This is a genomic window from Muribaculum sp. NM65_B17, assembly GCF_004793735.1.
Taxonomy (GTDB): Bacteria; Bacteroidota; Bacteroidia; order Bacteroidales; family Muribaculaceae; genus Muribaculum; species Muribaculum gordoncarteri.
Map to the genome: position 1 here is coordinate 1 of NZ_SRYY01000003.1, position 57,671 is coordinate 57,671.

At 53.0% G+C, this 57,671-nt stretch carries 32 protein-coding genes and 1 pseudogene (1 of these 33 running past the window's edge); 11 read left to right on the forward strand and 22 right to left on the reverse strand.

All coding sequences use genetic code 11. The annotated features are described in order from the left end of the window. Nucleotides 1-151: 151 nt before the first annotated feature. From E5354_RS04665 to E5354_RS04720, 12 genes are all read right to left on the reverse strand, one after another. On the reverse strand, nt 152-694 hold the full coding sequence (locus E5354_RS04665) for a 2-oxoacid:acceptor oxidoreductase family protein (RefSeq protein ID WP_123395429.1): 543 nt from the start codon (nt 692-694) through the stop codon (nt 152-154). Beyond that, nucleotides 691-1,461: a thiamine pyrophosphate-dependent enzyme gene (locus tag E5354_RS04670; RefSeq protein WP_135946611.1), complete on the reverse strand. Its 771-nt coding sequence runs from the start codon at nt 1,459-1,461 to the stop codon at nt 691-693. Before E5354_RS04670 ends, E5354_RS04665 begins: the two co-directional genes overlap by 4 nt. Nucleotides 1,462-1,490: 29 nt before the next feature. Continuing rightward, entirely contained in the window at nt 1,491-2,585 is a 1,095-nt protein-coding gene (locus E5354_RS04675; protein WP_135946612.1) for a 3-methyl-2-oxobutanoate dehydrogenase subunit VorB, read from the reverse strand. 32 nt (nt 2,586-2,617) lie between these two features. Next, entirely contained in the window at nt 2,618-2,848 is a 231-nt protein-coding gene (locus E5354_RS04680; protein WP_123395432.1) for a ferredoxin family protein, read from the reverse strand. A 219-nt stretch (nt 2,849-3,067) separates the two neighbouring features. Beyond that, on the reverse strand, nt 3,068-4,975 hold the full coding sequence (locus E5354_RS04685; RefSeq protein ID WP_168353825.1) for a hypothetical protein: 1,908 nt from the start codon (nt 4,973-4,975) through the stop codon (nt 3,068-3,070). Next, on the reverse strand, nt 4,953-7,406 hold the full coding sequence (locus E5354_RS04690) for a hypothetical protein (RefSeq protein WP_135946614.1): 2,454 nt from the start codon (nt 7,404-7,406) through the stop codon (nt 4,953-4,955). Before E5354_RS04690 ends, E5354_RS04685 begins: the two co-directional genes overlap by 23 nt. 413 nt (nt 7,407-7,819) lie before the next feature. Continuing rightward, nucleotides 7,820-9,838 (reverse strand): RagB/SusD family nutrient uptake outer membrane protein, encoded by a 2,019-nt coding sequence (locus E5354_RS04695; protein ID WP_135946615.1) that lies wholly within the window; start codon nt 9,836-9,838, stop codon nt 7,820-7,822. A 48-nt stretch (nt 9,839-9,886) separates the two neighbouring features. Beyond that, nucleotides 9,887-13,147: a SusC/RagA family TonB-linked outer membrane protein gene (locus tag E5354_RS04700; RefSeq protein ID WP_135946616.1), complete on the reverse strand. Its 3,261-nt coding sequence runs from the start codon at nt 13,145-13,147 to the stop codon at nt 9,887-9,889. Between the two features lie 1,041 nt (nt 13,148-14,188). After that, nucleotides 14,189-16,198: an alpha-L-arabinofuranosidase C-terminal domain-containing protein gene (locus E5354_RS04705; protein WP_135946617.1), complete on the reverse strand. Its 2,010-nt coding sequence runs from the start codon at nt 16,196-16,198 to the stop codon at nt 14,189-14,191. 123 nt (nt 16,199-16,321) lie between these two features. Continuing rightward, complete coding sequence (locus tag E5354_RS04710; protein ID WP_135946618.1) at nt 16,322-17,053, reverse strand: hypothetical protein; 732 nt, start codon at nt 17,051-17,053, stop codon at nt 16,322-16,324. Between the two features lie 122 nt (nt 17,054-17,175). Continuing rightward, nucleotides 17,176-17,616 carry a YtxH domain-containing protein gene (locus tag E5354_RS04715; RefSeq protein ID WP_135946619.1) on the reverse strand — a complete coding sequence of 147 codons (441 nt, stop codon included), beginning with the start codon at nt 17,614-17,616 and terminating at the stop codon, nt 17,176-17,178. Nucleotides 17,617-17,742: 126 nt separating this feature from the next. Beyond that, complete coding sequence (locus E5354_RS04720) at nt 17,743-18,213, reverse strand: Lrp/AsnC family transcriptional regulator (protein ID WP_135946620.1); 471 nt, start codon at nt 18,211-18,213, stop codon at nt 17,743-17,745. Nucleotides 18,214-18,379: 166 nt separating this feature from the next. Here E5354_RS04720 and E5354_RS04725 point away from each other — a divergent pair, with 166 nt between their 5' ends. After that, nucleotides 18,380-19,672: an O-acetylhomoserine aminocarboxypropyltransferase/cysteine synthase family protein gene (locus tag E5354_RS04725; protein ID WP_135946621.1), complete on the forward strand. Its 1,293-nt coding sequence runs from the start codon at nt 18,380-18,382 to the stop codon at nt 19,670-19,672. Between the two features lie 118 nt (nt 19,673-19,790). On the opposite strand, the gene E5354_RS04730 is transcribed toward E5354_RS04725, so the two are convergent. The 7 genes from E5354_RS04730 to E5354_RS04760 form a co-directional block, all read right to left on the reverse strand. After that, entirely contained in the window at nt 19,791-21,701 is a 1,911-nt protein-coding gene (locus E5354_RS04730; protein ID WP_123395440.1) for an arabinan endo-1,5-alpha-L-arabinosidase, read from the reverse strand. A 39-nt stretch (nt 21,702-21,740) separates the two neighbouring features. Then, the gene (locus E5354_RS04735; RefSeq protein ID WP_135946622.1) at nt 21,741-23,525 is read right to left on the reverse strand and encodes a RagB/SusD family nutrient uptake outer membrane protein; all 1,785 of its coding nucleotides are present in this window, start codon (nt 23,523-23,525) and stop codon (nt 21,741-21,743) included. Between the two features lie 21 nt (nt 23,526-23,546). After that, nucleotides 23,547-26,777 (reverse strand): SusC/RagA family TonB-linked outer membrane protein, encoded by a 3,231-nt coding sequence (locus tag E5354_RS04740; RefSeq protein WP_135946623.1) that lies wholly within the window; start codon nt 26,775-26,777, stop codon nt 23,547-23,549. Nucleotides 26,778-26,809: 32 nt separating this feature from the next. Then, a complete protein-coding gene (locus E5354_RS04745) occupies nt 26,810-28,621 on the reverse strand; it encodes a RagB/SusD family nutrient uptake outer membrane protein (RefSeq protein WP_135946624.1) in 1,812 nt (603 codons plus the stop codon). A 16-nt stretch (nt 28,622-28,637) separates the two neighbouring features. Continuing rightward, complete coding sequence (locus tag E5354_RS04750; RefSeq protein ID WP_135946846.1) at nt 28,638-31,691, reverse strand: SusC/RagA family TonB-linked outer membrane protein; 3,054 nt, start codon at nt 31,689-31,691, stop codon at nt 28,638-28,640. 101 nt (nt 31,692-31,792) lie between these two features. Then, complete coding sequence (locus tag E5354_RS04755) at nt 31,793-33,955, reverse strand: LamG domain-containing protein (protein ID WP_168353827.1); 2,163 nt, start codon at nt 33,953-33,955, stop codon at nt 31,793-31,795. 386 nt (nt 33,956-34,341) lie between these two features. Beyond that, on the reverse strand, nt 34,342-38,544 hold the full coding sequence (locus tag E5354_RS04760) for a two-component regulator propeller domain-containing protein (RefSeq protein WP_135946626.1): 4,203 nt from the start codon (nt 38,542-38,544) through the stop codon (nt 34,342-34,344). Nucleotides 38,545-38,925: 381 nt separating this feature from the next. Here E5354_RS04760 and E5354_RS04765 point away from each other — a divergent pair, with 381 nt between their 5' ends. From E5354_RS04765 to E5354_RS04780, 4 genes and pseudogenes are all read left to right on the forward strand, one after another. Further along, on the forward strand, nt 38,926-40,374 hold the full coding sequence (locus tag E5354_RS04765) for an arabinan endo-1,5-alpha-L-arabinosidase (protein WP_238337387.1): 1,449 nt from the start codon (nt 38,926-38,928) through the stop codon (nt 40,372-40,374). A gap of 42 nt (nt 40,375-40,416) precedes the next feature. Beyond that, the gene (locus E5354_RS04770; protein ID WP_135946628.1) at nt 40,417-42,402 is read left to right on the forward strand and encodes an alpha-L-arabinofuranosidase C-terminal domain-containing protein; all 1,986 of its coding nucleotides are present in this window, start codon (nt 40,417-40,419) and stop codon (nt 42,400-42,402) included. A gap of 7 nt (nt 42,403-42,409) precedes the next feature. Continuing rightward, a pseudogene (locus E5354_RS04775) lies at nt 42,410-43,392 on the forward strand (glycoside hydrolase family 43 protein). 31 nt (nt 43,393-43,423) lie between these two features. Next, the gene (locus E5354_RS04780) at nt 43,424-44,971 is read left to right on the forward strand and encodes an alpha-N-arabinofuranosidase (RefSeq protein ID WP_123395447.1); all 1,548 of its coding nucleotides are present in this window, start codon (nt 43,424-43,426) and stop codon (nt 44,969-44,971) included. A gap of 292 nt (nt 44,972-45,263) precedes the next feature. Here the strand turns inward: E5354_RS04780 and E5354_RS04785 are convergent, their stop codons facing one another. From E5354_RS04785 to lysS, 3 genes are read right to left on the reverse strand one after another with little or no spacing between them, the layout of a single operon-like run. Then, the gene (locus tag E5354_RS04785; RefSeq protein ID WP_135946629.1) at nt 45,264-46,613 is read right to left on the reverse strand and encodes a glucose-6-phosphate isomerase; all 1,350 of its coding nucleotides are present in this window, start codon (nt 46,611-46,613) and stop codon (nt 45,264-45,266) included. A 31-nt stretch (nt 46,614-46,644) separates the two neighbouring features. After that, nucleotides 46,645-47,673 (reverse strand): NAD(P)H-dependent glycerol-3-phosphate dehydrogenase, encoded by a 1,029-nt coding sequence (locus E5354_RS04790; protein WP_246863745.1) that lies wholly within the window; start codon nt 47,671-47,673, stop codon nt 46,645-46,647. Continuing rightward, nucleotides 47,649-49,379, reverse strand: a complete 1,731-nt coding sequence (gene lysS / locus E5354_RS04795) for a lysine--tRNA ligase (RefSeq protein ID WP_123395450.1) — start codon at nt 49,377-49,379, stop codon at nt 47,649-47,651. The genes E5354_RS04790 and lysS overlap by 25 nt, the downstream gene beginning before the upstream one ends. 231 nt (nt 49,380-49,610) lie before the next feature. On the opposite strand from lysS, the gene E5354_RS04800 reads away from it, so the two are divergent. The 6 genes from E5354_RS04800 to secD all read left to right on the forward strand — a co-directional run. Further along, nucleotides 49,611-50,297: a tetratricopeptide repeat protein gene (locus tag E5354_RS04800; RefSeq protein WP_135946630.1), complete on the forward strand. Its 687-nt coding sequence runs from the start codon at nt 49,611-49,613 to the stop codon at nt 50,295-50,297. Nucleotides 50,298-50,488: 191 nt separating this feature from the next. Beyond that, nucleotides 50,489-52,861, forward strand: a complete 2,373-nt coding sequence (locus E5354_RS04805) for a glycoside hydrolase family 127 protein (protein WP_135946631.1) — start codon at nt 50,489-50,491, stop codon at nt 52,859-52,861. Nucleotides 52,862-52,933: 72 nt separating this feature from the next. Then, nucleotides 52,934-54,124, forward strand: a complete 1,191-nt coding sequence (gene porV / locus E5354_RS04810; RefSeq protein WP_135946632.1) for a type IX secretion system outer membrane channel protein PorV — start codon at nt 52,934-52,936, stop codon at nt 54,122-54,124. A 16-nt stretch (nt 54,125-54,140) separates the two neighbouring features. Continuing rightward, on the forward strand, nt 54,141-54,629 hold the full coding sequence (gene ispF, locus E5354_RS04815; protein WP_210433133.1) for a 2-C-methyl-D-erythritol 2,4-cyclodiphosphate synthase: 489 nt from the start codon (nt 54,141-54,143) through the stop codon (nt 54,627-54,629). A gap of 143 nt (nt 54,630-54,772) precedes the next feature. Beyond that, complete coding sequence (locus tag E5354_RS04820; RefSeq protein ID WP_123395454.1) at nt 54,773-55,723, forward strand: PCMD domain-containing protein; 951 nt, start codon at nt 54,773-54,775, stop codon at nt 55,721-55,723. A 182-nt stretch (nt 55,724-55,905) separates the two neighbouring features. Beyond that, nucleotides 55,906-57,671, forward strand: the 5' portion of a protein-coding gene (gene secD, locus E5354_RS04825; protein WP_123395455.1) for a protein translocase subunit SecD. Its footprint extends 1,126 nt past the window's final position; the window shows 1,766 of its 2,892 coding nt (coding positions 1-1,766); it begins with the start codon at nt 55,906-55,908; its stop codon lies off the right edge, out of view.

Here is a 57,671-nt window from a genome sequence, read left to right on the forward strand (position 1 = left end):
TCATTCCCTATTCTCCCGACGGCACAACCCTGCTGCAGCGTCTGCTCCCCTGAGCAGCTATCTTAAGCAAAAGCAGCGGACTTCCGGGGGTGCCGGAATCCGCTGCTTTGCGTTTATGTAAGGCTTGACCTTTATTTCATCCTTTTCGGGTTTATTTTTCGTTGACAAGCGTCATGCCAAGCTGTATAGCCTCCTCATTCATCGACAGCAGGTGATGATGACGCTCGGGAAGCGTCTTCTTCAATCCGCGCATCACGGCGTCGAGAGGCACAAGGTCGCGTATGCCGAGTAGTGCGCCAAGCACCACCATGTTGTAGGCCTTGCTGTTGCCCATGTCAAATGTCGCGTCCATCGCCTTTATCTCGTGTACGGTGATGTCGCCGCGTTGGGGTGCGCGGTGTATGCCGTAGGAGTCATATATCAGCAGTCCGCCGGGCTTCACCTTAGGCTCAAACTTGTCGAGGCTCTGCTGGTTAAGCACCACGGCTATGTCGTAGCTGTCGAGCACGGGCGAGCTTATGGGAGTGTCGCTGAGTATCACGGTCACATTGGCCGTACCGCCGCGTTGTTCCGGGCCGTAGGCCGGCATCCAGCTCACCTCAAGGTCGTTCATTAAAGCGGCGTAGGCAAGTATCTTGCCCATCGACAGCACACCCTGTCCGCCAAATCCGGCTATGATTATCTCTTCCTTCATTTCTTCACTGTGTTTTTAAGGTCGCCCAGCGGGTAGTGGGCAAACATGTTTTCTTCCATCCACACATTGGCTTCGTGAGGAGTCATCTTCCATCCCGAGCTGCATGTGCTCACAATCTCCACCACCGAGGTGCCGAGGCCCTCCATCGAGTTGCGGAACGCCTGCTTCAGCGCGGCCTTGGTCTTGCGCACATTGGCCGGGGTGTGCACCGACTGGCGGGTGACATAGCATGTACCCTCCAGCATGGCGAATATGGGGCCTATCTTCAGCGGATAGCCGTTAAGGTCAACGCGGCGGCCGTAGGGGGTGGTCGATGTCTTCATACCCTCAAGCGTGGTGGGCGCCATCTGACCGCCCGTCATGCCGTATATGCCGTTGTTGATGAATATGATCGTGATGTTTTCGCCTCGGTTGGCAGCGTGAATCGACTCGCAGGTTCCTATTGCGGCGAGATCGCCGTCGCCCTGATAGGTAAAAACCATGCGGTCGGGCGACAGTCGCTTAACGGCAGTCGCAATTGCCGGAGCGCGGCCGTGGGCGGCCTCGATCCAGTCGATGTCGACATAATTGTAAGCAAACACGGCGCATCCCACCGGTGCGATTCCTATCGTCTTGTCCTCAAGGCCCATCTCATCCACAATCTCGGCAATCAGCTTGTGCACAACGCCGTGGCTGCATCCGGGGCAGTAGTGCATGTGGTTGTCGTTGAGCAGGCGAGGCTTGGTGTAGACCTTGTTCTCAGGTTTGATTATATCTTTGATATCCATTGTCGTTTAGTCGGTAACAGCATTATTGACTATTGTTTATTGGCCTCGGGAAAATAGTTGAAGAACGCGTCGACAACCTCCTGCGGATTGGGAACGATGCCGCCAAGACGGCCGTAGTGGTACACGGGCACCGAGTCGTGGCATGCGAGGCGCACATCCTCTATCATCTGGCCGGCGTTTATCTCCACCACGAGGATTCCCTTGACGCGCGAAGCAAGCCGCTTGATCTCATCGGTGGGGAACGGCCACAGCGTTATCGGGCGAAGCAGTCCTATCTTCACTCCTTGTGCGCGGGCTTCCTCGACACACTTCTGACAGATGCGGGCGATTGAGCCGAAGGCCACAATCAGGTAATCGGCATCGTCGGTGTCGTAGCTTTGGAAGCGTACTTCGTTCTCCTCGATTATGCGGTACTTGGCCTGCAGACGGTTGTTGATCTCCTCCATCACGGCAGGGTCGAGCTCGAGGGTTGTCATCACGTTGCGCGAGCGGGTCGACGGCTTGCCGGTCACCGCCCAGGGACACTGCTCGGCTATCTCGGCGTCGGTGCGGCGCTTGCGCTGCGGAGGCAGCACCACCTTCTCCATCATCTGGCCCACGATTCCGTCGGCAAGAATGATTGAGGGAGTCCTGTACTTGAACGCCAGGTCAAATCCGAGTCCCACGAAATCGGCCATCTCCTGCACCGATGAAGGGGCAAGAGTTATGAGCTTGTAGTCGCCGTGGCCGCCGCCCTTGGTAGCCTGGAAATAGTCGGCTTGCGAAGGCTGTATGGTGCCGAGTCCCGGGCCGCCGCGCATCACGTTGATGATGAGTGCGGGCAGCTCGCCGGCGGCTATATAGCTTATACCCTCCTGCTTCAGGCTTACGCCGGGCGAAGAGGATGAGGTGAAAACGGCCTTGCCACAGGCGGCACCGCCATACACCATGTTGATGGCCGCGATTTCGCTCTCGGCCTGAAGCACAACCATGCCGGTTGACTCCCAGGGCATCAGCTCCTCGAGGGTTTCAAGGATTTCGCTCTGCGGCGTAATGGGATAGCCGAAGTAACCGTCGGCTCCGTATCTAATTGCGGCATGGGCTATAGCCTCATTGCCTTTCATCAATTTTATATCTTCTTTCATAATTTATATGATACCACGATTGGTCATCTATTTTATTTTGTAACCACACGGTACACCTCGATGCACCCGTCGGGACAGACAACTGCACAGCTCGAGCATCCTATACAGGCTTGCTCGTTGGCCATGTAGGCAAAATGATAACCACGGTTGTTTACTTCCTTTGACTGGAGAGCCAAAACATCGGCAGGACAGGCCATGACGCACAGGTTGCAGCCCTTGCAACGCTCCTCATTTATTACCACCGCCCCTTGAACTTTTGCCATATATGTATGATTTAGTTGAAAATGCGTCAGCAAATATAAGAATTTATTCCATTGCTTAGCAAATTTTAACAAAACCTTAACCTATGGCACATTATATGGAAAAATGTGCCATAAAGGCCTGTGACATTATAAATTACACCGATTTAAAGCATCATTGTGAAAAAAGTAGCAGTATAACGGTCGACAGACCAACAATTTGCAATAAAAGGGAGTGCTATATCAAATAATTCTGACATAATGTCCCGGAAATGAACTGCGACGGCGCGGTACCGGCTCGGGCATTCCCGACGCCACATAAAGCCCTATGGCACGAGTCATGAGGATGTCGTCATGGTGGCCTGGCTTCGCCGCGAATCGTCCCGACTGCCGGCACTCGTAGACGGCCAGTTCGTCACACGCATCGACATCGCGCTCCACATAGGCATCGTCGCGCACCACACCTATGAGATGATTTATGACGATGCTCTTGGTCGAGCGGTTGGTGTGAAATCCCACGCGAAGCTCCTCGCCGCCTCGCACGCTGTCGAGCAGCGGACGACGGTAGAGATTGGGGTAGACATGATTCAGCTCCGACAACATGTAGAGCGAGTGCTCGCCGTCGGTGTTTTCGGTTTCAAGAGTGTTGCTCTCAATCACCAACAGGGCCGAGTCATACCACTGCGCTATTGATGCGGCACGCCATGTGAGCAGGTCGTGGTCGATGTGTCCGCGCCACTGTGCGGCAATCTCCGGCTTGCCCGACGCACCCATGCGGTCGATCACGGCGATGACCGAGAAGTCGCTTGCAGCCGAGCGGCCTCCGATGTCAACCGCCACGACATATCGGTTGTTCCAACGCGACATCCCGTTGTCGGGGAAATGCCACACCTTGAGCGGCCCGCGTGAGTCGGCGACAAAGCGCACACCCTCCAGCGCATCGAATCCTTTGAGCGAGAGAGCTGTCACATCGCCCACGGCCACGGGCGGCAGGCATCGCTCGCGCAGACGGCTCACAAGGTCGATGCCAAACACACCGTAGCCGGTGTTGGCAAATGCCTCCACATCGTCTAAAGGATACTCGGCGGCCATCAGTTCGCGCGACGGGTACTCACGGCGCTTGTCGTGATACCACTGAATCTGCTCCAGCGTGCATCCGTCGTCCCACAGCTTGCGCTCGTAGTCGTCCATCGCCTCCCACAGCGCAGCGGCATCACGCACCTCGTCGGCGTAGATGTCGATTTCGGTCCACGGCACAAACACGGCGGCCTTGTCGCTCTCGCCGCGCACCGAGCGCAGCCACTCGGCATGGAAATAGTTGCCCACACCGTTGGCCGTGCTTTCAAGTACGATGAGGGTGAGCGGAGCACGCGCTATGCCTCCGCACACGGCACGGATGAACCCCTCGGGCGAACGCATGGCGGTATCGGGCCAGAAAGCCACCTCGCTGAGATGAGCCATCGCGTAGTCGGAACCGCGCACGGCCTCCTGTCCCTCGCTTGATCCAACGGTGACACGGCAGTCACGCCCCGAGATGACACGGGTGTTGATCGACCGCTCGTAGGGCCGGAACTGCGGAGGCGACTCTTCGGCCCAATAGTCCTGCGGATAGCAGGCAAGCATCTTGGTGTACATGCCCCTGATGGATGCGGCAGTGTCCTTGACATGGGCGCAGATGAGCGAGTGCCAGTTGCGGCACTGTGTACATTGAATCCATGCCATATACATCTGCACAAGCGTGGATCCGCCCCACTGACGTGCCTTGAGCATAATCAGCCTCAACGGTCGACCGGCAAGGCGCTGCTCTTCGAGCACCCCAAGCACGCGACGCTGCGGACGATTAAGCACGAATGGCACATCGCGCCCCGTGAGCTTGTCCTTAATCTTGACGCACTTGGCAGCCCAATACTCAAAGTCGTAGAGCGAGCGCAGTTTCACCCATCCCACGGCATCGCCCGACGCGGCAATGTAGCAGCGGTCGTCGAGCATGGCCTCAGGCACCAGTTCCGGCAAATGAGAGTCGGGACTGTCAACTTCACTGCGCACGCCGAGGCAACCGACACCTCTAATCGGGTCGTAATCGACAACGCGACTGCGGTTGCGACGCACGTTCTCGCGCAGGATTTCGTCAATATTTACGTTTCCCATCATTGAAATCCACTAAAAAACGGGCAACCAAAGCACCGGGGTCAACGCTACCCTCTAAGCTTACAGTGAGGAAACGGCGCGCCGGCCCGAGAATGCGGCGAGTGACGACATTCCACACAGGGGCTTCAAAATCGACCGACAAAAGGTTGTGGGGATGTCCCGATCCATTGTCGCCCGACAGCTTTACGTTCAACTTGCCACGACCGGCCGACATGACACACGACAGCCGTGAACAGTGACGCAATGCATACGGCTCAGGCAGCTCGACACGCGAACGCAACGCCACATCGACCTCGCCGACACTCTCGACCGAGGCATCGAGCAATGCAGTGCCGGTGGTAAGATAAAGGCGACTGCCCGACGAAAGCATCGACTGCGGAACGACTCCCTTGCGCACATACCACAACGAACGCGGATTCATGATGCTGACGGTGCCGTCGGCCGCGACATGCCACAACTCGCCACGCGACACGCTCCAGGCCACGGCATCGCCGCCGCAAGAGCGCACAACGGTTTGGGCCCGCGAACCGGTGACTTTCAGCAGGTCGCCTGAGGCCACGGCATATACTCCCTCGGGTGAAAAAGCCACACAGTCGCGCGACATCACACACCGGCTGTCGATGATGTGGGCCGAGGCGAGCGACATAGAGGAGTTCACCGCCACGGCATATATTCCCGACGAGGTGAATGCGTAGAGATGACGGCGAGCGAAATCCCATGCACTCGACGACCCTGAGGCGGCGGTAAGAGCCGTAACAGCGCCCTGCGACACGGGAAGCTGCGACAGCGGAGCAAGCGGAGAGGAGGCCGAAGCGGCAACAATCAATCCGGGACGGCGCGAGCTGACACGCTCCATTACGGGCGATATGACTTCGTGAGCCGTGGAGTTGTCCTCAACCGCAACGGGGGTACAGTCGACAGCCGATGAACAGGCCACCGTGCCGTCAGGGCCGGGAGCAAGCATGAAAGTGCGGGTAAACACGATGCCGTCGGTGCGGGTGATGCGAACCTCCATCTTCGTTGCATCGGGGTGGGGATAGGCCATCACAGGCCATAGCGAAGCGGGTGCGTTGTCATCGCCACCCGAGGAGCGCGAAATAATCTCCTTGCGACCGTCGCGTGAGGTTATCGTGACACGAGTCACCGCATTCCATCCCACACCGCCCGTGGTCGATGCGGCAAGCAGGTCGGCTCCCGAGGGCAAGGCGTGAACGGGGGTTATGTCACCCCATACCGCCATGTCGCCCACAAGTGCGGCGGAACCGGCCGTAAATGTGTGAGGAAGCGATAGCTCAAAGGGAGGAGTTTCGGGAATGGACTTTACGGCAAGAGCAATCTGCACCGAGCGGCCATCGTAGGGCACATTGTATTTGTAGGACCAAGGGAGAGGAACAAGAGTGCCGCCCTCGGGGGCTATTCCGCCCTTGAATGGATTGGTATAGCGGGCGGCCACCTTGGCAATCAGGTCAAAGCGTTCAAAAGCACGCTGAACCATCGAGGGATATTCGCCGACGAGAGGCATCCTGACTGAAAAGGGACGAATCGAGCCGTCGGGAGAGCCAAGTGAAACACGGGCCGACTCGGAGCGGCGCACAGGGTCGAGCGGTGGAGTGACGAGCAGTTCGAGAGCAACAGCCTTGTCGGCCCACGGCGAATCAACAACGGCGGGCGAACGCAATGCAAGTCGGAAACCGGTGAGTGAAATGTCAACCCCGCTGCTCATCGACATGTTGCCGCCGCTTGTGTAGAGCCTTGCGTTAAGCGGCTTCACGATTTCAAAGCCTCGTGGCGAAACGAGAACCGGGGTGGATCGATACAACACGGCACCATCGTCGCCGATTATGCGATAGGCAGCGAGGACGGGATGCACGTAGTAGTCCTGTGAGAGAGCCGAATTGCTCAAACGGTCGTAGGACTCCATGAGCAGACGGTTGAGCATGCGACTGTCGCCGGGCTGCATAGTCATGCCGGCCGGCGAGTATTCGTCGTCAAAATCGAGAAATCCCGAGGTTTCACGGAACTCACGTTCATTGGCTATTTCGATTCCTACGGCAGGGAAATCGGGATTCAATCCCAATTCGCGCCACTGCTCCGAAATCATGTCGTAACAGGCTCTCCAAGGGCCTTCATGGGTCATGACAATCAACATGGGGCCGTCGACAACGGCACAGTCAGGCACCGAAGGGAGTGTGGCGATTTTGGTCACACGGCCTCCACGGACAGCCGAAAGTGCAAGTCCATCAACGATGAAGAGGGTTTCGGTGCCGTCGTCGTGTCTAAATGAGGTGAGCAACGACCCGGGGAGCTCGACGACGGTCGAGGGCATGCCTACGGGATTGAGGATTCCGTTGTTTTCGCGGAGGTTAATCACGGAGTTGTCGGGGTCGGCGAAAGCTGAGAGCTTGGCCGGAATGGTTAGACAGGAGTCTTTCATAGTTTTACGGATTAAAAATTTTTTCTGCAAATATAATATCAGGGAAGTGCGGATTTCACCCCATAATGTCGCGAAGCGATGGTTTGGTCTAAATTGGGTGTTATAGGATGGAGCGTTTTATTGGGCAGTTAACGCAGCCCTCTTTTTTTGTGCATCTTATACCCGTGCTGCGGCCGCCGTTAGGCGGCCGCAGCACGGGTATAACATTATTAAGCTGCTCTGCAGCTTTTGCGCTAACGCGGGGATTTGCCGGTGGGTGTGCGCCCTGCGCTGCGCGGGGCGAAAGCGTGGGCATTTGCGGGAGGGGTGAAAGCATGGGTTGGCGAGGTTGCGGGGATTTGAGAGGGTGGGAAAAAGGAGGCGGGGGCGGCCGATTGGCCGTCCCCGCCGGTAGGGTGTGGGAGAGTGAGTGTTTAGACTACGTCTTCGTCGGCGACTGCGTCTTCCCAGTTGGTCCACATTTCAACTGATTCGTCGTATCCGTCGTAACCGTAGTTCTGACGGAGGGGCGCTCCGAAGTTGGCAGTGATCACGGAGTTGGGAACGGGCCAGAAGAGGTTGCGCTTGTCGAGCTGGTAGTTGAGGATTACCTTTGACACAATCTGACCATGGTTGAAGAGGCTGTAGCGAGTGCAGCGCTTGAACCAGTAGCTACCTCCCGAGAGGTCGGTGCCGCTCTGCTTGTCCCAAGTGTTGAGGTCGTAGGTTTCGCCCCATTCGTCGGGCTGTCCGCTGCGTGCAAGACACCATGAGATGCGGGTCATTTCGGGCTGGCGCCACTCTTCGAGGTATAGCTCGCGAGCGCGTTCGTCGAGGATGTCGCCTATAGTTACGGTGGTGAACATCTTCTTGGCGTTGGCGCGTGCGCGCACCTTGTTTACATCCTGAGCTGCTCCTGAGGCGTTGCCCTGATAGAAGCGTGCTTCGGCGCGGAGGAGGTAGGTTTCGGCAAGGCGGAAGAGGTACATGTTGCCATTAGAGCAGTTGGCACCTTTGGTGGCACCGTTGAACTGGTCGGCTCCCATGTTGCCTGATGCGCTCTGGTCGAGGACATAGATCTTATACAAGGGAATGGGATACCAGCTGCGGATTGTGTCCTTGCAAAGGAGCTGACCTGCAGCGACAACGAGCTCGCCCTTGTCGTTGTAGTAGTCCTCATCGGCATAGAGGCGCATGTTCTCGCCCTTGAAGTCGGAGTTGGGACGGTTGTAGCGGATGTCGGTCATTTCAACCCAGTTACCCATCTGACGGTTGTGACGGAGGTCCTGCTCGTCGAGCTCGCCGTCGTACATCCACAACTCGCGGTTGTAGTACTTGGATGTGCGGAAGCAACCGATGCCACGGCCGAGTACGCGGAGCCAGTCGAGATTGTCGTCATACTCGGAGCGGTTGCGTGCGAAGTTGTAGGTGGGCGAACCGAGTCCGTGGGGGTCGAGGATGTCGCCGTTGGACCAGTGTACTTCGGTGGCACGCATTGTGGGGTAGTAGGTGAAGTTCTGAGCGTTGAAGTTGAGGATGGGGAGGATGGTTTCGGTGTTGGCGGGTATTGCCACGTTTTCACCGCGATGGAGGTCCCAAACTACGTTACGCGATACTTCCCAAGTGTTGGGGTTGCCTGAGGGCACGAATGTACCGAAGGGCTGCTCCATGAGGGCGAGTCCGTGGTTCTCGATGAGGTCGGTTGCCATGGCTTCGGCCTTGGCGTATTCACCTACCGTGAGGTAGCACTTAATGAGAAGCTGCATACATGCTTCCTGGTTTACTTCGCCATAGTTGGGCATATCCTTCATCGAGGGCACATGCTTAACAGCAAACTCGAGGTCGTGAACAAGCATCTCGAAGATGGCCTGCTTGCTGGTCGACTTGTAGTTCTGCTTGGGCACCTGGATGATCTTGGTAATCAAGGGTATGTCGCCAAAGAGGAGCACCATGTGATAGTACTTGTAGGCGCGGTGGAAGTAGGCGCGGCCCTTGTAGGCGTCGCGGGTTACCTCGTCGAGCGATGTTACACCGTCGATATAGGTCAACACGGTGTTGGCATACTTGATACCGTCGCAAGAGCGGTTGTAGAATCCAATCATTGAGTTGGAGTCGCCGTGAGTTGCCATACCGGAGGTGGGTGTAATCTTGTTGGCGATATCGTCCATTATACCGCCGCCGGCATCGGTCTTGGCATACAGGCCTATATCAGACATGAAATAGGTGGATGCGATGGGGAGCATGTTGCCGTTACCGTCCATGAGCATTTCCTTGTAGGACAAGTCGCAGCGGGCGAGCGCCGACTTAAGTCCGGCCTCGGTGTTGTAGGTTGTCGTGGGCTCATAGAACGACAGGGGGTCCTGCTCCAGGAATGAGTCGGAGCAACCGGCAAGCGCAGTCAATGAGGCGACACCGGCCAAGCACTTGATTATGTTGTTGTTTATGAATTTCATGTTGTTGCTTTATTGATAAAATGTTTATCTAAGTTACTGTAGTCGGGATTAAAGTGTGATGTTAAGGCCGAAGTTGAACTTACGGGTTGCAAGGCCGCCTGTTTCGGGGTCGCCATACTCCCATCCTGAGATAGTGCAAACGTTGTTGCAGCTTGCGGTGATGCGGAGTTTCTCGATAGCCCACTGGCGAGTCCACTTCTGAGGAATTGTGTAACCGACAGTTATGTTGTCAAGACGAACGAAGTTGCGGTTGTAGAGCTTGCTTACGCCTCCTGAAAGACCGGTGTTGGGACCCTTTGCCTCAAGACGACCGTAGTCGTTGGTGGGGTTGTCGGGAGTCCAGTACTTCTTGGCGGGCACGTTGAAACCGTTGGTGACAACCGAACCTCCGTTGTCGCTGTTGAGCCAGTATCCGGCAAGGCTTTTGTGGCCCATGTAGGAGTAGAGCGAGAAGGAGATTGTGAGGTCGTTCCAGAGGGTGAACTCGTTGCGCATGTTCCAGTAGATGGGAGGAGCGGTAGTGCCGAGGTAAACCTTATCGTTGTCGTTGTAAACGGGGATGCGGGTTCCGTCGTCGAGGATCTTGTCGTCGTCGGTGTAGTTGTTCTTAACCTTGATATCACCGGGTACCTGACCTACGAGTGCGGCGGCAGCGATGTCCTCGGGAGTGTTCTGCCAAACGCCGTCGGTTTCGTAGTACCAGATTTCACCGATAGGATGGTTGATGTACCAGCCGTTGGAAGTGTCGTCGCGCTCAACACCGTTCTCGTCGTAGTCGTAGTAGAGGTGCTTGATGCGGTTCTTGTTGTAGGAGAAGCCTACAGAGGTGTTCCACACGAAGTCGCGGTTCTTGATGTTGGTCGAGTTGAGCGAGAACTCAAAACCGGTGTTCTGCACTTCACCGAGGTTGGCAGCGATAGAGCTGAATCCGGTGAACGAGGGCAGACGCTGCGACATGATCATGTCCTTGGTAATCTTGTGGTAGAAGTCGAGGCTACCGGTGAGTCGGTAGTTCAGAATCGAGAAGTCAAGACCGACATTGTAGGCGTGAGTCTTTTCCCAAACGAGGTCGGGAGCACCGAGTCGGCTCATAGAAAGGGTGTTGACGATGACGGGCTTTCCGCTCTTGTCGAGGTAGGCCATGGGGCTTCCGAGAGTAAGGTTGGCAAGGGTCTTGTAGACATCGCCAAACTCGCGGTTACCGTTGGTACCCCAAGAGAGGCGCAGCTTGGCATTGTCGAGCCAGTCGCGGGTATTCTCCATGAATTTTTCCTCGGAGAAGTTCCAACCAAGACCAACCGAACCGAAGTTACCCCAAGGATGGTTGGCACCGAATCCCGAGTAACCGTCGCGACGGAATGTACCGGTGATCATGTAGCGGTTGTCGTAGCTGTAGAATACGCGACCGAGATAAGATGCTGCGGTGTAGTGGCTGTCGTAGGTGCTGAAGGAGCTTTGTTCCTTGTTGCCGCCGGCAGTGTAGTGGAATCCGAGCACATCGGTGGGGGTGATGTTGCGGGCGTAGATGTTGTCGCTCCAGTACTTGTGGTCCTCAGCTTCCTGAACGAGTGTCACAGTAAAGCGGTGGATGTCGGCGATTGTGCGGTCCCAGATAAGGGTGTTGTTGAGGTTCCAGTCGAAGTTCTTGGAGTTGCTTCGGTTGACACCTCGGTCGGCAGGCGATGCTCCGGGGAGGTCGGCCGACATGTGGTAGTAGTCGTGATACCACTGCATGCGCGGGGTGATGTTGAACTGATAGGAGAATCCAAGGGGAAGGTTGACCTTCACGTTGAAGATTGAGTTCAACACGGTGTAACCGCGGTCGAGGTCGTAGTACTGATTGTCGAAGAAGTAGTTGTAACCGGCACCGTTGGCAGCAAAACCTGTCATAGGATACTGGTTGTAGCTACCGTCCTCGGTGTACATGCCTGCGTAGGGAGAGTTGCGGAGCATGTTGGCGTCCCAGTAGTTGGAGCCGAGCGATACCTGCATGTCGCCGTCGGAACGGTTCTGGAAGTTAACCTGTGCTCCTACTTCGAGCCAGTCGGTAACCTGGGAGTGCAACTTCAAGCTTGCACGGAAAGCGTCGTAGTCGTTACCACGTACAACACCTTCATTTTTCATGTAACCGATAGACATGTAGTAGTTGACGCGCTCCGAAGCACCCGAGATGCTTGCATTGTAGTCCTGGTTAAGACCGGTGCGGAACACGGCGTCGTTCCAGTCGTAGTAGTTGCCAGCGAGGAAGTTGGACATCATCAAGGGCGCGTTGTCCATAGACATACGGCGGGCGTAGAGTTCCAGTGCCGATTCACCTGCAGCAGCACCGAAACCGGCTGCGCCGATATTGGTCATCCAAGCCGATTGCTCGGCATCGCTCAGGCGAGAGGGATTGTCGAAGTAGCCTTTGGGATATAGGATGGGCTTGCCTTCGGCCTTGGTGTCGCGTGCATTGTAGTAGCCGTAGAGGCCGTCTTCGCCGATTCCGTAGGTGTAGTACATCTTGTACCAGTCCTCACGGTAGGTTTCCCAGTTTGTGCGGTCGAAGAAGTCGCGATAGGCCGACTTGGTGTTTACGGCGAGGTTGGCGCTCACGTTGATCACGGGCTTTCCTTCCTTACCTTTCTTGGTGGTGATGATGATTACACCGGCGGCAGCCTTGGCACCATAGATGGCGGCTGAAGAGGCATCCTTGAGGACATCGATCTGCGCGATGTCGTCGGGATTGATTTCAGAAAGCTCACCGTAGAATGCCATACCGTCGAGGACAATCATAGGGCTTGCATTGGTACCGAGGGAGTTCTGTCCGCGCAACTGGATGGAAGCGCTCTGACCCTTGGCCGATGCGTCGTAACCAATCTGCAGACCGGCAGTACCTCTCAGCAGGTCTTGCACTGAACCGGGATTGGTGTCGGCAATTTTTTCAGGATTGATTTGCACAACAGAACCTGTAAGGTCCTTCTTACGCATTGTACCATAACCAACTACAACGACCTCGTCGAGAATCTGAGAGTCCTCTTTCATCTCTATCTTGATGTTGTTTTGGTCAGTAATAGGCAGTTCGACAGTAACATATCCGATGTAGGATACCTGCAGGACATCGCCTTTTGACACATTTAAGGCAAACTGACCATTGATGTCGGTCATAACACCATTGTTAGGATCACTCTTGACTTTCACGGTAGCACCTATCAGAGGGTCCCCAAGTTCGTCCAGCACTTCTCCCTTTAGAGAGTACTGTTGCGCACTAAGGCTTACAATTCCAAAGAGAAGGAATGTCAGCCACGTAATGAATCGATGTTTTTTCATTGGCAATTAATAATTACTATATTTAACTAAATGCTTCTTGTAAATTTTACAATCCCCTTTACAATCTTTTTCACCTTAGAAATAGTATTCATAGTACGTTTCCTTACACGACAAGAGCGTTTAAAAAGCTTGTCGAAAACCTGTTTCGGATAGTTCCGATTGCCTGTTAACTCTTAAATATTGTCAAATCAATTTTTGCATCTCTTACCAAGAGATACTTAAATCTGCCGCAAAGATAGTTATTCTTTTTGAAAACAATACATTTTCACCAAAAAAAATATAAATAATTTTTTCGATTTTAATATTGTTTTATCAAATTGTTGATTTTGTATATCCTTAATCTATTGGAATATAGCCATGTGATGGGCTAAAGTATCTCTTGGTAAGAGATTTTTATCTGTTTATATTAAAACATGACAGAGGGGACTTATTGTAAAAAGTAAGATAAGCTTAACGTATCGTTTATCCCTAATAATGACGCATATACTATGGCGTCGAGCGCAACCTGATTAGCGCGATTTCTATACATTATCTATTTTTGAATTTGGGCGACTATGCGGCCTTTCCACGGGTGGGCCTACGGGAGTCCTTTCTACGGGTGGGTCTGTGGTCAACCCGTGGTTAAGTGCAAGGAATGCCTGGTGGCATAATGCAGGGTTGCGGGGATTTGCGGGTGGAGCGCGCCCTGCGCTGCGCGGGGCGAAAGCGGGGCATTTGCGGGTTGCATATCTGTATTGGAGGGTGGATTGGTGCAGAGAAGTCGAAACTCATAAAATTAAGGAGTATTAGGAGCGGAGGTGTTTTTTGAGGTGGTTGAGAATGGGCTTGAAGGTGTAGTGGGTTTATGGATGTGTTGATGGGTGGCCGATTAGGGGAATGGCTTTGCTTATGCTTTTAGGGATGCGTTTATTTGATATTTTTGTGCCTATCAATGATGCGACTTGTTGTGCGAGGGAGTGTAATGTGCTGTGGATTAAGGGTATATACAAGAAGCGGGATGCGCCGAGGCGCATCCCGCTTCGTTATGGGTTGGTTGGGGTGTTACAGCTTGATGGTGTACATTATGAGGCTGTGGGCGGGAACTTCCACGGTCATTTTCTTGCTTACCTTCACATCTTCCTTTACAGGGCTGACGGGGCGCTTGTCGTAGTTGTTCTCGTCGTCCAGGCTGCCGCTCAGGATTGTCTTTACGGCATTGGGCTTAACTGAGAAGCGTGACAGGTCGATATTTACCGACTTGGGCGCATCGGTCATGTTGGCCAACTTGACATAGAGCTCGCGCTTGTTGACATTCAGAATTACCGACTGTCCCAGGAGATGGTTCTTGAACTCGTCGTCGCCATCGGCAAACTTCACGCAGTCGCCGTAGAAGTACTGACCGCTCGACTGTCCGAACATCTGCTGTACGTAGTAGCTGCAGGTGAGGAAGGGGCGTTCGTTGTCGAAGTAAATCAGGTTGGGGTTCCAGTTGGTGTTGTGCTTGTAGGCAAACAGAGGCGCGTAGGAGGTCATCACCACCTTGTCGGCGTTGCGCTCGACATGCATCAGGTAGATGGCCTCGGCAAGTGCGTCGCCCCACTGGTTCTTCTCGCCGTGACTGTGGTCCTTCACGCTGTATTCGCCGAGATATACCTTGCACTTCTTGTCCTTGTAGAAGTCGCTGTCGTACTGGCGGGAATCGATGTACTGCTGACGGGGGTCGTAATAGTGCTCGTCGATGATGGGAAGGCCGATTTCTTCAGCCAGCTTCCAAGAGTTCTCGTAGTCGGGATTTCCGGGATGTGAGCCGGGGCCGGCAGTACCCACGATTACAATTTCGGGGTGCTTCTCCATTATCTTGTTGTACATATACTTGAAGCGCTCGGCAAATTCGGGGGTGATCTTTTCTTCGTTACCGATGCCGAGATACTTCAGGTTGAAGGGCTCGGGATGGCCTGCAGCGGCACGTACGGCACCCCACTTGGTGTCGACATCGCCGTTGGCCCACTCGATGAGGTCAAGGGCATCCTGTACCCACTCGTCCATATCCTCCATAGCAACTACTTCCTGAGCCTGGTTCTTCATGCCCCAGCCACCGTTTACGCCCTGACAGCTTACACCGCACGGCAGAATGGGAAGGGGCTGCATGCCCATGTCCTCACATAGCTGGAAATACTCGAAGTAGCCGATGTCCATGCTCTGGTTGTAGCCCCAAGTGTTCTTGAGTGACTTGCGGGTTTCCTTGGGGCCGACTGTGGTCTTCCAACGATAGGTGTCCCAGAATCCATCGCCACCGCCATGAACCACACAACCGCCGGGGAATCGCATGAAGCGGGGATTCAGGCCTTCCAAAGCTTCGGCCAAATCCTTGCGTATGCCATGTCCGTGGTAAGTGTCTTGGGGTACGAGGCTTACCATGTCGATGTCCAATTCACCTTTCTCAAGCATGAGTATCTGCAGGTCGGCATCGGGGCAGTTCTCCGAGGGAGTGAGTACGGCAGTGTACTTCTGCCACTCCTTGTCATATACATTGATGGTGGTTTCGGCGAGTACCTTGGGCTTGCGGCCGGGGGTTGCCAATACGATGCGCACGGGCTTTGCCTTGCCGCTGACATTGCGCATGAAGATGCTGAAGTCGTACTTTTCACCGGCCTTCACGTTCATGCCGTTGAAGCCGTTGTTCATCAGGCCTACTCCGGTCCATCCGTCGTAATCCTCGTAGTGACCGATGCGCTCGGCATAGATGCGCATATAGGTGGGATTGTTGGCATGGATGGGATTCTGATGACCGTCAACGATGTAACCGGCTGAGTGACCGGGACGGAGGAAGCGCCAAGAGGTGCCGGGTCCCCATCCGTCGCGAACCATTGGGCTGTACTCGAAAGAGCCGTTCTGAACCAGGTTGGCGTTCAAGCCGCCATCGGCTGAGTAGCTGATGTCCTCAAAGAAGATACCAATCAGTTCGTCGCTGATCGGCTTGCCGCCTTGAGGGGCTGTCATGGGCTTTTGTGCCGAAGCTGCCACGGATAAGGCTACAGCCAGGGCTCCCATTGAAAGATGTTTGATGTTCATTGTGTAATGATATGGTTAAGTTAATGGTAATTTATTAAATATGTTATCAAATTTAGCTAAAAATCCCGAGATTTTAAGGATTATGTGAAAATGAAGGCGTTTTTAACAAAGTTTTAGACCAAGTTATCCAATATTCGTTAATGCTTGGGAGCGGAGGTGCTTCTTGAGGCGGTTGGCCATGGGCTTGAATGTGTAGTAGGTCATGCCGGCGTTGATGGGTGCGCCGATTAGGGGAAGTGCTTTGCCGATGCCTTTGGCGAGGCTTTCCTTTGATATTTTTATGCCTATCCATGATGCGACTTGCCGTACGACGGAGTAGAATGCGCTGTGGGTGACGAGTTTTTCGGGGATGTTGCGGATGAGCTGGTCGGATAGTTTGGCGAGGATTGCGTTGATGGCCTTGCCGGCTTCCTTGCAGCCCATGGCTACGCCTACGAATAGCGTGAGCACCTGGAGGGTCGCGTCGTCGATTTCACCTTTTTTGTCACGGATGTCGGGCCAACCGTAGATGTACATCAGCTTCTGGCTCAGGGCGAGTATGTTGCCGTAGAATTGCGCGAGATCGGCGGGAATGGCCAGTGCGAGTCCGAGTCCGCCGGGCACTCCGGCAACGGCGGCAATAGAGCAGGCAACGGTAGTCTGGTAGTTGATGCAGCCGGCGGCTACGTGATCGAGGGTTTCGATGGGGATGAGGTTGTAGGTTTTTTCTTCGCTGGAGATTATTTTCTCGATTGTCGCGGGCGCACAGTAGTGTCCGAGCTCTTTCTCAAGGAACTCGGCTCGTGACACTTTCACCACGTTCAGCCGCATGGCGGCTCGTAGGGTCTTGCCCCATATCTTTACAGCATCCATCATTACTATAACAAATTAAACAGGAAGTTTATTGCATAAAAAAGCGACGAGGCCGTAGATGAAAAACGCTGTGCCATTAATTAATGACACAGCGTTGTGTTGTTTTAGAACTTGGAGTGGTAAATTTAGTTTTTGAGCTTGTCGGCAAGGGAGTGGGCGGCGTTGGCTGTGGAGTCGAGTGCGTTGGCGGCAATGTCCTTCACATGGTCGAGAATGTTTCCGCTCTTTTCAGCTACCTGGTCCTTGAGGTCGCCCAGCTTGTCGGAAGCCTGCGATGTTAGGTCGGCGGCTTTGTCCTTGAGGTCGCCCAGCTTGTCGGAAGCCTGATCCTTGAGGTCGCCCAGCTTGTCGGCGGCAGCGCCCTTAATATCGTTTATCTTATCGGCAGCAGCGTCTTTTGCGTCATTGATTTTGTCGGCGGCAGCGTCCTTGATGCCTGCGGCGGCATCCTTTGTTGCTTCAGCAGCGGCTTCGGCACTCACCTTTGCCGCATCGACACTTACATGGGCCGCGTTTTTTGATATTTCAGCGGCCTGCTTTGAAAGGTTTTCCTTATTCAGTTCCATAATCGAGAGTTTTTAAGAGTTTCAGCTATGTAAACACATCGGATTATGGCAAAGTTGATGCTTATAGCAATTGTTAACTTAGATGCACATTCATTTAGAGCCGGTTCAAATATTGGGGTGCGGGGTCTAAATGGGTATTGAGTAGTTGTGTTTCACCTCCGACATGACGAAGATCGACTCCACCGAGCCAAGCGACTCGATGGCGCCAAGCTTGTTGAGGAGGAAGTCACGATAGTCGCTCATGGAGGGTGCGTAAATTTTGAGCAGATAGTCGCAGGCTCCCGACACGTTGTAGCACTCGGTGACCTCGGGCATTGCCATGATGCGTGACATGAAGTCGTTGGCAATGTCGCGGTTGATGTGACGCAGCTTCACCTGACAGAACACGACAAATCCCTGTCCGAGCTTGTCGGCATCAAGGACTGTGACATAACGGCGTATGTAGCCTTGCGACTCAAGGCGACGGAGCCGCTCGAATACCGGGGTGGGAGAGCGGTGAACACGCATGGCTATCTGTCGCACGGTGAGTCGTGCGTCACTTTGCAATGCACGAAGGATGTCGAGGTCGACATTGTCGATGGATTCGGTGGGTGTCATGATGATTTATTCTGTTTTTCGGGCCGACGGGGCGGCATAGGAAACATATTTCAATGTTTTGAGGTCAAAATTAGTCATTTATTCCAAAGTAATGCGGTTTTATTGAATAAAAAATCGGCCGCATGTAAATTTGCAGCATAAACAATAACTAAAAATTGATACAACAATGGCTTTAGACAGAAACAGACTACACTTTGAAACTCTTCAGCTTCATGTGGGACAGGAAACACCCGATTCTTCAACAGGAGCACGCGCAGTACCGATATATCAGACGACATCCTACGTATTTGAAAATTCGGCGCAGGCCGAGGCGAGGTTTGCCCTTCAGGACGCAGGCAACATCTACGGCCGGCTCACCAACAGCACCCAGGAGGTACTTGAAAAGCGCATCGCTGCACTTGAAGGCGGTGTTGCCGCACTGGCTGTGGCAAGCGGAGCCGCCGCAATAACCTACGCGCTGCTCAACATAACGCGCAGCGGCGACCACATCGTAGCGGCCAAGACAATCTACGGAGGCAGTTACAATCTTCTCGACCACACACTGCCCTCCTACGGGGTGACGACGACATTTGTCGATCCGAGCGATGTCGGCAACTTCGAGAAGGCGATAACTCCCGCCACCAAGGCGATATTCATAGAAACGCTCGGAAATCCGAATTCCAACATCATCGACATAGAGGCCGTAGCTGAGGCGGCTCACCGTAACGGCATCCCGCTTATTGTCGACAACACATTTGCCACACCCTATCTTGTGAGGCCAATCGAGCTCGGCGCCGACATAGTGGTTCACTCGGCAACCAAATTCTTGGGCGGTCACGGTACATCGCTGGGAGGCGTGATTGTCGATTCGGGACGATTTGACTGGAAGGCTTCGGGCAAGTTCCCGCAGCTTACCGAGCCCGAGCCGTCGTATCACGGTGTGCGCTTCATCGATGCGGCCGGAGCGGCAGCCTTCGTGACGCGTGTGCGTGCGGTGCTGTTGCGTGACACCGGCGCTACGATAAGCCCCTTTAATGCTTTCCTGTTGCTGCAAGGTGTGGAAACATTGTCGCTGAGAGTCGAGCGTCACAGTGAAAATGCGCGCAAGGTGGTGGAGTATCTTGCCTCACATCCCAAGGTGAAGCGTGTCAATCACCCGATGCTTGCCGGACATCCCGACCATGAGCTTTACAAAAGGTATTTTCCCGAGGGAGGAGGCTCGATATTCACATTTGAACTCGACGGCGGAAAGGAGGCGGCTCACCGCTTCATCGACTCACTGGAGATATTCTCGCTGCTTGCCAATGTGGCCGATGCCAAGAGCCTTGTAATACATCCGGCATCGACGACACATTCGCAGCTCAACGAGGAGCAGCTCGCCGAGCAGGGAATAACCCCCGGCACAGTGAGGGTGTCGATAGGGACGGAGCATGCCGACGATCTGATAGCCGACATAGCTCAGGCACTCGAGCAGGTGTGACACGACATTGACAGCTTGAATATCTATTATACGGCGAAAGCGCCGGGCCTCCGCGGCTCGACGCTTTCTTTCAATTGAAACGATTTTAAAAGTGGAGAAAAATTGTATCTATTGATTATTATGATTTTTTACCCCAATAAGTTTTGTCGGCGGTAACACCGGCATATACGATTGTGGCTTTTCTCTCCTCGGATTCCCAATCACACTCGCGCTGGATGTATAGCTCCACGCCGTTGATTGTGAGAATCTGATTCTCGGCATCGTATTCCCAGTCGCTGCCTTCCCAGGGCCCAGAAGCAACCTTGTGGTCGGCGGTCAGCACCATGGGAGCGGCTTCCTTCTGAGTACCGTAGGCGTAGCTGAGGTCGATGTGCTCCCAAGTTCCGAGAAGTTCCTCGGTGGTGATGGGAACATCGGGCACTGCACCGTAACGCTCGGGCATCACGAGGGGCCAGCCGTCGTTGGTCCAGCGAATCTTGCGCACGTGACCAGTCATGAGAGCGTTGCTGAACTCATTGCCGTTGACACCTGCGGGGAGTCGGCCCTGAGAAGCGTAGTACCAGTTGCCGTTTCCGTCATCGAACACAGCGCAGTGGGCGATACCTACCCAGCCGTTGCTGTTGCTGAACTTGTAGGGATGGGTTACTACGGGGAGTGCATCGCCACCGGTATTGGTGACATCGGTTCCGTCGATGCCTACGTAGGGACCTGTGATTGAAGTAGAGCGAACGACACGAGTGTTATAGGCAACATCGAGAGCGTCGTAAGCGAGGAAGAGGTAGTAGTAGCCGTCGCGATAGATGATTTCGGGACCTTCGGAAGCCTGCCAGCGGTTGCCCATCTGGCGGGTTGCGATGAGTTGACCGTAGTTGGCGATCGCGGCATCGTCGTCACCCCAGGGGTTGCCGAGTGCGTTTAAGGGCATTCCGGTAGCGGCATCAACCTGCACTGCTGCGATACCCGAGTTCCAAGAACCGTAGATGAGCCAGTGCTCACCGTTGTCGGCGATGATGTAGGACGGGTCGATGGCGTTCCACTTGTAGTAGCAGTTGGCCCAGTCGTTGGGGGCGATGTTGAAGTTGAGGCCCTTGTCGGAAGCGTTGGTAATTACATATCCTTTGTCGACCCAACCGTCGTTGTTGGCGGGATCGCTGTTCTCCATCATACCGATGAACGAGCGTTCGCCCCAAGAGTTGTCGCCATTAAGGGTGCCGGGGCACACGATAGAGTAGTACATGCGGTAGAGGCCGTTGTTGACGCGGCGCACCACGGGAGCCCAGTAGCCGAAGTCGTTCACATCGGGAGTAACTGCGGGGAGTCCCATAGCCTCACGAATCTCGTTGAGCTTGGGGATTACCCATCCGGGGAGTTCCGACATTGTACCGCCGAGGTATTCCCAGTTGATGAGATCCTTGGAGCGGCGAGCGTGGAAGTGTCCGCCTGCAACGTGTGCGTTACCGTAGGAAGCGTCGGTCTGATACATGTAGTAGTAACCGTCGTCGGCTTTCACAACGCTGGGGTCGTGAACGTTGGCGAGGTTCCACTTGTCGCGCTGGTCCCAACCGGAGAGGTCGACATAGTAGTCGGGGTGCTGAGGGCCGCGATAGGCAGCGAGCTGCTCGTCCATAGTGCCTTCGGCAGTGGTTACTTCAAATTCCTGAGAGTAGACGGCGTGACCTTTGTATTCGCTCACGAAGGCCTTCACGTAGTAGGTAGTGTTGGGCACGAGATCCATGAGAGTTGCAGTGACAACGTTGTCGTTGACTTCGCCCTTGATTACCGTACCGTAGATGGTGGGGTTGGGCTTCAGGCTGTAGCAGTAGCCTGCGTTGGTGTAGACAGCATTGGCGCGAGTGTCGAAGTTGGTGCTTAGAGCAATGTAGGTGGCTCCTACCTCGGTAGCTTCGGGCATTGCCACGGCCACGTTCTCGCCATCGACAAATACTACATCGTCATCGTCGTTGCAGGCGCCCATGAACAGGGCGACTGCTGACAATGTGCTATATAGCAATATTTTGGTTAGTTTCATTTTGTTCTTGAAAGTATTAGTGTGTTAAAGCTAACATTATTAAAGTTCCCAACCGGGGTTCTGTACGATACCTGCCTTGCGCACTTCATCGTAGGGGATGGGGAAGAAGTAGTTCTTGGGACTGTTGAATGTGCGGCGACCATCGACGCGGCTTGTGCCGTAGTTGAAGGTAGTGTTGGTGTTTTCGCGCACTTCAACACCGTAGAGAGTGAACACCTGACGGTAGCGGGGAAGCGATGCCTCGGCAGCTGCGTTGCGGTTCTCGTCGAAGAGCTTCCAGCGACGCTCGTCGAAGAATCGGTGATCCTCGAAGCAGAGCTCGATGCGGCGCTCGTTGCGGATGCGCTCACGGAGAGCCGACTGGTCGAGTCCGCGAGAGCGGAGCGAGGGCATGTTTACGCGGGCACGCACCTGGTCAACGTAGTCGTAGGCTTCGCTTGTGCGACCGGCTTCGTTGAGAGCCTCGGCGGCGTTAAGCAGAATCTCGGCGTAACGGAAGATGGGGCAAGCCACCTGAACGGAGTTAACTGTACCGTCCCAAGGAATGTTGTGAGTGTACTTCATCGAGTAGTAACCGGTGGCGGTACCGCCGTTACCACGAGCGTAGTCGGCACCTACACGGCCGTCGTCGTTGTTAACATCGACGGGACGGGCCTCGCTGCCCACACCCCAGGTCATGCCGTGGTGGATGATCGTCTGGGTAAGACGGGGGTCACGGTTAACGTAGGGATTCTGCTCGTCGTAGGAGGGATCCTGATCGATGGGGAGTCCGTTGGCGGTTTCGTAAGCGTCAACGAGGTTCTGGGTGGGATTGAGATATCCGGTTGCGCTGATTGCTCCGGTGAATCCGCAGGGAGCGTTGAAGAACACGAGATTGAGAGTGTTCCAGGTCGAACGGCTCAGGATGTACTCGTTGTTGTGAGAGGGATTGGTGGTGAAGCACTGATAGTAGTTCTTCGACGGATCGTTGTCGGGAGTGGTGTAGAGGCGGTAGGGGTTGCTCTGACGATTGTTGGCGTTGATGAAGTCGAGAGCTGCGTTAGCTGCCTCGGTCCAGCGGGCCTGATCGTTGCCGGGGTTGTGGAGGGGCGATGCGCGATAGAGGAGCGCACGAGCCTTGAGTGCGTAAGCGGCAGCACCGTTTACACGACCCCAGTTTTCATTTTCGCTTGCATAGCGGAAGGGAAGAGCATCCTTGTACTTGTCGCACTCGTCGGCAATCCACTTCAAAGCATCGGCAGCGGGCATACGCTCGGGAATCACCGATGAGGGAGTGAGGATGATGGGAGCGCCGTTTTCGTCGTCGGTCACCATGGGAGTGTCGCCAAACCAGCAGATTAGGTCGAAGTGCATGATGGCGCGGAGCATGTGAGCCTCGGCAATCATACGGTCGTAGAGGCGGTTGTCGTCGCCGGGCTTCTCGGCGTTACCGATAACGTCGGGACGAGCGTTGGTGAGGAACTGGTTGCATGAGCGGATGGCTGCATAACGCGAAGTCCAATAGTCGTTGGCAAACCAGTGGTTGGTGGCATCGTAAGCATCGGCCATAACCGAGTGGTAGCGAGCCACACCCCAGTAGTCGACAGCGTTGTCGGTCATACAGTCGCCCGAGAGGCGGAACTGAGTGTCGCTATAACCACGGAAAGCGTCGGGCAAGCAATTGTCATACATCTTTGCAAGGAATCCGCGTGTGCGATCGAAGTCGGAGAACACGTTATCGGCCTGCAGGGTGAGGTCAACCTCCTTATCGAGGTAGTCGCTGCATGATGCCCCCCCGAAGGAGAGCACCGCAGCTACGTATAATGCTATTTTATTGAATTTCATAAGTTCTGTAATTTTCATGAATTAGAATGCAACGTTTAAACCGAAAGAGAATGTACGGGTCTTGGGATACCACCAGCAGTAAGACATGGGCTTCTCGGGGTCCATACCCTTGGGGAGATGGCTGAATGTGGCGATGTTGTAAGCGCTGAAGTAAACGCGACAGCGAGTCATGTAAGCCTTAGCGATGAGCTTCTTGGGAAGTGAGTATCCGAACTCGATGTTACGCAGTGCGAAGTAGTCGCCGTTCATGATCCAGATGTCGTTCTGGTAAGAACCGTTGTCACGTGAAGAGTCCTCGGTGTTGAACGAGTAGCTCAGACGGGGATACTTGGCGTTGATGTTGCGCGGGTCGTTGGGATCGTCGGTGTAGTAACCCCAAGCGTCCTTTACAGCGTGGGTTGAGTTGTTGGAACCCCATTCCGAGAAGGTCATAGAGGGTGACAGGAACACTGAGCGGTTGAGGTAGGCTGTACCGATGACGCGGAGGTCAAATCCGGCATACTGAGCCGACAGTGAGATCGAGGGAGTCAATTCGGGAATGATTGTGTAGCCGAAGGGCTCCATGTCGCGAGAGTCGATTATGCGGTCGCCGTTGAGGTCCTTGAACACTGCGGTACCGAGTTTCTGGCCACCACCCGAGAAAGAGTTGTAGGGGTACTTTTCGGGGTGATCGATTGCATCCTGCTGCGAGGTTGAAATCAGGTTGGGATCCGAAGCCCACTGCACGAAGCGGTACTGGTTCCATCCACCGATTGCCGAGCGGTTTTCCCACTCGTAGAGCGATGACACCGAAGCATAGTCAAAGATGCGCTTTCCGGTCTTGCGCTGCCACTCGACAGCGGGTTCGGGCTCGTCCATCTCGGTGATTTTGTTGGTGTTCCACGAGAGAAGACCTTCGATAGAGTAAGTAACCTTTCCAATCTTGTTGGTGTGACCTATCGTAAGTTCAAGACCCTTTGACTCAACCTTACCGTAGGAGTCCTTGGCAAATGTGATACCGAGGATTGCGGGGTTGGTGGTGCGGTCGACGAGGATGTCGCTACGCCACTCCTTGAACATGTCGAATGAACCGTAGAGTTTCTTGCCCCAGAAGTCCCAGTCAAGACCTACGTTGACCATCTTGGAGATTTCCCACTTGTTGTTGGGGTTGCCGGCGGCACTTTCGATGTAACCGGGAATCCAAGTGGCACTGTTTTCACCGAATCCGTATCCACCGTTGGACGAATAGGTCGACTGATAGGGATAACGGCCTGCACCGGTGTCGCTCATACCTGCCTTACCGTAGCTTGCGCGAAGCTTGAGGAGGTTGATGTTTTCGTTGCGGAGGAATGACTCTTCCGAAGCCACCCATGCTGCACCTACGCCCCAGAATGTGTCCCAGCGGTTGTCGGGGGTGAAGTTATCGTTACCCATGCGCGAGATGCTTCCGTTGATCACGTAGCGGTTGTCGAAGATATAGGTTGCAGCACCGTTCCAAGAGAGGTAACGGTCAGATGAGTACATACCGTTGTCAGTATTAGCCTCACGCACGTTAAGACGCTGCTGATAGGTGCGCACAAATGCGTTGGCATCGATGTGGTGCTTGCCGAATGTGCGGTCGTAGCGGAATCCGTAGCGGAGGTTGATGGTCCAGGAGTTGGCACGCTCGTTGGCCGAGGGGTTGGTGAGCTCCTGATATTTGCGGGTCTGAGTATAGGTGAAGTCCTTAACATCGGTCACGGCCATGTTGGTGAAGTCGTAGCTGTAGGCATCGACACCGTTGGTCTGAGTCGACTGGAATACATCGAATGCATCGAAGCTTATGACGAGGTTGGTGCTAAGACCCTTGGTGATGGGGCTGAGGTCGCCGTTAACGTTCAATGTAGAGTAGAGCTGGCGGCGGCGGTTACGCTCCTGACCCGATGAACCGAGCTGGTAGATGGGGTTGCTTGCGCTACCGTCGACATAGAGCTCGCCGTTGGGACAGTAGACGGGACGCATGGGGTCGGCCTCCACGGCACCGAATGTAGTGAGGTCAAACACGCGGGTGGTGGGCTGGAGGATGTTGTCGATACGGCCTCCAAGGTCAAGACCTACGCGGAGATACTTGTTGACATTGATGTCGAGGTTGCTTCGGAGGTTCCAGCGGTTGAGAGTGTGCTGGGTGGTGAAACGGTCGTTGAACTTGGTACCTTCGCTGTTCCACATACCTTCCTGACGGAGGTAAGAGAACGACACGTAGTAGCGTGCGCGGTTGTTACCACCTGAAATCTGGAGGTTGGTCTTAACTACCGGAGCTGTTTCGCGATAGAGGACATCAAACCAGTTGGTGTTGAAGTAGCGGTAGCGGTCCATGCCGTCGAGAGTTTCACCGTTGCTTACGCGACGATACTTCTCAATCTGCTCGGCTGTGTAGAGGGGCTCGCGTCCGTCGAGATAACGCACCTGGTTGCGGGTGAGGGCGATGTTGTAGGAGTTCTGGTTCTCAACCTTTCCGGTAAGAGTCTGGAATCCTATTTCCTGAGTGAACTCGATGTTGGTTTTTCCTGCGTCGCCACGCTTGGTGGTTACGAGGATGACACCGTTGGCACCGCGCATACCGTAGAGAGCGGTAGCGGCAGCATCCTTGAGCACTGTCACGTTGTCGATGGGGAATGCATCGAGGAACGAGATGTCACGCTCAACGTTGTCCACGATTACCAGCGGGCTGCGGGCAGCCGAGTTGAGGGTGCGGACACCGCGGATGTACATTGCGGTTTCCGACCAACCGGGCTCGGAAGATGCCTCATAGGTCTGCACACCGGTGAGGAGTGAGTTGAAGGCGTTCTGAAGCACGGTCACGGGATAGCGCTGGAGCTCCTGTCCGGTCACCATTGAGGTAGACTCGGTCATGAACTTTGAGGGCTTCTCGGCGAAAGCAACCTGACGGAGGTGAGCGTAAGCGTCGTTGTCGGGTTCAAGAGTTATTACGAGGGGAGTGTCAAGATCCTCGATTGTCACGATGTTGGTGAGGAAGCCGATGCACTTGGCGTTGACTTCATCGTCGTAGCCGGCATCCTTGAGGACGAAGTTACCGTCCTGGTCGGTGAGCACGATGCGGCTCTGCTCGGCAAGGTTTACCACAGCTCCCGGAATGGGATTGCCTTCGGGATCGACAACGCGACCCTTTACTTCTCGACCTCCGGCAGCCGACATAGCGAGCGTGCTGCCCAGAAGCACTGCGGTCAGAAGGTATTTACCTTTAGCTGACAAATATTTTATGATGTTATCCATAATTGGTCTAAAAATAAAGCGATTTAAGATTTTTACCATCCGGGATTGTTTTCAAGACCGGTTTTCCATACTTCCTCCTCGGGGATGGGATAGAGGTACATCTTTTCGTCGAAAACGCGAGCCTGAGCTACCTTGCGGGTAATCTTGTAGTTGCCGGGCACGAAGTCGTAGTCGGCATCGGTGGCGTTTCCAACACGGGTCACCGTAACACCGTAGATGGGACGAGAGAGAGCCTCTACAGCCACATTCCAGCGGCGAACATCCCAGGGACGATGCTCCTCGAAAGCGAACTCAACGGTGCGCTCCTTGCGGATGAATCGACGGAGGGCATCCTGATCGTGAAGGTCGGGGCGGTCGGCAACGTTACCTGTAATGCCTGCGCGGTGACGAATCTGGTCGAGGAGGTCGAACACCGTAGCTGAGGGACCCTGAGCTTCGTTGAGAGCCTCGGCGTAGTTGAGGAGAATCTCGGCGTAGCGGATGATGGTCCAGAGTCGGTAGGCGCTACCTGCGTGAGTACCCGAAAGGATTTCGGCGGGAATGTACTTGGCCATGTAGTAGCCTGTGGGGGTCGAGTTGGCGTTACCTGCGGGGTTGTCGGCCATACCGTATATTACGTTGATGCGGTTGTCGGGACGAACGGTACTGTTACCCCAGGCAAATCCGTGGTGAAGCACTGTAGCTTCGAGGCGCGGGTCGCGGTTGCTCCACATAGCCTCGTCGTTGTAGCCGCTTGCGGGGTTGACGGTGGGAGTTCCGTTGACATATACCGGAGCACCGGTGAGGTCATACTGAGCGAAGGGTGACGAACCGTCGGCCATGTCATACATGTCGACAAGGTTCTGCGAGGGGCAGTTACCGCCCGAGCCGCCTTCACCTACGGGAGAGTCGAGGCTGATGCCTCCCCATCCGATGGTCACATCGTTGCGGAAGAAGATTACCTCATGGTTATTGCCGGTGTAGTGAGTTCGGAGCACTGCGTTGCGATAGTTGGTTCCACCGGGTATGTTGTCCTCCTGATAGAGGGCGAAGTTAGCGCCGTAGTCCTCGATAAAGCTCTTGGCAGCGTCGGCAGCATCCTGCCAGGTTATGCCTGACTGAGCCGCGTAGCGGGGCGATGCCATGTAGAGCTTGATGCGTGATGCAAGCGCACGTGCCATGGGCTGAGAGAGGCGACCGCTCTTGGTCGACACGAAGGCTTCTTCGTAGGGAAGCATGTCGGGCTCGGCCTCCTTGAGTTCGTTGAGGATGAAGTCAACTACATACTCCTTTACAGTGGGGCGCTTGGTGTAGGGTGTAATCATGTCCTCTTCGGGATCGAGAACCTCCTTGATGATGGGTATAGGCCCGTAGCGGAGGAACATTTCCCAGTAGAAGTAGGCGCGGAATGCACGGGCTTCGGCCACCATTGTGCGACGAAGGGCAAGGTTCTCCTCCTCGGTCTTGGTGATGTCGAAGGGCACGCGGTCGATGCCTGTGATTACACGGTTGCACTTGCGGATACCGCGATAGCGCGACTCCCAGGTGGTGGTGAGTTCGTCGGCGCCGCCACCGGCATAGTAGTTGCCGATGTTGAACGAAGTGCGGGTACCACCGTTGGAGTAGGATGTTTCGGCGAGGTCGGTTGCTGAATCAAGCCAAGAGTTACCGATGCGCAGAGCTCCGTGACGGAGGAAGTTGTAAGTGTCGTTGTGGAAGTACTCAAACATACTCCAGTTTCCGTAGGTCTTGTCCTCGGTGAGCTCGTTGGAGGGCTGCTTCTCAAGGAAGTCACCGCAAGAAGCGAGCGACATTGTTGAGCCGAGAAGCACCACAGCAGCTATATTTTGGATTGTTTTTTTCATAATAATCATAAGGCAATTAGAATTGAATGTTTACACCGAAGTTAACGGTCTTACAGATGGGGTAACGGTTGGAGCCGCTGCTTTCGGGGTCGGTGAGTCCATCAAGATGGTCCCAGGTTATGAGGTTGTTGGCGTTCACATAGAAGCGGCACTGGCTCATGAACACGTGCTTGGTCCACTTCTCGGGGAGAGTGTAGGAGAGCTCGATGTTCTTCAGACGGCAGAATGAACCGTTCTTCAAGAAGAATGAGTTCTGACGCTGGTTGTGGTTGCCGTTGCTGTCGTAGTGAAGCAAGGGATACTTGGCCTGAGCAAGGTTCTGAGCTTCGCTCAATGCGGGGTTCCAACGGTCGAGGTGGTGTTCCTTAACCTTACCGCCGTTGACGAATGCGTACATTGCCTCGGCATCGTAGTAACGGCTCACGTGGTCAACACCCTGGAACATCACGCTGAAACCAATGCCTTTCCAGTTGGCACCGAGAGTGAGTGCGAAAGTGTTTTCGGGGATGTCGCTGTAGCCGATGAATGTTTCATCGCGGTCGTCGATAAATCCGTCGCCGTTCATGTCGCGGTACTTGAGGTCACCGACTTTCACGTCGCCGAATGTCGACACGGGGAGCTTGCCGCCGTCGAGGTCGGCCTGAGTTATGAATCCGTCGGCGATGAGTCCGAAGAACTGGCCGATAGCATGACCTTCACGCTTGCGGTATCCGGTCTTGTTGGCGGGCTCGTCCATTGCCACGATCTTGTTCTTGGCGTGAGAGTAGGTAAGACCTACCGAGTAGTTGAAGTCACGGCCTATAGAGTTGTTGTAGTGAAGTTCGATTTCATAACCCTGGTTGGTTGTCTTACCGAGATTACCTGCTGCCGAAGATACACCGAACCACCAGGGGCGGGTGAGGTATTCGGTCAAGATGTCGTTACGCTTCTCGTAGAAGTAGTCGATGTTACCGGTCAAAGTGCTGTTGAACAGTCCGAATTCAAGACCTACGTTGTACTTGTGGGCGCGCTCCCAGGTAACTGCGTAGTTGGGATACTGCTGCTCGAAGATACCGGTCTGGCCTGAAGTACCGAAGTAGTAGTCGTTGCCGATCTGTGACCACTTCTGCTCGTAGAGGAATCGCTGGCTGTAAGAGTCGTTACCTACCTGACCGTAGCTTGCACGGAGCTTGAGGTTGTCGAGCCAGTCGCGGGTATTTTCCATGAACGACTCCTGGGCGATGCGCCAACCGAGAGAGAATGCGGGGAAGAAACCGAAGCGGCGACCCTTGGCGAAGTTCTCGGAACCGTTGTAACCGACATTGATTTCGGCGAGGTAACGGTTGTCGTATCCGTAAGTCACACGACCTACAACACCCTGGTAGCGGCGAGCGAGTTCGCTCTGGCGACGGAAGTCATTCTGCATGTAGAGCACCATTGCCGTAACATCGTGCACCTGATTGAAGATGCGCTTGTAGTTGAGCTGAGCCTCCATGTAGAGCTTGTAGAGTGTGAAGCTGCTGCGTGAGTGAGCGAGCGTGCCGTCGGAGTTGAAGCGGTTGTAAGAGTCGATCGAAGTGGGATCGTAGGGAACACCGTTGTTGTCCTTCATGAGCTCGTAGGTTGCAAACGACTTGCTGTAGAGTGAACGGTGATAGTTCTCGTAGTCAAATGACATCATGGCGCGTGCGCTGAGGCCGGGGGTGAGCCAATCCATCTTGTAGTCGGCGATGAAGTTGGTTTCGTTCACGGTGTTCACGCCCTTGTAGTAACCCGATTCGGCAAGAATCGCGTAGGGGTTATGCTGATACTGTGAAGTACCTGCGTAGAGAGTCTTGGTGGTTTCACCGTTCTGAGCCTGATAGGCCACGGGGAAGAGCCATCCGGGTATGTGGTTGGCCTGATAATATATGTCGCTGTGTTTGTCTTCTTCCTTGGAGTTGGGCCCCTTGCGCTCCTCGAAGCGGGTACCGAAGTTAACCGACAGAGTAAGATCCTTTGACAGGAAGAAGTCGGCGTTGGCGCGGAAGCCGTAACGGCGGTAGTGAAGGCTTGAGGGGTTGCCGTAGGGGTCGTTGGAGAGTTCCTTGAAGAGTGAACCCTGGTTGTAGTATTCAAGTGATGCGTAGTAGCGCATGCGCTTTGTACCACCGCGCACGCTTGCGTTGTAACGCTGTGCGGGAGCCGATGACTTCAACACTTCGTCGTACCAGTCAACGTTGGGGTAGAGCAGAGCGTCAAGACCGCTGAGCTGACCGGCAACCGACTTGCGATACATTTCGATGTCGGCGGCTGAGTACTGCGAGGGAAGTCCGTCGTTGGCGAGAGCCTCTTCAAGAAGCATTACCGACTGATAGGAGTCAAGGTAGGTGTCCTTGCGGGTGGGAGTCTGGAACTGCCAGTTGGCGGTGAGGCTCACTACGGGCTTCTGTTCCTTACCGCGCTTGGTGGTGATGAGCATTACACCGTTAGCACCACGCACACCGTAAACGGCGGTTGCCGATGCGTCCTTAAGAACCGAGATGGTTTCGATATCGTCGGGGGCGATCTGCGAGAATGAACGCTCGATACCGTCCACGAGGATGAGGGGCTGTGCATCGCTTGCGAATGTCGCGCGACCACGGATGAATATCTGTGCGTCGTCGGCACCGGGGGCACCTGAAGTCTGCGAGGTGATCACACCGGGAATCTTACCGGTGATGGCCTGCGAGAGGTTGGCGGCGGGAGTTTCGAGGAGGTCGTCGGAATTAACCTGCGAGATTGCACCCACAACCGATTCCTTCTTCTGCTGACCGTAACCAACGACAACGACTTCGTCGAGGAGAGCCGATGACTCCTTGAGGGTCACGGTTATCTTGGTCTGTCCCTTTAGGGCGACATCCTGAGTTTCATAGCCCACATAGGAAACCTGAAGTACAGCCGATGCGGGGTCTTTAACGAAGAGCACGAAGTTACCGTCGAAATCGGTGGCGGAACCTGTAGCAGTGCCTTTTTCGATTACGCTGGCGCCAATCAGCGGCTCGCCGGTTTCGTCAAGGACAGTACCGGTGACTTGCGTTGACTGAGCAAATGCACTCTGAGCCACCAGCATCAATATGAGTGTCGGCAGCAGGTGGCGGAGCGTTGTGCTCCACCATCCTTTTGCTGTTTTGCTGTTATTATTCATTATTCAGTATTTAGATTTATAGTTATTTACTTCTTGAAATTCATGATTTGCTTTATCTCAGCCTGTGACAGGGCCTTATTGTATACCATGATGTCGTCAAATCCAAATCCGGGATCGGGATCGCCCCATCCCCAAGCTTGGTTTCCTCCAAGACATACATAACCGAGTTTCGAGAGTGTTTCAAGGTCGCATTGCTGTCCTCGGCTTTCTCCATCGATAGCCCACTCGTTGATAAGTTCTCCGTCAAAGTATACGAAAGCGCTGTTAGGAGTGAACACTGCTGTGTACAGGTGCCACTTGTGGTCAACGAGCCAGTCGGTGGCGTCGTGCAGAATCTGGTTGGTGCCTGCTACATTCTGAGCATCGGTGTAGTCACACCAGTTGTCGCCCGAGTTGTCGGGACCATTGCTGTTGATCATGAGCGCACCGCGGTACTGGCAAGCAAACATCGGGCATCCGTTTCCACCGGGAGCTTCGGCATAACCGGTCATTACGGGCGACCACATGTAGGTGTTGGATGCGCCTGCGTTGGATGCGTTGAGCCATACATTGATTGTCATTTCCTTGGTTTCGCCAACCTTGGAGAGTGCTCCGGAGGGGAATACGAGGTAGTTCTCGCGAAGACCGCCTGCGGCATTCTGGAATATCTTGCCAAATCCGGGAGTTTCATCGTTAACGAATGTTCCGGCACCCTTGAGGGTCATGTTGTCGGCATCGTTGCTGAATGTGTTGCCATAAGCTACATTGGTCTTGAGTCCCATGATGGCCTTGATCTGAGCCTTTGAAAGTTCCTGGTTGTAGATTGCGATGTCGTCAAACCAGAATCCGGGGTCGTTGTCGCCCCAGTTCCAGGCCTGGTTACCGCCGAGGCAGATGTACTGGAGTTCCGAGCCGTTGCTGAAGAGGCCGGCGGCGGTGTTGTTGGTGCCGTCGATTTCCCATTCATTGGCAATTTCGCCGTCGATGTAGACCTTGGCCGTTGTGGGGGTGAACACTGCAGTGTAGTAGTGCCACTGTCCGTCGGCAAGCCAGTCGTTTTCGCCGTGATAGAGTATGTTCTGCTTGTTTACATTCTGGTCGTCGGTGTAGTCGCTCCAGCCGTTGCAGTTGACCTGAAGCACGCCGCGGTACTGGCAGGCGAGCATCGGCATTCCGTTGTCGGTGGGGTTGTGGGATGCGTAGGCGGTGAAGAGAGGTGCCCACATGTAGGCTGAAGACTCTGTTTCGTTACCGCGGTTCACCCATACTCCTATTGTGAGAGCCTGAGTGTCGGCCGACTGACCGAGTACGTTGGAGGGCAATACAAGGTAGTTGCTGCGCATTGCGCCGCTTGCGTTGGAGAATACATTTCCAAACGCACCGCCCTTATATATTATTGAGCCTGCACCGTATATCGAGCATCCGTTCATGCCGGCGTCGAATGAGTTGAAGAATATAGGAGCAATCGGCTCAAACTTGTTGTCATCACCACCGGGGCCTTGACCGCCGCCGTTGCCGATGTTGGGTCGAGCGATTTCCTTGGCTGTGATTTCGTTGCGATATATCTTAAGGTCGTCGATCATCCAGGGCTTGGAAGTTTCGGTCGATCCTATATACATCTTGCTTACGTTGTTGAGGAACTGCACCATCTTTGAGCAGTCGAAGTCGGTGACTTTCTTCTCCACCTTCTGTTGTCCGTCAACGTATAGTCCGTAGCCGTCATTGCGCATGATAAGCGCCACATAATGCCAGTCGCCTGCGGGGATGTAGCCGGTGGCATAAGTTGCAGGATTGTTGTCCTCCCACTCGCCGTCCATGCCGTTGTATTTGATCCAGCCGTTGGCGGTAAAGAACATCTTAGAGGTCGCATTCTCATTCTCAAATGCAATAAGAGCACCGGTCAGGTCCTGTGGCTCGGTGGTTTCGTTGCCTTCTTCATCAACATTCACAACCAAAGGCTGCTTCATCCAGAAGGTCATTGAAACCGCTTTCTGCACTTTTACTGAGTTCAGAGGATTGTTTAAGGTCACATAGCCGTTGTTGAGGCTAAGCACATTTCCCTTTACGTCATCTTCCACCACCGAAGGCAGCTGACCGTCGGCATTTGCATACGTTTTGTACACAATCGGGTCAAGCTTGGGCTCGTCAAAGGAGAACGCTGCAACGTTTTCCAATGTCGGCGTCACTTGATTGCCGGCCGCGGGGTCCATTTCGCCCCAGTCTTGGCATGATGACCCTAAGAGGAGGACAGCTATAGCTGCCACAAAAGACGTCCACTTTTTAGTCTTCATAATTGATATTTAGTTTTAGGTTAAAAGTTCATTCTCAAGGCTGTTTTGATAAGGTCTTGCTTTTAGCACTGCAACTTATTCAATTTCGCACCGGATACTGTACTTTAACAGGTTAAAATTCGCGTTTTGGGAATTGGTTTTATAAAGGTGTAAATCTTCAATTTTAAACTGTGCAAAATTACTTATATCTATGTGTCCAATGGTGGACAAATGTACAAATTATGAGGATAAATCGCCAACATGTAAAATTTTCATAGATTTGTGTATTTTTAGCAATAGGCTGATACTAAGGGTTTTATAAGCTGCTATGTGTCATCTCCGTTTAGCATCGAGCTTGGCGTTACATTAAATTGTCGGGTGAAGCATCGAGTGAAGTATTTCGAGTCGTTGAACCCTACCTCATAGGCTATTTCCGACACATTCATGTTGCGGGTCTTACGGTTCTTTAGTATGAGTTCGCGTGCAATGCTCATGCGGTAGTTTCGCATGAATTTCGTTGCCGATTGCCCGGTGAGATTCTGTAGTTTTTTGTTGAGCAGGCTTCGGCTTATACCGAGGGCTTCGGCAAAGTCACCCACTTCAAAATAGGAGTTTTTATAGTTGTTCTTGACAACTTCCATCACCTGATCGATGAATTTTTTGTCGCGCGACTCGTCCTCGATGTTGAGTTCGTTGACATCCATGTCGATGTTGAACTTTGACTGATGACGACGCTTGTTTTCAAGAATGTTGGATATGCGTGTCAGCAGAAGCTCTTCGTCAAACGGTTTCAAGAGGTATTCGTCGACGCCTACGCGATAGCTTTCAATGCGTGACTCCTGACCCGTCTTGGCCGTCAGCATCAGGAAGGGGATGTGGGATATGGCGAAATCCTCCTTGACGCGACGCGACAGCTCGAGTCCGTCCATCACGGGCATCATGAGGTCGCTTATTATGAAGTCGACCTGATTGGCAAGTAGTAGCGACAAGGCTTCCTCGCCGTTGGACGCTTCGAGCAGGTTGTATTTGTCGCGCAATACGGAGCATATAAACCGGCGCATGTCGTTGTTGTCCTCCACTACGAGGATGGTGATGCCGGGCGATGGCTGCATCACCGGCACCATGGGCACGGAGGCTGGTGCTGTGGGAGCGGGCAGCGGGCTGTTGGTGGCCTCCTCGACATTGCTCATGGGCATCAGTACGCGGAACGAGCATCCGCGGTTGCGGTTGTTGCGTGCCCAGATCGAGCCTCCAAATAGCTCTACGATGCTTTTGCATAGATATAGTCCTATTCCGCTGCCTGAGGAGCCCGGTATGGGATATTTTATCTGGCTCTTGCCTTGATAGAAACGGTCGAATACTTTGTTGATTTCACTTTCGGGTATGCCGTTTCCGCTGTCGGTGATGTCTAAGTATAGTGTGGGCTCCGGAGTGTTTTTGCTTTGTTGCAGCATTGCGGCATAGAACGTTACGGTGCCTCCGTCGGGTGTGAATTTGATAGCGTTGCTGAGCAGGTTGGTTATGACCTTGCGCAGTGCGTCACCGTCGAAGTCAAGTTCGGGCTGCGGGATGTGAAAGAGGCTTCGCAGGGTTATGTTTCGCTCGGCTGCTAAAGGTTGGAAGGGGGTGAGTATCTCGTTGGCCATCTTGACGAAGTTGCCGCGAGTGCGCACGATTTCCATCTTTCCCGATTCCATTTTCCTGAAGTCCATGAGCTGGTTTACGAGATTGAGCAGGTATCTTGCGTTACGTTCCACATAGTTGAGCTGCTCGATTACCTGGGGATTGTAGCTGAGCTTCAGCGCACGCTGTATGGGGCCTATGATAAGGGTGATGGGCGTGCGGAATTCGTGGGTTATGTTGGTGAAGAACGATATGCGGTCCATTGCGAGGTCCTGCACACGGCGTGACATGTCGATGAGTTGAGTCTTTTGCTCGGTTATCTCCTCATTGTTGCGCTTTAGCATGTCGTTTTGCTCCGAGAGGGCCACGGCGCGAGCCTCAAGGAGCTGCTTCTGTTGCCTTATTTCGGATGTGCGCTCTTCAACCGATGCCTGCAGCAGAGTGCGCTGGTTGGTGAGTGACTTTACGCGGTAGTAATGGAAGAGCCAAGCCGATGCGCCCACAAGCATTATCATTATCATTATAAACCAAGGAGTGCGGTAGAAGTAGGGCTTTACCGTTATGACGAGCTGTGAAATCTCGGATTCGTCGGGTTGCGAGCCTTCGGGCACGTAACGCACCTGCAGCTTGTAGACTCCGGGTTCGAGATTGGTGTAGGTGACATATCGGCGGTCGACCGGCAGTGTTATCCACTTGTCGTCAAATCCCACAAGACGGTAGTTGTAGTGTCCGGCATTGTCACGGTCGTAGTCGAGCGCGCTGAATCCTACGGTGAACGACTTGTCGCGTTCATGGATGGTTATATGCTTGGTCGACGATATGTCGAGGGGTGTTATCTTACTTCCGGCGTATACCGGTTCATTGGCTACTGAAAGTGATGTGAAGTACACGGGATAGTGAGGCTCCTTGGGCTTCTTCACCACTCCATCGAGCTTTATCAGTCCGTCGACTGTGCCAAACAGTAGCCGCCCGTCGCTGAGCCGGCATGTCGCATTCCAGTAAAACTGATCGTTTGTGAGTCCGTCGGTGCGGTCGTAGTTTATGAATGAGCCGTCGCCGGGGTTCAGCCTTGCGAGTCCGTTGGCGGTGCTTATCCACATATATCCGTCGTTGTCCTCGAGGATTCCGTTGACGATGTCGCTGGGCATTCCCTCGTCGGTGGTATAGTTTACGAACTTTTCACCGTTCTCGTCGGTGACGCGTCGGTATATGCCATTTCCATTGGTTCCGAACCACATCGAGCCGTCGGCTGACATGTAGATTGAGCTTATCTTGTCGCAGGCTTTGGAATTGGGGTCGTTTAGCTTGTGGTTGATGTGACGGTAAGTGAATGTGCCGTCGGGCTTGCGCTCGTTGAGCACTATGTCATATACGCCGTTAAGCGAACCCACCCACAGGTGGCCCTTCTTGTCGATTGCGATGCCGAGGGTGCCTGGCACGCCGTCGGCCGCCCCTTTAAACGGTTCGGTTATGCGGCCGGTCTTTAGGTCACGGAAGTATAATCCTAAGTTTGAGCCTATCCAGATTCCATTGTTGATTGAGTCGTAGGCCAATGCTCCTATATAGCCGATGAGGAGATGCCCGTCGTCGGTTGAGTTGATGGTTTCGATATGGTGCAACGGGTTCTTCCTATCGATTACATTTAGACCGCCGCCCCACGTTCCAACCCATAGGCGGCCGTCGCGGTCGGCTGTTATGGCACTTACCGAATTGTGGGTTATCGACCCGTTTTCGGCAGTGAAATGGTCAAATGTCTTCATGTCGCGGTGAGCGCGGTTCAATCCGCCCTCTACCGTTCCAATCCACACGGTGCCGTCGACATCCTCATATATTGAATTGACGGGATTGTCGGAGAGTGATGACGCGCGGTTAGGGTCGTGGAATATGTCGGTAATGTAGATGTTGCGCGGAACAAACTTGTTCAGGCCGCCTCCTTCGGTGCCAAACCATATTCGGTCGCTGTCGACACCTATGCAGTTGATGAAGTTGTTGTTGAATACCGCCTTGGGGTCGGACTGAGGCATATCGCCCACGCGTTCAAAGTTGTCATTAATGGGGTTGTAGATGTTGATGCCCCTTAGAGTGGTGGCAATTAGCCGCTTGTCGGATGTTATGTCGAGGTCGGTTATGAAGTTCTGGGAAAGAGATTTAGGGTCGGCGGGGTTGTAGACATAACGCTTTACCATATTGGCGCTCGGGTCATAACGATAGAGTCCGAGGTCGGTGGAAATCCACACATTGTCACCCTTGGCGATGAAGTCGCTCACATAGGTGTGAGGATCGAGCTTCAGGCAGTCGGCTACCGGCTTCAGGGTAATTGTAGCGCCTTGGTCCTCGATGTTCATTATCTCGCCGTTGATTGAGGTCCACAGAGTGCCGTTGCCCTCTATGTCCTTGATTTTAAGGACCGACACGTTAAGCGGGTCGTGAGTCAAAGTGGCTACGCGGTCGATCGAGCCGTCGTCGTTAAACGACACTTTGGCTATTATGGTGTCGGCATGGAGCCACATGTTGCCGTTTTTGTCGCTTGTGGCGAAATCAATCTTCGATATGTCGATGGGGTTGTCGCCTTGCTCAAGCTTCGCAAAAATAGGGTCGTCTTCGGCAAGAGTGGAGAGTTTCTCCATATCTATTATGTCGAGGCCTCGGTCGGTCACGGTCCACAGTCGGTTGAATTTGTCCTCGCTCAGCGTTGTTGCGAAGATGCTCTTTATCTTTCTTAAAGATGAGGAGGGGCCGAATGTCACAAAGTCATGTCCGTCGTAACGCGCCACTCCGCCTCCGTTGAGAGCCATCCAGATGAAGCCCTTGCTGTCGCGGTGAATGTCGTCGACGAAGTTGTGGGGCAGTCCTTCATGGATGGTTATGTAGCGGGTGTTGTAGTCATCGGCAAATCCTTGTGACATGTTGTTGGCTGCCGATGCAGTAAATATAGTAAAGAAGGCGACGGCAAAAACCAGCGTCACTTTACAAGATATGCAAAAATGATGTAATCTCATCATGGTATGCGGTAGTGGCAATTTCGTTTTGGGTTACTGTGAATTCGGTTGTTAATTGAGAGTGTGCAAAGATAGTAATTTTAAATTGAAATATATACTAATAGATGTTTATTTTGGCATAAATCAGGGGCTTCGCTACTTGATTAGTGTCGATTTACACTCATTGTCCACCCTAAATCGTGATATGTCCACCATTCATATTGTATATAAAGGTAATTTTGTGCCGAAATTAAAAAAAACACTTTGTTCATGAAAAACCTTTGCAAAACTTTATTGCCGGTTGTTTTGATGCTTCTGCCCGGATTCAGTCGGGCCGATGTGTTCAAGCCCGTCCCGGCTCCTAATCCTTGGGCCGACGATTACCGATCTTTATCGTCAATGGAAAACTACAAATCGTGGGGAACTTACAATGTACACGATCCTGCGTGCCGTAAAGTAGGCGACTATTATTATATGTATTCGACCGACGCCATTTTTGCCGAGAACCGTCAGGAGGCTGCCGAGAAGGGCGTGCCTATGGGCTTCATTCAGATGCGTCGCTCAGCCGACCTTGTAAACTGGGAGTTTCTCGGATGGGCTTTGCCCGAGATTCCCGCCGAGGCTGTTCAGTGGGTGAAGTCGAATGCCGGTGGCAATGGAGCCGAAAACATCTGGGCTCCCTATATGATGCCTTACGGCGATAAGTTCCGCCTTTATTACTGTGTGTCGGCATTCGGAAAGAACACATCATATATAGGTCTTGCCGAGTCATCGTCGCCCGAAGGCCCTTGGGAACTCAAGGGTTGTGTAGTGCGCACCGACGAGTCATCGGTAATGAACGCAATCGACCCCTCGGTGGTCGTGACCGACGACGGCAAGTGGTGGATGCATTACGGATCGTTTTTCGGCGGACTCTACTGCGTTGAGCTCAATCCCGCCACAGGTCTTCCCGTGAACGCCGGCGACCAGGGTCACCTCGTGGCTCGTCGTGCCGACTATAGCGTGCACAACCTCGAGGCCCCCGAGATAATCTATCATGAGCCGTCACGCCAATATTTCCTTTTCGGTTCCTACGACCCTTTGATGACCACATATAACGTGAGAGTAGGACGCTCCGACAAGCCCGAAGGCCCTTTCATCGACTTCTTCGGCAAGGAGATGAGCGACACCACCAACAATTTCCCCATCCTCACGGCTCCTTACCGCTTTGACAGCCATGACGGCTGGGTGGGCACAGCCCATTGCGGAGTGTTTACCGACGGTGAAGGCAATTACTTCATGGCTCACCAGGGACGCCTCGCTTCCGAAAGCGCCTTGATGGACCTACATGTGCGCCGCATACTCTTCACTCCCGACGGCTGGCCTGTGGTTTCGCCCCAGCGTTATGCAGGAGTGCCCCAGCGCAGTTTCAGCGCCGCCGATCTTGAAGGCGAGTGGGAGATAGTGCGCATAGTCGAGCCTCGTGCCGAACGCCGCCTTGAAGCCGGACAGATTCTGTGGGGTGAGGGCGCTTTGCTCGACGGCGAATGGAACATCGCCCAACCGTATACGCTTGCCAATGCAGGTGTGATAGCCGAAAACAAGGGTTCATGGCAATTTGATGAAAAAAATCAGCTATTATCCATGACGCTTAACGGCGAAAAAATCAATAATTTGATTATCTTTGCAGGTCATGACTGGGAACGCCGGCTCGACACAGTGCTTTTTACCGGACTTGATGATCAGGGCCGCTCAGTGTGGGGAAAGAGAACCAAATGACCATAGCCAAAACCCAAAATAGTAATTTTTTAACTTTATATCATGAAATTTAATTCAAGATTATTGACTGCAGTAGCCCTTAGTGCAGGGCTCGCTCTTAATGCTGCGACCAATGAGCTCGTAGTCCAAACCAACAAAATCGGTGCTCCGGTGCAACCAACCATGTACGGTCTTTTCTTTGAGGACATCAACTATGCCGCCGACGGTGGTCTTTATGCCGAGATGATAAAGAACCGCTCGTTTGAATTCCCTGAAAATTTCATGGGTTGGGAGATATTCGGACATGTTGACTTAAAGAATGACGGTCCGTTTGAACGCAATCCCCATTATGTACGCCTTTCCAATCCCGGACACCCCCACAAGTGGACAGGAGTTGAGAACGAAGGATTCTTCGGCGTGAGCTTCAAGGCCGGCGAAGAGTATCGTTTCTCGGTATGGGCCCGCGTACCCGACGGTGGTTCATCTAAAATACGCGTGGAGCTTGTCGACACCAAGGCGATGGGCGAAACCCAGACAATGACTCAGCAGGAGATTACAATCGACTCAAAGGAGTGGAAGAAGTACACGGTAATCCTCAAGCCCGAAACTTCGGTGACCAAGGGTAAGCTCCGCATCTTCCTGAGCAAGCCCGAACACACTGTTGACCTTGAGCACATCTCGCTCTTCCCGGTTGACACTTGGAAGGGACATGAGAACGGAATGCGCAAAGACCTCGCTCAGGCTCTCGCCGACCTTAAGCCCGGTATCTTCCGTTTCCCCGGCGGATGTATCGTTGAGGGTACCGACATCGACACTCGTTACGACTGGAAGAAGACTGTAGGCCCGGTTGAAAACCGTCCTCTCAACGAGAACCGTTGGCACTACACTTTCCCCCATCGTTTCTTCCCCGACTACTTCCAGTCCTACGGACTTGGATTCTATGAATTCTTCCTTCTTTCGGAAGAGATCGGTTCCGAGCCGCTTCCCGTGCTTAACGTTGGTCTTGCTTGCCAGTATCAGAACGACGACATGCACGCTCACATAGCAGTTGACTCGCTTCAGCCCTACATCCAGGATGCATTGGATCTTATCGAGTTTGCCAACGGCGACACTTCGACCAAGTGGGGTGCGCTTCGTGCCGAGATGGGTCATCCCGCTCCCTTCAACCTCAAGTTTATCGGTGTAGGTAACGAGCAGTGGGGTCCCGAGTATGTAGAGCGTCTTGAGCCCTTCATCAAGGCTATCCGCGCAAAGTATCCCGACATAAAGATTATCGGTTCATCGGGTCCCAACTCCGAGGGTAAGGAGTTTGACTACCTGTGGCCTGAAATGACTCGCCTTAAGGCTGACCTCGTTGACGAGCACTTCTATCGTCCCGAATCTTGGTTCTTGAGCCAGGGCGCACGTTACGACAACTACGACCGCAAGGGCCCGAAAGTATTTGCCGGAGAATATGCATGTCACGGACGCGGCAAGAAGTACAACCACTACAACGCCGCTCTTCTTGAGGCTGCATTCATGACCGGTCTTGAGCGTAACGCCGATGTTGTTCACATGGCAACCTATGCACCTCTTTTCGCTCACGTTGAAGGATGGCAGTGGCGTCCCGACATGATCTGGTATGACAACAACAACTCGGTTCGCACAGCAAGCTACTACGTTCAGCAGCTGTTCAGCGAAAACAAGGGTACCAACGTAGTTCCTCTCACCATGGACAAGAAGAACGTTACCGGTGCCGAGGGTCAGAACGGCCTGTTTGCAAGCGCTGTCTACGACAAGGATCGCAACGAATATATAGTAAAGGTGGCCAACACTTCGTCGGAGCCTCAGGAACTCAACATCAAGCTTGCCGGCCTTAAGAAGAAGGATGTGATCACAGGTGTGACTGCACAGACACTCTCGACCAAGGATCTTGACTCGGAGAACACCCTTGAGGAGCCCAACAAGATCGTTCCCTCGATGAAGAAGTTTGCAATGGAGGAGAAGGCCGACTGGACTACAGTTATCGAGCCCAACACATTCTCGGTTTATCACTTCAAGAAACAGTAACCGGCGAATGAATAAACTCACTACATTATTGACAGGAGTGCTGCTGACGGCCGCTGCAGGCGCGTCGGCGGCCGCTCCCGCCGATACGACATTCGTAGCGAAGGGAAATCCATTTGTCAACTATAAGTATCTCGGTGACCCCGCCGCTCTCGTGCATGACGGCAAGGTCTATATATATATGCCGGACATGACGAGTGTCCCGCACCTCACTATTACTACGACATGAAGGAGTGGTGTGTGCTGTCATCGCCTGATCTCGTGACATGGACCGAACATCCCGCACCTCTTCGTGCCAAGGACTTCAAGTGGGCCAAGGGTGACGCATGGGCAAGTCAGGTCATAGAGCGTGACGGCAAGTTTTACTGGTATGTCACCGTTGAACATGCCACCATCCCCGGCAAGGCGATCGGAGTCGCTGTCGCCGACAGTCCTCTAGGACCCTTTGTCGATGCCAGAGGCTCGGCTCTCGTGACCAACGACATGACCACCGAGTACACTTCCATAGGATGGGACGACATAGACCCCACAGTGTTTATCGACGATGACGGCCAGGCCTACATCTTCTGGGGTAACACACAGTGTTACTATGCAAAGCTCAAGCCTAACATGATTGAGCTTGACGGCCCCATAATTCCAATAAACCTTCCCCGATACACCGAGGCTCCGTGGATTCACAAGCGCGGCGACTGGTACTACCTGTCGTATGCGTCGGAATTCCCCGAAAAGATATGCTACGCCATGAGCCGCAGCATTAACGGCCCGTGGGAGCCCAAGGGCATTTTGAATGAAATAGCAGGCAATTCCAATACCAACCATCAAGCCATAATAGAGTTCAACGGCGACTGGTACTTCATCTACCATAACGGTGCCATCAACCATGACGGATGCAGCTATCGCCGCTCGTTGTGCATCGACCGACTCTATTACAATCCCGACGGTACAATCAAGCGAATCGCTATGACTACCGAAGGCATCTGGCCTGAAAAATAATATAACGAACTATACTAAAAAACCTAAACTAATGAACTATTTGATTAAAACCGGTGCATTGGCGCTTATCCTCGGATGTGCTTCAGTCGCCAACGCTGCTGACAAGAACGTAACTGTGACGCTGAATCCTCAGGAATCGGCTCCGGTGATTAATAAGGAGATATACGGCCAGTTTGCCGAACACCTTGGAACATGTATCTACGGTGGTATATGGGTAGGCGAAGATTCTCCCATTCCCAACACCAACGGCTATCGTAACGATGTGCTTCAGGCTATGCGTGACATCAAGGTGCCCGTGCTTCGCTGGCCCGGCGGATGCTTTGCCGACGAATACCACTGGGTCGACGGTATCGGCCCGAAGGAGAACCGTCCCCGCATGGTCAACAACAACTGGGGTGGAACTGTGGAGGACAACAGCTTCGGAACTCATGAATTCTTCAACCTTTGCGAACTTATCGGTGCCGAGCCTTATCTGAGCGGCAACGTGGGCAGCGGCTCTGTCGAGGAGCTTGCCAAGTGGGTTGAGTACATAACCGCCGAGGAGGGTCCCATGGCCAAGATTCGTAAGGAAAACGGTCGTGAGAAGCCTTGGCATCTTAAATATCTCGGTGTAGGTAATGAAAGCTGGGGTTGCGGCGGTAACTTCACCCCCGAATTCTATGCCGATGCATATCGCCGTTATCAGACCTACTGCCGTAACTTCAACGGCAACCGCCTGTTTAAAATCGCTTCAGGTGCAAGCGACTACGATTATAACTGGACCGAAGTCCTGATGGACAAGGCCGGTAATCTCATGGACGGTATCTCACTCCACTACTACACAACTCCCGGTTGGGTAGGCAGCAAGGGTTCGGCTACCAAGTTTACCGACGACGACTACTACTGGACTCTCGGCAAGTGTCTTGAAGTGGGTGATGTAACCCGCAAGCACATGGACATCATGGACAAGTTTGACCCCAACAAGCGTGTCGCTCTTCTTGTTGACGAGTGGGGAACATGGTGGGACGAGGAGCCCGGAACCGTGCCCGGTCACCTCTATCAGCAAAACACAATGCGTGACGCAATGGTGGCAGCTCTGTCATTGAACGTGTTCCATGACCTTACCGACCGTGTGAAGATGACCAACATCGCACAGATTGCCAACGTGCTCCAGTCGATGGTGCTCACCAAGGACAATCAGATGGTGCTTACTCCTACCTACTATGTGTTCAAGATGTATGTTCCTCATCAGGATGCAAAGCTTATCCCCCTTTCGGTAAACACTACCTATCGTAAGGTGCGTGACAATCGTCTTGTGCCCGTAATCAGCGCAACTGCATCGGAGAAGGACGGCAAGGTGGCCATATCGCTTGTTAACACCGACCTCAACGAACCTTGCGAAATCGACATACCTCTCGGCAACATCAAGGCTAAGAATGTAAAGGGTGAAATCCTTACCTCGGCCAACATCGCCGATTATAACGATTTCGGTCAGCCCGAGAAGGTGACTCTCAAGGCTTTCAATGGTGCAAAAATCAACAAGGGTTCACTCAAGTTGACTTTGCCGGCCAAGTCCATCGTCACCCTTCAGCTCGATTAATGAAGTAAGCACTTTTTCATTATACGTAATACGCCCCGGGAAGTTCAGCCTTCTCGGGGCGTATTTTTGCTACGTGTGTGTCCCATAGGATTAGCAATTATCAAATATGTGGGTCTCTCCTTGAATGGATTTGTAGGTTTAACAACTCTGATTGATAAATGGTCGCTCCCGTAGGGATTATTTCACATAAATTGGCTCAAATAGCGGGATTTAACTTTGTGTTAACTGAAAAAGCGAGGCATGACCGCATTGGGGCCGTGCCTCGCTTTATTTGATTGTAATGCTGTTTCGCTTATTCGCCGAGTTTTGACTGGATGGCCTTGGTGGCTTCTTCGTAACCTGGCTTTTCAAGTAGAGCGAACATATTGCGCTTGTAATCCTCTACACCGGGCTGGTTGAACGGATTCACATCGAGAATGTATCCTGATATTCCGCAAGCTTTCTCAAAGAAGTAGATGAGCTGGCCGAGATATTCCTCGTTGAGTTCGGGAATGGTGATGCGGATGTTGGGAACGCCGCCGTCGACATGGGCTATGCGAGTGCCGAGTTCAGCCATCTTGTTGACTTCGTCGACGCGTTTTCCTGCGATGTAATTCAATCCGTCAAGGTTTGCTTCGTCTGACGGGATGACTTTGGTGTGCTTTACTGAGTCAACCGACAGCACTGTTTCAAATATTGTGCGTTCGCCGTCCTGTATCCACTGGCCCATTGAGTGAAGGTCGGTGGAGAAGTCGACTGCTGCCGGATATATGCCCTTGTGGTCCTTGCCCTCGCTTTCGCCGTAAAGCTGTTTCCACCACTCTCCGAAGTAGTGGAGCTTGGGATTGTAGTTTACGAGGATCTCAATCTTCTTCCCGGCCTGGTAAAGAGCGTTACGTGCGGCTGCATATAGCTCGCTCACATTGTCGTCGCTTGCCTTCTCGGTGTCGTGTTGCAGTTCAAGAGCGCCTTTTACGAGCTTCTTGATGTCAAATCCGGCAACTGCGATGGGAAGCAGTCCCACGGGGGTAAGTACTGAGAATCGTCCGCCTACGTTATCGTCGATTACGAATGTCTTGTAACCCTCTTCGGTGGCAAGCTGGCGCAATGCTCCACGCTTGGCGTCGGTTATGGCTACGATGAGCTTTGAAGCCTTCTCCTTGCCCACCTGGGCCTCGAGCTGCTCCTTAAGAAGGCGGAATGCGATTGCCGGCTCGGTAGTGGTTCCCGATTTTGAGATTACGATGATTCCGAATCTCTTGTCCTTCAGGAATTCCTGGAGCTCATAGAGGTAATCCTCTCCTATGTTCTGTCCGGCAAAGAGCACTTTGGGGTTGTTGGGCAATGCCGGAGTATATGCGTCAAATGAGTTGCTGAGGGCTTCTATTACGGCCTTGGCTCCGAGATAGGAACCGCCGATGCCTATTGACACCACATAATCGCATGAATTACGCAGCTCATCGGCCACGGCCTGGATTTCATCGAGGTGATGAGCCGGGGTGCGAGAGGGGAGGTCGAGCCAGCCGAGGAAGTCGTTTCCTTCGCCTGTGCCCTTGTTGAGCTTTTCAAGTCCTGCGGCGGCAGCGCCTTCCTGAAGCGTGCGAACCGATTCCTCGCTGACTGTATTGAGGATGTGCTTGATGTTTACTTGAATTTTTTTCATAACTGTTGGTGTTAAATATGTCATTTAAGGGTTATATCAATTCGGTGCTGAGTTTTTCAAACGCTAATGACACGGGACAACGCTCGTATAGTATACGATAAACACAGTCGAGCAGCGGCATGTTCACGTTGTATTTACGATTTATTTCATGAATACACTTTGTGCCGTAATATCCTTCGGCCACCATTTCCATTTCCATCATGGCTGCTTTTACGGTGTAGCCTCGTCCTATCATGGCTCCGAAATTGTGGTTGCGCGAGAATCGGGAATAGGATGTCACGAGCAGGTCGCCGAGATAGACTGAATCGCATATCTGACGCTCTTCGGGGGATATGGCTTCGATGAACCGCGCCATTTCTCGGATTGCATTGGATATTACCATTGCCTGATAGTTGTCGCCGGCTTTTAACCCGTGTACCATTCCTGACGCTATTGCGTAGATGTTTTTCAGTACTCCTGCGTATTCGATTCCGTGTACATCGGTCGAAACGAATGTCTTCATTGCTTTCCCGTCGAGCATGGATGTGAATTTACGTGCAAGCTCGATGTCGTTGCAGGCAACGGTAAGATAGCTCAATCGGCCGAGTGCCACCTCTTCGGCATGGCAGGGGCCCGACACGACTACTATGCGTGACGGGTCGACACCGTAGTACTCCACCATGTAGTCGCTTATCACCTCATTTTCGTCGGGGACGATGCCTTTGGTGGCGACTACGATGTTTTTGTCCGATATGTCGGCTGTCAACTTTGCCAGATGGCTCTTGAAGTAGGGCGACGGCATTGCCATGAGAAGGGTGTCGGCTTCGGAGCATGCCGCGTTTATGTCGCTGCGGAAATCGATGCGTCCTATTGGGAACTCTACATCCGACAGATAGGCGGGATTGTGTCCGAGCCTCTTGAAGTCGTTGATGCGGTCGTCGCGGCGCATGTACCATATAATCGAGTCGCAATTCTGTAGCAGCAGTTTTGACAGGGCGGTGGCCCAGGAGCCTCCACCCATCACCGCTATCTTGCCGGGGAACGGGAATGTTGATTCTACTGTTCGACTGCTGCAATCCATGACTTGATGTCGTCCTGTGTCGGATTTTTAAGTTCGAGTTTGAATTTCTTGTTAATGCCGCATAGATCCTGGAATATCTTGCCCGGATTGGCTCCTGCGAGCTGGCTTACGGTCATTATGCCGGCTTTCTGAAGCGGTGCAACCCATTCGGCGGGTACTCCTATTGCGGTGTAGGCCTCTTCCTTGTCGCGGGGCTGGACTTTTTCGGGGCGCATCTGCGGGAATAGCAGCACCTCCTGAATGGTAGTCTGGCCGGTCATCAGCATCACGAGTCGGTCCATGCCGATTCCCATGCCTGAAGTGGGAGGCATTCCGTACTCAAGAGCGCGGATGAAGTCCTTGTCGATTATCATGGCCTCGTCGTCGCCTTTTTCGGCAAGGCGCATCTGCTCTACAAAGCGTTCATACTGGTCGATGGGGTCGTTAAGCTCGGAATATGCGTTGGCAAGTTCCTTTCCGTTGACCATAAGCTCGAAGCGCTCGGTTAGCTCGGGATTGTTGCGGTGACGCTTGGTGAGGGGCGACATTTCGATGGGATAGTCGATGATGAAAGTGGGCTGGATGTAGTTGCCCTCGCACTTCTCGCCGAATATCTCGTCGATGAGCTTGCCTTTGCCCATGGTTTCATCGGCTTCGATGTCGAGCTTGCGGCACACTTCGCGCAATTGCTCTTCGTCCATGCCGGCGATGTCGATGCCGGTGTGCTCCTTTATTGCATCGATCATCGTTATGCGCTTGAAGGGAGCCTTGAAGCTTATAGTGTTGTCGCCTACCTTGACTTCGGTCGTGCCGTTGACATCGAGGCATATCTTTTCAAGCATCTTTTCGGTGAAGTCCATCATCCAGTTGTAGTCCTTGTAGGCAACGTAGATTTCCATACAGGTGAACTCGGGGTTGTGGGTACGGTCCATGCCTTCGTTGCGGAAGTTCTTTGAAAACTCGTAGACACCTTCAAAGCCACCTACGATGAGGCGCTTCAGGTAAAGCTCGTCGGCGATGCGCAGATACAGGGGAATGTCGAGCGCATTGTGATGAGTGATGAAGGGGCGTGCGGCTGCACCGCCGGGTATCGACTGCAGGATGGGTGTTTCCACCTCCATGTAACCGTGGTCGTTGAAGTAGTTGCGCATCGAGTTGAACACTTTGGTGCGCTTGATGAATATGTCCTTTACTTGATCGTTGACAACGAGGTCGACATAGCGGCGGCGGTAACGCAGCTCGGGATCGTCGAATGCATCGTAGGTAACGCCGTCCTTGACCTTGACGATGGGGAGCGGACGCAGTGACTTGCTAAGCACCGTGAGCTCGCGGGCGTGAACCGAAATTTCGCCGGTCTGAGTGCGGAACACGTAGCCTTTCACTCCCACGAAGTCGCCTATGTCGAGGAGTTTTTTGAACACTACATTGTATAGCTCCTTGTCTTCGCCGGGACAGAGGTCGTCGCGGCTTATGTAGACTTGAATGCGGCCTTTCGAGTCCTGAAGTTCCATGAATGAGGCTTTGCCCATTATGCGGCGGCTCATTATGCGGCCGGCTATGCACACCTCGCGTTGAGGCGCATCGTCGCTGAATGTCTCTTTAATCTCGGTGGTATAGGCGTCGGTGGGGTACAGGGCTGCGGGGTAGGGGTCTATGCCCATACGACGCATTTCGTCAAGACTTCCTCGGCGCACTATCTCTTGTTCGCTCAATTCAAGTATATTCATAATTGTATACAATTTATCAAATTGATGCAAAATTACATAATAATTGCCTAATAATCCTCACTCCTAACGCCTTTTTTGGCTTGTCGGCCGTTTGATACACCTCATTTTTGTTATTATTGCCTTTTTTGCCGTAAAATTTGGGTAAATTAATAATTTAGGTTAATTTTGCACAATTAATGAGCCTACTTTTTCGGCTCTCATTTGTTATATACTGAAAAATATTAATACACAATGGCTGATAAAGACCCGAAACAGAATGAACCTATTGAGCTTGATGTGCTCAACAAGGAGAATGAAGAGTTAAAGAACAATGTGACCAAAGGTCAGAAGTATGTAATGTGGGGCATGATTGCCATTTCGGTAATCGCCATCATCGTTATCATCTACATTTTTGCAGTGCGTAACCCCGGTATAAAGGCCGCCAACGAGGCTGTGTCGCAGGCCGACATCACCCTCTCGCAGGGCAATGACTCGGTAGCGCTTGCACAATATCAGCAGGTTGCTAACGAATATGGATATGAGGCCGGCAACCGTGCCGCTCTTGTTGCCGCAACAATGCTTTACCGTGACGGAAAGTATGAGGAGGCAATCAACAACCTGAAGAACTTCGATCCCAAGGAAGCTCTTGTGGGTGCTGCTGCAATGTCGCTCGAAGGTGACTGCTATGTCAATCTCCAGAAGTATTCCGATGCTCTTGCTTCCTACGACAAGGCCATTAAGATAAGCGACAACAACGCTCTCTACACTCCGCTCTTCATGCTTAAGAAGGCCACCGTGCTTCGCGAGCAGAAGGATTATGCCGCCGAGCTCAAGGTGCTCAAGGCCATCAAGGCTGATTATCCCGAATATTCACGCGCTTACAATCTTGACATTGACAAGTACATCGCACGCGCCGAATATCAGGCCTCGGAAAAATAAGAGTGACTTAATACTTGAAATTTAACGGATGGTGCCGTCCCCGAAAATGGGGCGGCACTATTTGTATTTATTAAGAGCCGGTTTGACAATAAATGCTAATTGTTGGCGGTTGCTGTGTAAAGTAGGGCGTTATGTCGCGGATTTTCATTAATTTTGTAAGAAATCATTAACCCAACAACATTTCTATTGCAATGAATTACCGACACTTCCTGGCCGCCGGCGCCATGTTGCTTGCAGCAATGTCGCCATTGAGCGCACAGCAGCGGCTTTATCCCAATGAGTTTTCGTTGAGCGATGTGCAATTGCTCGACGGCCCTTTCAAGCATGCCTGCGACCTGAATGTGGATGTGCTGCTACAATACGATGTCGACCGATTGCTTGCACCCTTCCTGAAAGAGGCCGGCCTGCAGCCCAAGGGCGAGCTTTTTCCAAACTGGGAAGGGCTTGACGGACATGTGGGCGGACACTATCTTTCGGCTCTCTCCATTCACTATGCCGCAACAGGCAATGAGAAGCTTAAATCGCGAATGGATTACATGATATCGGAACTGAAAAGATGCCAGGACGCCAACGGTAACGGCTATATAGGCGGCGTGCCCAACGGTGCCAAGCTGTGGAAGGAGATACATGACGGCAATGTGGGCATTGTGTGGAAATACTGGGTGCCCTGGTATAATGTTCACAAGACCTATGCCGGACTGCGTGACGCATGGGTGTACACGGGTGACAAGCAGGCGCGTGACATGTTCCTGAAGTTATGTGACTGGGGCATCGATGTCATAGCACCTCTTGACGACAAGCAGATGGAGGCTATGCTCGACAACGAGTTTGGAGGCATGGACGAAGTTTACGCCGACGCTTATGCCATGACCGGAGATAAGCGTTACCTTGATGCCGCCAAGCGTTTCGCTCACCATTGGCTGCTCGACAGCATGGCGGCCGGTGTCGACAACCTTGATAACAAGCACGCCAACACTCAGGTGCCTAAGGTTGTAGGCTATCAGCGAATAGCCGAGCTTGACGGCGACAAGACATTTGACTCGGCTGCCCGATTCTTCTGGAACACCGTGGTGCATGACCGCTCACTGTCGATAGGCGGAAACAGCCGTCGCGAGCACTTTGCTTCGGCTGCCGATTGCAAGAGTTACGCTGATGACCGCGAAGGCCCCGAGTCATGTAACACCAACAATATGCTGAAGCTGACCGAGGGTCTGTTCCGAATGTCGCCTACCGCCGAGTATGCCGATTTCTACGAGCGCGCTCTGTTCAATCATATCCTGTCGACCCAACACCCCGAACACGGAGGTTACGTTTACTTCACCTCGGCTCGCCCGGGTCACTACCGCGTCTATTCCCAGCCCAACAGCGCGATGTGGTGCTGCGTTGGAACCGGAATGGAGAATCACGGAAAATACGGACAATTCATATACACTCATTCGGGCGATTCGCTTCAGGTTAACCTCTTCATCGCATCGCGTCTTAACTGGCGTGACAAGGGAGTGACACTAACCCAGTCGACATCGTTTCCCGACTCCGAGTCATCGCGCCTCGTCGTGAATACCCGTGGCAAGAAGAAGTTCAAGCTGCAGCTGCGTCACCCGGGATGGTGCGAGGGCATGACTGTAAAAGTCAATGGAAAGGAGATTGCAGCCTCTCCGGCGCAGTCCTATGTGACGATCGACCGTACATGGCGTGACGGTGATGTGGTGGAGCTGTCGTTGCCCATGGCCGTAACGGTTGAGGAGATACCCAATGTGCCCGATTACATATCGATCGTGCGCGGTCCCATTGTGATGGGTGCGCGTTACAGTACCGAAAATCTCGACGGTCTTGTAGGTGACGACGGCCGTTGGGCGCACATCGCATCAGGTCCGCTTGTTTCGGTGTTTGATACTCCGTTACTTATAGGAACGCGTGACGAGATTCTTAAGAAGCTCAATAACATGAAGCCTGTCGAGGGCAAGTCGATGACATATACCGTCCCCGGACTGTTTGATGCCAAATATGCGTCACTTGAGCTTGAGCCCTTTGCCCGCATCCACGATTGCCGTTACATGATGTACTGGCTTTCGATGACCCCCGAGCAATATGGCTCCTATCTGCGCGAAGAGCAATTGAAGGAGGAGATGCGCCTCGCTCTTGACCGCCGCACTGTCGATGCTGTCAACACCGGGGAGCAGCAGCCTGAGGCGGATCACGGCATGAAGTTTGACCGCTCCAATAAAGGCAACTTTCAGGGCGAGCCTTGGCGTGACGCTTCCAACGGAGGCTACTTCAGCTACATGTTGAGCACCGACAATCTTGATTCGCTTGCCCTTATGGTACGCTACTGGGGCAATGAGAACGGAAAGCGTACATTTGACATACTCGTTGACGACACACTGCTTGCTTCGGAAAATGTGTCGGGCAAGTGGAAGCGTGACGAATTTGTGAATGTGGAGTATCCTATTCCCGCCGATCTGCTCGCCGGCAAATCGCACGTGACGGTAACATTCCGCAGCCATCCCGGACATAGTGCGGGAGGCATATACCATGTAAGGCTTATAAAGAGCGAGGAGAAGTAATCAACTTCTTTAGCTTGCGCTTATACAATAAAAGGGCGGTTTTGTGGTTATTATAGTACAATGTCACATTACATGGTACGATACACGCTGACCGCCCTCGCCATATTGTTTCTTCACTCGACGCTCGTCGCCGAAACTCCGAAGGACGAATTCAATCCTGTGCAGACGGGGGTGACTTCGCTTAACATAGCTCCCGATGCACGCGGTGCATCGATGGGCGATATCGGTGCGGCAACCGATCCCGATGCCAATTCCCAGTTCTGGAATCCGGCAAAGTATGCATTTGCCTATAGCGGTGGGGCGGTGTCGCTCAGCTACACTCCGTGGCTGCGCAAGATTGTCGACGACATATTTCTCGCCAACCTTTCGGGATACTGGAAGATAGGTGACGGCGACAATCAGGCTGTGAGCGCTTCGCTGCGTTACTTTTCGCTTGGTGAGATAACCACGGGCAGCGACATCTCGGCAGGTCAGACTCTTAATCCCTATGAGATGTCGGTCGATGTGGGCTATTCACGTAAATTGTCCGACAAATATTCGATGGGAGTCGTGTTGCGTTACATCTATTCCGACCTTGGCTTTTCGACCTCATACTCGGGCGACCAGTCGACCGGAGCTTCGGCATTTTCGGCCGATATAGCCGGTTTCTTCACCTACTATCCCATGATAGGGCGCAATGAGTGTCAATGGTCGTGGGGCTGGAACGTGTCCAATGTGGGAAGCAAGGTGAGCTATAACAACGGGGAGAGTCCCGCATTCCTGCCCGCCAACCTGCGACTTGGAACTACATTCACATTCCCTCTTGCCGACTACCACAATCTTGCCCTTTCGCTCGACATGAACAAACTGCTTGTCCCCACCAAGCCCCGTCGAGGCGACTATGACGACACTCCTGAAGGCGAACAGCGTTATCTTGATGCCCTTGTGGAGTGGGAGGATATGTCGCCTATAACCGGAATATTCAAGTCGTTTGGCGATGCTCCGGGGGGATTTAAAGAGGAGTTGCGCGAGATTACATGGTCGATAGGTGCTGAATACAGCTATAATCAGCAGTTTTTCCTCAGGGCCGGATACTACTATGAAAATGAGTTCAAGGGAGGTCGCAAATATTTCGGTATGGGTGCTGGATTCGCCCTCAATGTGCTTCGGCTCGACGCTTCCTATATGATAGCTACCGCGCAGACATCGCCGCTTGACCAGACACTTCGTTTCACGCTTACATTTGACATGGACGGACTCAAGGAGATGTTCGGACGCAAGTAAATAAAATTTTATAATCATGAATATACCTAATTTTCGCATAGGCAACGGATTTGATGTCCACCGCCTCGTCGAGGGTCGTGACTTGTGGCTCTGCGGCGTAAAGATACCACACACTCTCGGATTGCTCGGACACAGCGATGCCGATGTCGCTCTTCATGCTTTGTGTGACGCACTGCTCGGTGCTGCCGCGCTGCGTGACATAGGCTATCATTTCCCCGATACCGATCCTGCTTATAAAGGCGCCGATTCAAGGGTATTGCTGCGTCGTGTGCGTGAATTATTGGCGGCAAGAGGTTATGTAATAGGCAATGTCGACATAACCATAATGGCACAGGCTCCTAAGTTGCTGCCTCATATTCCGGCGATGATCGAGTGTGTAGCCTCCGACCTTGGACTTGAGATTGATTGCGTTTCGGTTAAGGCTACAACCACCGAGCGACTTGGATTCACCGGTCGGGAGGAGGGTATAGCCGCACAGGCAGTAGCTCTCATCTGTCGCATATAGGGTGTGGCATTTGTCCCGTTTTGCCCTATTGTTGGCGCATAAGGCGTTTCTGCCGGTAAACGGCAGTCGTTTTGTCGCGGGCATAATCCGTTATGGCAGTATAATTGTTATCTTTGTGCAATAAAATTTAACGGGATTAGGATATGCGAATATTGTCGACTGTTTTGTCTTTGCTGGTTGGCATCTTTTCCGTTGCAGGTCAAGAGATTGACTTGATTAAATATGCCGACTTTGAAAACTGGGTTACTCGCAATATCACCGAGTCGAAGCTGCTTGGCGGAAACACAAAGAAAGTCTACAAGATAGCTCCCGAAATGGTGATTGACGGCAACAAGGTCTATTCCAATATGGGCGGTTCGCCATGGGCCACATCCAATGTGATGGCCAACGTGATGGGCATCGTCAAGGCGAGCAATGCCGTGTTTCCCGATGCCAATCCCGCCGGAGGCCGTTGCTGCAAGCTAACTACTGTAATAGAGAAAGTCAAGGTGCTCGGCATTGTAAACCTTCAAGTCCTTGTGTCGGGGTCGATATATCTCGGCTACAATATAGAGCCTATAAAAAATGCGTCAAATCCCTATTCCAAAATGGAGATGGGCATTCCTTTTACCCGCCGTCCCTCGGCTTTGCGCATTGACTATAAGGTGCATATCCCTGAAGGGGTAAGCCGTGTACGCGCCACCGGTTCGTCGCGAAAGGATATTCCCGGGAAGGACAATGCCGAGGTCTACATCCTGCTTCAGCGACGCTGGGAGGATGCCGACGGCAACATATATGCCGCGAGGGTGGGAACCGGCCGCGAGCGTTACGCTACATCAACCGATTGGATTCGCAATCACGACATAAAGGTGCTTTACGGCGACATATCTTCACATCCCGACTATAAGGATTACATGGGGCTTATTCCCGAGGAACGCTCCTATTACGCACGCAACTCCAAGGGCAAGATGGTGCCTGTGAAAGAGGTGAAGTGGGACGCTCCCGATGCAGTGCCGACCCACATGCTCGTTATGGCTTCGTCGGGTTGCGGTGTGGCTTTTGAGGGTACCCCCGGCATGACATTGTGGGTCGACAATTTGCGGCTCGTCTATTGAAGAACTGCGGCCCCGGCGTTAACAAATATTAGGAAACGGGGTCTAATACACCTTAAATCATGGAATATGGCCATTTTATTGGCCTCAGTTTATGGAAGTCACAGAAAAAAACGTTATATTTGCACGCTGAAAAAATTGCGAAAAATTTTTATTAATAACTTTAAATATCACTTAACTTACACATGCAAAGCAAAGGTACGACCGGAAGTGCTATATCCGGTGTGATAGCGATCTTCTTGGTACTCGTGTGTCTGTTTTATCTCTCATTCTCTTGGGTGACCAAGCGTTACGAGGATAAGGCTACCGAGTATGCTATGGTGATGTCGGGCGGTGACGCTGCTTCCGACTCTTACAAGAAGGCTTACAAAAACTACATCGACTCTATCGGTAAGGAGAAGGTTTATCCCGTTCTCGGTTATACGTTCAATCAAGTTCAGAAGATGGGCGTAGGCCTCGGCCTCGACCTGAAAGGAGGTATGAACGTTATCCTTCAGGTTTCGGTTCCCGACATTCTCCGCTCTATGGCTAACGCCGAAGGCAACAAGACTTTCAATGCCGTAATTTCAGCTACCGATTCAGTAGTCAAGAAGACTAAGACGAGCGACTATGTTGCCGCCTTCTTCAAGGAATATCAGCGCATCGACCCCTCGGCCGACATGGCTGTCGTGTTCAAGAACGTGGCTAAGCGTGGCGAAAACGCTGCGCAGGTTGAGGCAACAGTAAAGCAGGAGGTTAAGGACCGTGTGGCAAGTTCGACCAACGTGCTCCGCAACCGTATCGACCAGTTTGGCGTTGTATCGCCCAACATTCAGGAACTTGAGAAGGACGGTCAGATTCTTCTTGAACTTCCCGGCGTTAAAGAGCACGACCGTGTGCGTGAGCTTCTTAAGGCATCGGCCAACCTCGAATTCTACGAAGTTTACACCATCGACGAGATTCAGTCGCAGCTCATGGCTCTTGAGAATGCACTCCGCAGCGACAGCACCGCCAATGTAAACAGTATCTTCGCTTACTTTGACGGTCAGGGCTATCCCGGCACTCCCATCGTAGGTATGGCAACTCAGGCTCATCGCGAGGTAATCGATTCAATCCTCGAGAGCCCTGTTGCAGCTCGCATCCTTCCTTCCAACCTTAAGCTCCGCTGGGAGGTTAAACCTCAGGAAGTTCAGTACACCGACACAGCCACCAACACTACCCGCAAGGCTGAAATCTATCAGCTCATCGCTCTTAAGTCAAACAACGGCAAGCCCGCCCTTGCAGGTGATGTCGTAGTATCGGCAACAAGCGACTTCGACAACATGTCGGGTAACTACGTTTCGATGAACATGAACAGCGAAGGCGCAAAGGCTTGGGCCCGCGTTACTCAGAACAACCTCGGCAAGCCCGTGGCAATCGTGCTTGACGATCATGTATACTCTTATCCCCGCATCAACTCGGTAATCGAGGGCGGTCGCTCACAGATAACCGGCCAGTTCACTGTCGAGGATGCAAAGGACTTGGCCAACGTGCTCAAGTCAGGTAAGATGGCTGCCAAGGTAGACATCATCAGCGATACCGTAATCGGTCCTTCGCTCGGTAAGCAGGCAATTCATGACGGATTCCTTTCGTTTGTCATCGCACTCGTGCTCTTGATGGCGTTCATGATGTTCTTCTACGGATTCATTCCCGGACTCGTTGCCAACATGGGACTTGTGTGCAACCTCTTCTTTACATTCGGTATACTTGCTTCATTCCAGGCAGTGCTTACGCTCCCCGGTATCGCCGGTATCGTGCTTGCTCTCGGTATGGCCGTTGACGCCAACGTGCTTATCTTCGAGCGCGCCAAGGAGGAACTTCGCGCCGGCAAGAACATTCGTCAGGCAATCGCCGACGGTTACAGCAACGCTTTCTCGGCAATCTTCGACTCTAACTTGACTTCGGTAATCACCGCAGTGATTCTGCTTCTTTA

What these genes read in the sequence shown, in the direction of transcription:
- E5354_RS04730 (WP_123395440.1), bottom strand. Translation starts at nt 21,701, where the DNA reads ATGAAACTAACCAAAATATTGCTATATAGCACATTGTCAGCAGTCGCC.
- E5354_RS04715 (WP_135946619.1), bottom strand. Translation starts at nt 17,616, where the DNA reads ATGGAACTGAATAAGGAAAACCTTTCAAAGCAGGCCGCTGAAATATCA.
- E5354_RS04790 (WP_246863745.1), bottom strand. Translation starts at nt 47,673, where the DNA reads ATGGATTGCAGCAGTCGAACAGTAGAATCAACATTCCCGTTCCCCGGC.
- E5354_RS04750 (WP_135946846.1), bottom strand. Translation starts at nt 31,691, where the DNA reads ATGCTGGTGGCTCAGAGTGCATTTGCTCAGTCAACGCAAGTCACCGGT.
- ispF (WP_210433133.1), top strand. Translation starts at nt 54,141, where the DNA reads ATGAATATACCTAATTTTCGCATAGGCAACGGATTTGATGTCCACCGC.
- E5354_RS04685 (WP_168353825.1), bottom strand. Translation starts at nt 4,975, where the DNA reads ATGATGGGAAACGTAAATATTGACGAAATCCTGCGCGAGAACGTGCGT.
- E5354_RS04700 (WP_135946616.1), bottom strand. Translation starts at nt 13,147, where the DNA reads ATGAAAAAACATCGATTCATTACGTGGCTGACATTCCTTCTCTTTGGA.
- E5354_RS04765 (WP_238337387.1), top strand. Translation starts at nt 38,926, where the DNA reads ATGCTTCTGCCCGGATTCAGTCGGGCCGATGTGTTCAAGCCCGTCCCG.
- E5354_RS04675 (WP_135946612.1), bottom strand. Translation starts at nt 2,585, where the DNA reads ATGAAAGAAGATATAAAATTGATGAAAGGCAATGAGGCTATAGCCCAT.
- E5354_RS04805 (WP_135946631.1), top strand. Translation starts at nt 50,489, where the DNA reads ATGAATTACCGACACTTCCTGGCCGCCGGCGCCATGTTGCTTGCAGCA.
- E5354_RS04665 (WP_123395429.1), bottom strand. Translation starts at nt 694, where the DNA reads ATGAAGGAAGAGATAATCATAGCCGGATTTGGCGGACAGGGTGTGCTG.
- E5354_RS04690 (WP_135946614.1), bottom strand. Translation starts at nt 7,406, where the DNA reads ATGAAAGACTCCTGTCTAACCATTCCGGCCAAGCTCTCAGCTTTCGCC.
- E5354_RS04710 (WP_135946618.1), bottom strand. Translation starts at nt 17,053, where the DNA reads ATGATGGATGCTGTAAAGATATGGGGCAAGACCCTACGAGCCGCCATG.
- E5354_RS04785 (WP_135946629.1), bottom strand. Translation starts at nt 46,613, where the DNA reads ATGAAAAAAATTCAAGTAAACATCAAGCACATCCTCAATACAGTCAGC.
- E5354_RS04725 (WP_135946621.1), top strand. Translation starts at nt 18,380, where the DNA reads ATGGCTTTAGACAGAAACAGACTACACTTTGAAACTCTTCAGCTTCAT.
- E5354_RS04705 (WP_135946617.1), bottom strand. Translation starts at nt 16,198, where the DNA reads ATGAACATCAAACATCTTTCAATGGGAGCCCTGGCTGTAGCCTTATCC.
- lysS (WP_123395450.1), bottom strand. Translation starts at nt 49,379, where the DNA reads ATGAATATACTTGAATTGAGCGAACAAGAGATAGTGCGCCGAGGAAGT.
- porV (WP_135946632.1), top strand. Translation starts at nt 52,934, where the DNA reads ATGGTACGATACACGCTGACCGCCCTCGCCATATTGTTTCTTCACTCG.
- E5354_RS04695 (WP_135946615.1), bottom strand. Translation starts at nt 9,838, where the DNA reads ATGAAATTCATAAACAACAACATAATCAAGTGCTTGGCCGGTGTCGCC.
- E5354_RS04745 (WP_135946624.1), bottom strand. Translation starts at nt 28,621, where the DNA reads ATGAAAAAAACAATCCAAAATATAGCTGCTGTGGTGCTTCTCGGCTCA.
- E5354_RS04670 (WP_135946611.1), bottom strand. Translation starts at nt 1,461, where the DNA reads ATGGATATCAAAGATATAATCAAACCTGAGAACAAGGTCTACACCAAG.
- E5354_RS04800 (WP_135946630.1), top strand. Translation starts at nt 49,611, where the DNA reads ATGGCTGATAAAGACCCGAAACAGAATGAACCTATTGAGCTTGATGTG.
- E5354_RS04770 (WP_135946628.1), top strand. Translation starts at nt 40,417, where the DNA reads ATGAAATTTAATTCAAGATTATTGACTGCAGTAGCCCTTAGTGCAGGG.
- E5354_RS04755 (WP_168353827.1), bottom strand. Translation starts at nt 33,955, where the DNA reads ATGGACCCCGCGGCCGGCAATCAAGTGACGCCGACATTGGAAAACGTT.
- E5354_RS04740 (WP_135946623.1), bottom strand. Translation starts at nt 26,777, where the DNA reads ATGGATAACATCATAAAATATTTGTCAGCTAAAGGTAAATACCTTCTG.
- E5354_RS04820 (WP_123395454.1), top strand. Translation starts at nt 54,773, where the DNA reads ATGCGAATATTGTCGACTGTTTTGTCTTTGCTGGTTGGCATCTTTTCC.
- E5354_RS04780 (WP_123395447.1), top strand. Translation starts at nt 43,424, where the DNA reads ATGAACTATTTGATTAAAACCGGTGCATTGGCGCTTATCCTCGGATGT.
- E5354_RS04720 (WP_135946620.1), bottom strand. Translation starts at nt 18,213, where the DNA reads ATGACACCCACCGAATCCATCGACAATGTCGACCTCGACATCCTTCGT.
- E5354_RS04760 (WP_135946626.1), bottom strand. Translation starts at nt 38,544, where the DNA reads ATGTCACAAGGATTTGCCGATGACTACAACACCCGCTACATAACCATC.
- E5354_RS04680 (WP_123395432.1), bottom strand. Translation starts at nt 2,848, where the DNA reads ATGGCAAAAGTTCAAGGGGCGGTGGTAATAAATGAGGAGCGTTGCAAG.
- E5354_RS04735 (WP_135946622.1), bottom strand. Translation starts at nt 23,525, where the DNA reads ATGAAATTCAATAAAATAGCATTATACGTAGCTGCGGTGCTCTCCTTC.